Consider the following 42792-nt stretch of genomic DNA (forward strand, 5'->3'; position numbering starts at 1 on the left):
AAAGGGAGAGGGCGGTTGCCCCGTGGGGGGGGGGGGGGCGTCCCCCCCCGCGAGAGAAGCAGAGGAACCCCCCCCTTCCCCACCGGACCCCAGCGCTCGATCGTGATGCGCACGAGCGACTTGCCCTGCTCGACCATCGCGGCGCGGTACTCGTCCCAGTCCGGGTGCTCCTTGCCGGCCGCCGCGCGGAAGTAGTCGACCAGCGGCTCCACCGACTCGGGGACGTCCAGCACCTCGGCCGTGCCGTCCACCTGGACCCAGGCGCCGCCGAAGTCCTCGCCGAGCGCCAGGAACGACGCCGCGGGCCGCGCCTTCAGGTTCCGCGCCTTGGCCCGCTCCGGGTACGTCGAGACGACGACGCGGCCCTGCGGGTCCACGCCGTACGTCACGGGGCTGAGCTGCGGGGCGCCGTCGGCCCTGCTGGTCACGAGGATCCCGTCGCGGCGCGAGCGCAGGAACTCCAGCAGCTCGTCCCGGGACACGGTCGTGTTGGTCGCGATAGTCCTGGCCATGGGCGTCAGGCTATCCCCGGGCCCGGCCGGTCCGTGCCTCAGGCGGGCCGCAGGCAGAAGGGGTGCCCGGCCGGGCTGGCATAGACCCGGCCGCTCGGCGGCGCGCCGGGGTCGACGTCGCCGGTGGGCCGCAGCCGGCGGGCACCTGCCGCAACGGCCTTCTCATCGGCGGACGCGAGGTCGTCCGTCGTGAGGTCGACGTGCATCTGCTGCGGGTTCCCGTCCGGCCAGTCCGGCGGGACGAGCCCCGGGACGAGCTGGACCACGATCACCGGGAACCCGTCGGCCCGCAGGAAGTGGTGGGTCGGGGTCCGGGTGACCGAACCGCCCAGGAGCCCCTGCCAGAACGTGCTCTCGAGGTCCAGGTCGGGGGCGTCGAAGCTCACCGCGCCGAGGTTGATGTTCATATCGCCGGGATGATGCCGCCGTCGACGCGGAACTGGGCTCCGGTGAGCCACTTCGCCCGGTCGGACGCCAGGAAGGCGATCATCTCCGCGACGTCCTCGGGGTCTCCGGGTCGGCCCATCGGCATGCCGAGGTGGTCGACGATCTGCTGCTGCACCTCGCCGAGGCTGATGCCCTGCTGGTCGGCCATCTGCTGGTGGTGCGCACGGGCACCCTCCGTGGCCACGAAACCCGGCAGGACGCACACCACACGGACCCCGTGCTCGCCCACCTCGGTCGCGAGCTCGCGGCTGTAGGCGTTGAGCGCCGCCTTGGCCGCCGCATAGGGGGCCTCGTTGCGCTGCGGCAAATGGCTCGCGATCGACGAGACGTGCACGACGACGCCCGAGCTGCGCTCGACCATCCCGGGAACCAGTGCCCGGTCGAGCCGTACTGCCGCGAGCAGGTTGATCTCCAGGTCCGACTGCCAGGACTCGTCGGACCGCTGGAGGGTCGGCGTCGGTGTGGTCGCGGCGCCGGCGTTGTCGACCAGGACGTCGACGCCGCCGACGGCGTCGATCACCCGGCGGCCGAGCTCGGCGACGCCCTGCTCGGTGGCGAGGTCCGCGGGGACGTGGGTGGCGCGCAGGTCGTCCGGGGGCGCGGTGCGTGCGGCGGTGAGCACCGTCGCACCGGCAGCGACGAACCGCCGGGCGGTCGCTCTGCCGAGGCCTCGGCTGCCGCCGGTGACCAGTACGCGCAGGCCTTCGAGGCCTTCGGGTGGAACAGGCACGGGGGTCTCCTTCCAGTAAGATGAACCAGGTTCCGGAAACGGTACACCTAACATGAACCAGATTCACCTTACGGAGGTCGAGATGCCCTCGTCACGCCCGCTGCGCTCCGACGCGCGACGCAACCGGGAGGCGGTCCTGACCTCGGCGCGGGACGCCTTCCTCGCCGGGGAGGCGAACATCCGCGTCGAGGAGATCGCCCGCCGGGCAGGGGTGGCGGTCGGGACGCTCTACCGCCACTTCGAGACGCGCGAGGCGCTCGTCGAGGAGGTCTACCGCCACGAGGTCGACGAGCTGTGCGCCGCGCCCGCGGAGCTGCTCGACGAGCACGCCCCCGACGAGGCGCTCCGGCAGTTCCTGCTGCTGCTCGTCGACCACGCGGCCGTGGGCAAGGGGATGGGCGTCGCGCTGGAGGCCATCATGGCGACCGACTCGCCCGTGTTCGACGACGCCCGGGCACGGATGGCCCAGGCGCTCGACCGCCTCCTCGAGGCAGGCGCCGCCGCCGGCGCCGTCCGCGGCGACGTGAACGGACGGACCCTCCTGCGCGCCCTGGGCGGGATCTGCGGCATGCGCGCCACCGAGGGCTGGCAGGACGAAGCCGTGCGCATCACCGGGCTCCTCTTCGACGGCCTGAGGTTCGGCGCAGCGGACGCAGCCCCGACCGCCGTCACGCACTAGACTCGCTGCGCGCCCTGCGGCGCCCACCCACCGCCGTCCCGCCCCGTCAGGGTGCCCGGCGGGGGCAACTCGTCTTCCGTCATGAAAGGACCTCTCCGTGCTCCGCACCCACACGGCCGGCTCACTGCGGGCCGAGCACATCGGCCAGACCGTCACCCTCACGGGCTGGGTCGACCGCCGCCGTGATCACGGGGGAGTGGCGTTCATCGACCTGCGTGACGCGTCCGGCATCGCCCAGGTCGTCATCCGCGACGAGGAGATCGCCCACCCGCTGCGCGCCGAGTTCGTGCTGCAGGTCACCGGCGAGGTCGGCCGCCGCCCCGAGGGCAACGCCAACGCCAACCTCGCCACCGGCGAGATCGAGGTCGTCGCCACCGAGGTCGTCACCCTCAACGAGTCCGCGCCGCTGCCGTTCCAGGTCTCCACGGCGCTCGCGGACACCGAGGTGATCGGCGAGGAGGCGCGCCTCAAGCACCGCTACCTCGACCTGCGCCGTCCGGCCCCCGCGCACGCCCTGCGCCTGCGCGCCAAGGCCAACCAGGCGGCGCGCCGCGTGCTGGACGAGCAGGACTTCGTCGAGATCGAGACGCCGACCCTGACCCGGTCCACCCCGGAGGGCGCCCGCGACTTCCTGGTCCCCGCGCGCCTCGCGCCCGGCTCCTGGTACGCGCTGCCGCAGTCGCCGCAGCTCTTCAAGCAGCTCCTCATGGTGGGCGGCATGGAGCGCTACTACCAGATCGCGCGCTGCTACCGCGACGAGGACTTCCGCGCGGACCGCCAGCCGGAGTTCACGCAGCTCGACGTCGAGATGAGCTTCGTGGACCAGGAGGACGTGATCGCCCTGGGCGAGAAGATCCTCCAGGCGCTCTGGGCGCTGGTCGACGTCGAGATCCCGACGCCCATCCAGCGCATCACGTTCCACGAGGCGATGCGCCTGTACGGCACGGACAAGCCCGACCTGCGGTTCGAGAACCCGATCGTCGAGCTCACCGACTACTTCAAGGCCACGCCGTTCCGCGTGTTCCAGGCGGAGTACGTGGGCGCCGTCGTCATGACCGGCGGGGCGGCCCAGCCGCGCCGCCAGTTCGACGCCTGGCAGGAGTGGGCCAAGCAGCGCGGCGCCCGCGGCCTCGCCTACGTGACCTTCACGGAGGAGGGCGAGCTCGGCGGCCCGGTCGCCAAGAACCTGTCCGACGACGAGCGCGCCGGCCTCGCGGCCGCGACCGGCGCCCAGCCCGGCGACGCCGTCTTCTTCGCCGCGGGCAAGACGTCGGAGGCGCGCGGGCTGCTCGGCGCCGCCCGCCTGGAGATCGCCCACAAGACCGGTGCGATCGACGAGAACGCCTGGTCCTTCGTCTGGGTCGTCGACGCGCCCCTGTTCAAGCCGGCCGGCGAGGACGACGACGTCGACCTCGGCTCGTCCGCCTGGACCGCCGTGCACCACGCGTTCACGTCGCCCACGCCCGAGTGGATCGACACGTTCGAGAAGGAGCCGGGCGAGGCCCTGGCCTACGCGTACGACATCGTCTGCAACGGCAACGAGATCGGCGGCGGCTCGATCCGTATCCACCGCCGGGACGTGCAGGAGCGCGTCTTCGAGGTGATGGGCATCGGGCACGAGGAGGCGCAGGAGAAGTTCGGCTTCCTGCTCGACGCCTTCGCGTTCGGCGCCCCGCCGCACGGCGGTATCGCGTTCGGCTGGGACCGCATCGTGTCCCTGCTGACGAAGTCGGCCTCGATCCGCGACGTCATCGCCTTCCCGAAGTCGGGCGGCGGGTTCGACCCGCTGACGGCGGCGCCGGCGCCCATCACGCCGGAGCAGCGCAAGGAGGCCGGCGTCGACTTCAAGCCCGAGGCCGCTCCCGTGGCGGCCCCCACGGCGTGACGCGGCTGGGCGGCCACGGGCTCGACCACGTCTTCCACCGGGCCCGCTCCGACTTCTTCGAGGTCACGCGGACCTGGACGGACGAGTCGGGCCCGGACGACGCCGGCGCGGCCGCCGTCGTGCAGCTTGCCGACCCCACGGGGGAGCGGCCCGGCCGATGGCTCCACGCCGTCGGCCGGGCCGGCCGGCTGGCCCGCCTCCTGGCCACGGTCGTGCCCGACGGCGACGTCGTGTCCGCCACCGTGACCCGCGGCACCGGGGCCCTGGCCGGCGAGATCCTCGCCGGCTGGGGTCTCGTGCCGGACTCCACCTGGGACCGCATGGTCACGGAGGCCGCACCGCCCGCGCGCGACGGGTCGCCGGCGGTCGAGGTGCTCGACCTGGACCGGCACACCGACGAGATCGTCGACCTGCTCGCCCGGGCGAACCCCGGCACGCGGTCCGGTGCGACGGGTCCCCGGGCACGGCTGGCCCGCTGGTACGGCGTGCGCGCGGCGCCGACGTCGCCGGGCGCGCGCGCCGGTGCGCTGGTCGCCGTCGGGTCGGCGACCCCGACGCCGACGGCGTCCGTCCACCTGGGGTCGATCGGGACGGACCCGGCGCATCGTGGGCAGGGGGTGGGCAGCGCCCTGACGGCCCGGATGACGGCGGACGGCGTCGCGGAGCACGGGCTGGTGACGCTCGGCCTGTACGACGACAACGTCACGGCGCGGCGCGTCTACGAGCGCCTGGGCTTCGTGCTGGCGCACGAGGTGGAGACCTGGCGGCGCGGGTGAGGACCCTGCCGCCCGCGCAGGTCCACGTCATCCCTGGTTAGGTAGAGGTGGGACACCGGTCCCGGTGCTCCCAGCTCCCTGAACGGGAAGGGAAGGCAGCCTCATGACCGAGAACGAGGGCGGTACGCCGCGCGATCCCCGCGATCCCCAGCCGGAGACGCCGCCTACGCAGCCGTTGCCCGGGTCGACCCCTTCGCAGGGTTCGGACCCGACACCCACGCAGCCTCTTCCGGGCGAGCCGTACCGCGCGGAGCAGCAGCCCACCCCGCCGCAGCCCGCCGGGCAGCAGCCCCTACCCCAGCGACCCACCCCGCAGCAGCCCGGCCCGCAGGAGCCGCACCCGGCCCCGCCGTCCGGCCCCGACGCGGGCCCGCCCTACGGCCAGCAGGGCGTCCCGACGCCCTACGGCCAGCCGGGCGCCCCGGCCGCACCGCAGTACGCGTACGGGCAGACGCCGCCCAAGAACGACCTGGGCGTGTGGGCCCTGATCACGGGCATCCTCAGCTTCGTGTTCTGCCCGCTCCTGCTCGGGATCGCGGCGATCATCACGGGCACCATGAGCCGCCGGGCCGCGGACGCGGGCCTGGCGAACAACCGCGGCATGGGCACCGCGGGTCTGATCCTGGGCTGGATCAACGTGGCGCTGGTCGTCCTCGCCATCGTGTTCTTCGTCATCGCGCTGGCGGTCGGGCTCATCTCCGGCGGCCTGAACGGATGGGGAGACATGGACCCCAACGACTGGAACTACTGACTCTGCGCACGTGCGAACACGGGTAGGTCTCCCCGCGCGGTTTTCCTGCCGCGCGGGGCGTCCTACCTGTAGGTTTGGCACCTCCGGGCCGGACCCGTCCCCCGGCTCACCGCAAAGCAGAGAGGTAGCACGATGACCCAGCCTGACGGCGGCCAGTCGCCCTACGACCCGCCGCAGCAGCCGCCCGAGCAGGGACAGCCGGCGGCGCCCGCGCCGGGCTCGGTTCCCGGCCAGCCTGCCCCCGGCCAGCCCGCCCCGTACCCGCAGGCGCCGTACGGGCAGCAGCCGTACGGACAGCAGCCCTACGGGCAGCAGCCGTACGGCGAGCAGCAGCCGGTCTACGCGCAGGGCGGTCAGCCCGCCTACGGAGCGCCGCTGCCGAAGAACAGCCTCGGCGTCTGGTCCCTCGTGCTGGGCATCCTGTCCGTCCTGGGCTGCGGCCTGCTCACCGGTATCGCGGCGATCATCACCGGTACCAAGTCCCGGCAGGCGCAGCGCGAGGGCCTCGCGGACAACGGCGGCATGGGTCTCGCGGGCCTGATCATGGGCTGGATCGGCACGGTGCTGGTCACCCTCGGCATCATCGCGTACATCGCGTTCGTGGGCTTCCTCGTCACGTCGCCCGAGTTCCAGGACAGCATCGAGCAGGAGATGCAGAACGGCTACGAGCAGGAGCTCGGCGACTCCGGCGCCACCATGGACCCCGAGCTCCAGGAGCTCATGGACGAGCTCGAGAACAGCTGAGCCCGCTCCCCGGCAGTCGATCGGCCCGCCGCACCCGAGGCGAGACTCCCTCGGTGGTGCGGCGGGCTGACTCGTCCCCTCCCGCCTGCGCCCGACGGCGCGCCCGAGCACGGAAGGCAGCACGATGACCCAGCCCGACGACGGGCCCGGCCCGCAGGACCCGAACGACCAGCCGGCCTCACAGCCGGTTCCGGAGCAGCCGGTTCCGGAGCAGCCGACGGCGTCGGAGCCGCCGGCCGGCCAGCCGACGGTGGACCAGCGGACGGTGGACCTGCCCGCGGTCGCGCCCGCGCCCCCGACGCCGCCTGCCGGCCCCGCGTACGGGTATCCCGCGCAGCCCCCGTCGGGCCAGCCGGTCCCGTACCCGGGCCAGCCGTCCCAGGACGCCGCGGGCCACCCGGTCCAGTACCCGACGGGCCAGCCCGGGCAGTACCCCTCCGGTCAGTACGCGTCCGGCCAGTACGCCTCGGGCCAGGTGCAGTACCCGTCGGGCCAGTACGCCTCGGGCCAGTACCCGTCGGGCCAGTACGCGTCCGGTCAGTACCCCTCCGGCCAGGTCCAGCCGTACCCGCCGCAGGGCCCCGCCGCGTACCAGTACGGCGCTCCGCCGCAGTACGCCTACCCGGTCGCGCCCCCGAAGAACGACCTGGGCGTCTGGTCGCTGATCACGGGCATCCTGAGCTGGATCCTGTGCCCGCTGATCCTGGGCATCGTCGCCATCGTCACCGGGAACGCCAGCCGCAAGGCGATCCGCGAGGGACTGGCGAACAACTCCGGGATGGCGACGGCGGGCCTGGTCCTCGGCTGGATCAACGTGGCACTGACCGCCGCCGGGATACTCGTCTGGGTCGTCTTCGTGGTGGTCGGGCTCCTCGGGGCGGCGTTCACGGTGACCCAGGTATGACGCAGCCCGACGAGTGGAAGTCGCCCTACGACCCGCCGAAGCAGCCGGACGCCCCGCAGCCCGGGCAGCAGCCGGAGCAGCAGTGGGACCAGCAGGCCCAGCCCTACCCGGCCCAGCCCTACCCGGCCCCGCCGTACGCCGGGCAGCCCTACCCGTACGGCGCGCCCTACGGGTACGTGGCCCCGCCCGAGAAGAACGCGCTCGGCGTCTGGTCCCTCGTGCTGGGCATCCTCAGCGTCTTCCTGCTGTTCAGCTGCCTGGTCGGGTTCCTGGCCGCCGTCCCGGCGGTCATCACCGGCCACCTGAGCCGCAAGGCGGTGCGGGAGGGCCAGGCCGACAACGGCGGTCTGGCCCTGGGCGGCATCATCACGGGCTGGGTGACGATCGGCCTGACCCTCGTCATCGTCGTCGGGCTCGTCCTCCTGTTCAGCAACCCGGAGTTCCGGGAGGGCTACTTCAGCCCGCAGTACAGCGACTACGAGTAGCGGGCCGCCGCGGGGTCACGCGCCCGCGGCCGCGCCGGCCACGTAGCCGTCGGGGCGCACCAGCAGGGCGGTCGCGCCGCCGTCCGACCGGCGGACGACGACGCGCTCGGCCGGGTCGACCTCGCCGGGCGCGGCCGGGAGGTCGGGAGTGGGCGCCCCCGCCGGGGCGACCAGCACGAACCGCCCGGCGCGGAGGGCCTCGGCGAGGCGCGACCCGCCCTCCAGCGGGAGGTCCCGCGCCCTGGTGCCGACCAGCGGGTGCGCACCGCGGGGCGCCGGGTAGGCGACGCCGAGGGCGGAGATGGTCAGCGCCGCCCGCCGCCGGACCGGCGCCACCCGGGAGACCAGGCCGACGACGCCGCGCCGCACCGCCGCGACCAGCGGCCCCGGCAGGGTGGCGACCCGCAGGATCCCGCCGCTCGTGCGCAGCACCTGCTTCCCGACGGGGTGCCGTTCGGCCTCGTACCCGTCGAGCATGGCGTCCGCCGCGCCGTCGGGCAGGCGCAGCGCGGCGGCGAGCCGCCAGCCGAGGTTCGCGGCGTCCTGCATGCCGGTGTTCATGCCGAGCCCGCCCGCGGGGCTGTGCACGTGCGCGGCGTCGCCGGCCAGGAACACGCGGCCCGCGCGGTAGGCGGGCGCCTGCCGCTCGTCGGCGTGGAACCGGGACAGGAACCGCGCCTCGGTCATCTCGAAATCGTCGTGCAGGGTGGCGCGGGCGATGGCACGCACCTCGTCGAGGTCGACCGGCTCGTCCTCGCTCACGTCGCGGTCGCCGTGCCAGCCGATGAACCGGTACCAGCCGTCGCCGAACGGGGCGAGGAACCCGAGCGAGTCGTTCGCGGCGGCGACCGTGAGCAGGTCGGCGGGCTGCCGCGCCAACCGGACGTCGGCCAGGACCATCGACCGGATCACGGCCCGGCCCGGGAACGGGATGCCGACGGCGTCGCGCACCGTGGACCGCGCGCCGTCGGTGCCGACGACGTACCGGGCGCGCAGGTGCGGGCCGTCCGCGGTGGTGACCGTGACGCCGTCGTCGTCCTGGGCCAGGGCCGTGACCCGCGTGTCGTGCCGGAACACGGCGCCCGCCGCCTCGGCGCGGCGGCGCAGCAGCCGCTCCACCTCGTACTGGGGCGTGACGAGCACGTACCGGAACCGGGACGGCAGGCCCGCCAGGTCGACGGTGAGCCGCTGGAAGAGCCGGAGGCTGGTGACCTGCTGCCCGCGGGTGAGCAGCTCGTCCGCCAGGCCGCGCGCGTCGAGCACCTCCAGGCTGCGTGCGTGCACGGCGAACGCCCGGGTCAGGTTGCTCAGCCCGGCCGGCCGCTTCTCCAGGACGGTGACGTGCGCCCCCGCCGTGGCGAGGTCTCCGGCGAGCAGCAGGCCGGTCGGGCCGGCCCCGACGACTACGACGTCCGTGTCCATGGTGTCCTCCTGGCGTGCTGGGTCAACGAGTGTTTGCCAACGCTTGTTGACCAACGTAGCGGACCGGCTCGGCGAAGGTCAACGGATGTTGGCCTACAGTTGTTGGCATGACAGACACGGATGCTCCGCGGCGCCGGTCGGACGTGACCCGCGCGTCGATCCTGGCCGCGGCCCGGGCGCGCTTCGCCGCCGACGGCTACGAGCGCGCCACGGTGCGCGCCATCGCGCAGGACGCCGGGATCGACCCGTCGATGGTGATGCGCTACTACGGCTCCAAGGAGGGCCTGTTCGCGGCGGTCATCGACGTGGAGCTGGTGCTCCCGGACCTGGCCGCGATCCCCGTGGACGACGTCGGGGCGGTGCTCGTGGGGCACTTCCTCGACCTCTGGGAGCACGACAGCGTGCTGCAGACCCTGCTGCGCGTGGGGGTGACGAACGAGGCCGGTGCCGCGCGGATGCGCGACGTGTTCTCCGGGCAGATCCTGCCGCTCGCGCAGCGGTTCGTCGGGACCGGCGAGGACGCCGCGCGGCGCGCCGCGCTGGTCGCCTCGCAGGTGCTCGGCATGGCGCTGGTGCGGTACGTGCTGCGGTTCGGCCCCGCCGCGGACCTGACCCGGGCAGACGTCGTCGCCTGGCTGGGGCCCACCGTGCAGCGCTACCTCACGGCACCGGAGCCCTGACCGGCGGGGCACGCCGCCCGCGGCTCGTGAACCGTCGTTGTTAAACGGTTAGCCCCGTGTTCTGCGGACGGGCCGCGCCGTACGTTTCCGGGACCGCGCCGCCGTCGTCGCACGAAACGGAGACCACGCCATGTCCCTCGATGCATCCGGCCCCACCCGTACCGAGACCCACAGCCGCACCCCCACCGGCACGCCCCTCCGTGCGCCCTTCCGCACGGTCATGTCCGTCCTCCGGCGGGCGGCCCCCGTGCTCGGGTGGGTGGTCACGCTGCTCGTCGCGGCCCAGCTCGCGCAGGGCGCCTACGGCCAGCTCACCGAGTCCGACCGGTCGGTGGGCATGTTCGAGGCCATCGGCTTCCCGGCGTCGGCGGTCCTCCTGATCGGTGTGCTGCAGGGGGTCGCGGTGCTGCTCTACGTGGTGCCCTGGACGGCGTTCCTCGGCGCGCTGCTCCTGACCGCCTACCTGGGCGGCGCCGTGGCCGCGCACGTCCGGCTGGAGGACGCCCTGGCGCACACGCTCACGCCCGTCCTGTTCGCCGTCGGCGTCTGGGCTGCGCTGTTCCTGCGCAGCGAGCGGATCCGCGGGGCCGTGCTCACCGGTCGGTGACCGTGCCGGGGCGCACGCGGTCCGCGGCGATCGTGCCGTGATTCACGTTGCGCCCCGGCGTCGTCCCATGTCAGGCTGTGTGCGCTCCTGCGGGTGTGCCGCGCGTGTGAGGGAGCTACGGACAAGGACTGTGATGACGGGCATCTCCCGGTACGAGACCACCTCGCGCTGACGCCTGCCCTCCTTCGAGGGCACCGGGCGTCGGCACCATGCCACCTCCCGGGAGTCCTTGCTGTGTTGTCCAACCCTTCTGTCGTGCTGCACGACGTCACTTTTGCCTGGCCCGACGGCGCCGTCGCGATCGATCACGTCTCCGGCGCCTTCGGCCGCGGCCGCACCGGCCTGACCGGCCTGAACGGGGCCGGGAAGTCCACCCTGCTGCGCGTCGTCGCCGGCCTGCTCGCGCCCACCTCCGGGCGGGTCGTGCTGAGCGGCACCGCCGACTACCTGCCGCAGCGCATCACGCTCGACGTGCACGCGACGGTCGCCGACCTGCTCGGCATCACGCCCGTCGTCCGGGCGCTGCGCGCCATCGAGTCGGGCGATGTCGACGAGGCGCACTTCGACGTCGTCGGCGACGACTGGGACGTCGAGGAGCGGGCCGTCGCGCTGCTGGCGGCCACCGGTCTGCCCACCGGTCTCGACCGCTCGGTGGCGACCCTGTCCGGCGGCGAGACGATGCTGACCGCGATCACCGGCGTGCGGCTGCGCCAGTCCAGCGGCGCCGCCGCCGTCGCGCTGCTCGACGAGCCGACGAACAACCTCGACGGGGACGCCCGCGAGCGCCTGTACGAGCTGGTCCGGGGCTGGCGGGGCGCGCTCGTCGTCGTCTCGCACGACCTGGCCCTGCTGGAGCTGATGGACGACACGGCCGAGCTGCGGGCCGGGTCGCTGACGACGTTCGGCGGCCCGTACTCGGAGTACCGGGCGTGGCTCCAGGTGCAGCAGGAGGCGGCGGCGCAGACGCTGCGCGCGGCCGAGCAGACGCTGCGCCGCGAGAAGCGGCAGCGGATCGAGGCGGAGGAGCGGATCGCGCACAGCGAGCGCAAGGGCCGCAAGGACGTCGCGAACAGCAAGTACGTCAAGGCCGTGATCAACGACCGGCGCAACAGCGCGGAGAAGTCCGCGGGTGCGCGGCGCGGGATGCTGGACGACAAGGTGGACGCCGCGCGCGCGGCCGTCGACCTGGCGGAGCGCGCGGTGCGCGACGACGACCGGATCTCCGTGAACCTGCCGGACCCGGGCGTGCCGGCCGGGCGACGGCTGGCGGTGCTGCGGGGCGCGGACGGCCGGGAGGTCGTGATCCAGGGTCCGGAGCGGATCGCGCTGACGGGCCCGAACGGCGTCGGCAAGACGACCCTCCTGGAACGCCTCCTCGCCGCACCCCAACCCGCGCCGTCCTCGTTGAGTGCTGGGTATCTGCGGGCTGAAACCGTTTCGGAGCAACAGATAGCCAGCACTCAACGGGACGGGGCGGACGGCGCGGCGTCCGGGGAGCTGCTGACCGAGCGGGCGGCGTACCTGCCGCAGCGGGTCGACGTGCTGCCGGACGCGGCCTCCGTGCTGGATGCCGTGCGGGAGGGTGCGCCGCACGTGCCGCCGGGGGAGCTGCGCAACCTGCTGGCGCGGTTCCTGGTGCGGGGCGCGGCGGTGGACCGGCCGGTGTCGACGCTGTCGGGCGGCGAGCGGTTCCGGGTGGCGCTGGCGCGTCTGCTGCTGGCGGACCCGCCGGCGCAGCTCCTGGTGCTGGACGAGCCGACGAACAACTTGGACATCGCGAGCACGGACCAGCTCGTTGACGCGCTGTCGGCCTACAAGGGCGCGCTGCTGGTGGTGAGCCACGACGGCGCGTTCCTGGAGCGGCTGGGCCTGGACGCGGAGATCCGGCTGGATCCGGAGGGCAACCTGACCCAGGTGCGGCGGTGACGTGTACGGGTTAACCCTGATGCGCCATTTTTCACCCGCTGTGTACGGTCTGCGTACGAATCCGACCGACATCTTCGGGAGACGACGATGAAGACCAACCCGAGGCGCCTCGCCCTGCTCAGCTCCGTGACCGCGATGGTCCTGGCGGCCGGCGGCATGGTCGGCGCCGCCGCGACGGAGATCGCCGGGGCCCGGACCGCCGGGCAGTCCGAGCCGCAGGCCGCACCGCAGGCCGTGGCGGAGAAGCTGCCCGGCGCGCCCTACCTGTACCTGGGCTGGGGCGACCCGCAGAGCGCCATCTCGGTGATGAGCGAGACCGGGGTCTCGGCGTTCACCATGGCGTTCCTGCTGTCGTCCGGCGGCTGCACGCCGGCGTGGGACGGGCAGCGTCCGCTGACCGGCGGCGTCGACGAGCAGACGATCGACGCCATCCAGGCCGCGGGCGGCCAGGTGCAGATCTCCTTCGGGGGCTACTCGGGCAACAAGCTGGGCCCGAACTGCTCCAGCCCGGAGGCCTTCGCGGGGGCGGTGCAGCAGGTCATCGACGCGCACGGGCCCGACGTCGTGGACTTCGACATCGAGAACACCGACGAGTACGAGGACTACGCCGTCCAGGACCGGATCCTGCAGGGGATCGCGATCGTCAAGCAGAACAACCCCGGCGTCAAGGCCGTGGTGACGATCCCGACCACGACGACCGGCCCGGGCGGCGCCGGCTCGCGCCTCATCACGCGCGCCGCTGAGCTGGGCACGCCGATCGACAACTACACGATCATGACGTTCGACTTCGGCGGCTCCGACATGGTGGCCGACACGATCAGCGCGGCCCAGGGCCTGAAGGACCAGCTCAAGGCGGCGCACGGCTGGTCCGACGCCGAGGCGTACTCGTACTCCGGGATCTCCGGCATGAACGGCCTGTCCGACGTCGGCGAGACCACCACGCCCGCGCAGTGGACCGAGATCCGGGACTGGGCGAACGCCAACGGCCTGTCCCGGTTCGCGTACTGGGCGGTCAACCGGGACCGGGGCTGCGAGGGCGGCGGCGTGACGTCCAGCTGCAGCGGCATCGCCCAGCAGGACCTCGAGTTCACGCGGATCACGGCGGGGTTCTGACACCCCGCCCCGCAGTCGTCGGGCACCGGTTCGCACCCTGCGAGCCGGTGCCCTTCGTCGTCCGGCAGCCGAACCTGTGTGGTGCCTGTACGGGTTAGCCCCAATGTTGCGGGTGGCAAAGAAGTCGTACGTTCTCCTCACTTACAGGCTTGAAAGTTCATGAGGAGGACGACCATGCAAGCACGTCAACGGCGCCATGCTCTTCTATGGCGTGGTCTCGGCGGCCTCGCGACACTGACCCTGGCGCTCGCCGCCGTGCTCACGCTCGGCGGGGGCGCCCCGCCCGCGCAGGCCGCGACCGGGGCGATCACCGGGTACGGCGGCAAGTGCGTCGACGTCGCGGCGGCGAGCTCCGTGAACGGCACGCAGATCCAGCTCTACGGCTGCAACGGCACGAACGCGCAGAGCTGGGACGTGCGCACCGACGGCACGGTCCGCGCGCTCGGCAAGTGCCTCGACGTCGCGGACGCGAGCACCGCCAACGGGACCCGCATCCAGCTCTGGGACTGCAACGGCAGCGCCGCGCAGACCTGGACCGCCGGCGCGGACGGCACGCTGCGCGCGCTCGGCAAGTGCCTCGACGCGACCGGCCCGAGCTCCGCGGACGGCACGCCGCTGCAGCTCTGGGACTGCTTCGCGGGCGCCAACCAGCGCTGGACGCTGCCGTCCGGCGGCGGCAACCCCGAGCCCAACCCGGCGAAGATGCCGGGCGCGCCCTACCTGTACCTGGGCTGGGGCAACCCGCCGAGCGCCACGTCGGTGATGAGCCAGACGGGCGTGCGGGCGTTCACCATGGCGTTCATCCTCTCGTCCGGGGGCTGCAACCCCGCGTGGGACGGCAGCCGACCGCTGACCGGCGGCGTCGACCAGCAGACCATCAACGCGATCAAGGCCGCGGGCGGCCAGGTGCAGATCTCGTTCGGCGGCTGGTCCGGCAACAAGCTCGGCCCCAACTGCTCGACGCCCGCCGCGTACGCCGGCGCGGTGCAGCAGGTCATCAACGCGCACCAGCCGAACGTCGTCGACTTCGACATCGAGAACTCCGACGAGTTCGAGAACTACACGGTGCAGGACCGCATCCTGCAGGGTCTGACCATCGTCAAGCAGAACAACCCGAACGTGAAGATCGCCGTCACGATCGGCACGGGCCGCGGCGGCCCCGAGGGTGCCGGCACCCGGCTGATCAACCGGGCCGCGCAGCTCGGCGTCCCGATCGACAACTACACGATCATGCCGTTCAACTTCGGCTCCTCGAACATCGCGCAGGACACGATCAACGCGTCCGAGGGGCTGAAGAACCAGCTCAAGTCGGCCCGCGGCTGGACGGACGCCCAGGCGTACGCCCACATGGGCATCTCGGGCATGAACGGGAGCTCCGACCAGGGCGAGATCACCACCACCGCGGCCTGGACGCAGATCCGTGACTACGCGCGCAACAACGGCCTGACCCGGCTGGCGTTCTGGTCGGTCAACCGCGACCAGCCCGGGTTCGAGTTCACGCGCATCACGGGAGGCTTCTGATGAGGATCCGCAACGGCAGGACCCGAACCCTGGTCGTGCTCGCGGTCGCCGTGGGGCTCGCCCTGCCCGCGGCCGCCGCGGGCGCGGCGAGTGCCGCGCCCGGGCCGCGCGCCGCCGTCGGGCAGCAGGCGCCCGCCCTCCCGGACGCGGTGCCGGACGCCGGGGCCGACGCCGCTCCCGGTGCCGCCCCGGCGGCCGCTCCGGCCGACGTGCCCGCGGCGTTCACGCACCCGGGCGTGCACGTCAGCGCGCCGCAGCTCGACTACATCCGGCAGCAGGTGCAGGCCGGTGCCCAGCCGTGGCGCAGCGCCTACGACTCGATGATGGGCAGCCGGTACGCGTCGCTGTCCTACACGCCGCACCCGCGGGCCGTGGTCGAGTGCGGGTCGTACTCCAACCCGAACTACGGCTGCACCGACGAGCGGGAGGACGCGATCGCGGCGTACACCCACGCCCTGGCCTGGTCGGTCACCCGGGACACGCGGTACGCGAACAAGGCGATCTCGATCATGAACGCCTGGTCGCCGGTGATCCGGGACCACACCAACTCCAACGCGCCGCTGCAGACGGCGTGGGCCGGGTCGGTGTGGCCGCGGGCCGCGGAGATCATCCGGTACACGGGCGCGGGCTGGGCCGCGGCCGACGTCGACCGGTTCGAGACGATGCTGCGCAACGTCTACCTGCCCGAGGTGATCAACGGGTCCAACAGCAACGGCAACTGGGAGCTGTCGATGATGGAGGCGGCCGTCGGCATCTCGATCTTCCTCGACGACCGCACCGCCTACGCCTCGGCACGGCAGCGGTTCCTGGTGCGGGTGCCCGCGTTCATCTACCTGACCTCCGACGGGTCGGTGCCGCGCACCGTGCCCGGCTCCGGCCGGGACACGCCGGACCAGATCTTCTCCTACTGGCACAACCAGCGCACGCTGGTCAACGGCCTGTCGCAGGAGACCTGCCGGGACTTCACGCACACCGGCTACGGCATCTCGGCGATCTCGCACGTCGCGGAGACCGCCGCGATCCAGGGTGACGACCTGTACCCGCAGGTGGGGGAGCGCCTGCGGCACGCGCTCGGGTTCCACTCGACCTACCAGCGGGGCACCGCGGTGCCGTCCTGGCTCTGCGGCGGGTCGGTGAACCTGGGCCTCGGCCCGGTCACCGAGGTCGGGTTCAACGCCCTGCACAACCGGCAGGGGTTCGCGATGAGCAACACCCAGGCCCTGACGGAGTCCACGCGCCCGGCGGGCACCAACAACCTGTTCGTGGCCTGGGAGACCCTCACCCACGCGAACAACCCGGCCGTCCTGCCCTGACCCTCCGCTGAGTGCGGGGTATTTGTCGGCTCGCAGGCCGTCGGCCGACAAATACCCCGCACTCAACGAGGCGTGTAGCGGGTGTGCAGTACGTAGTCCTTTTCCGGGCCTGTCACGTGCCAGGTCAGTTCCCACTCCGGGGTGCGGACGGCGGGTACCGCCAGGCCGCCCTCGTACAGGTCCCGGCCGCACAGGTGCTCGACGGCGCCCGCGGTCCACGGGTGGAAGTCGCGGCCGTCCTCGAAGGTGACGTGCCACACCGTCCCGGGCCCTGCGGCCGGCTTGTTCCCGCCGGAGTTGCCCGAGCCGTCCCGGACCAGGAACAGCGTGCGCGACACCGGCGTGCTGCCCCCGGCCCAGCGCAGGGTGCCGTGCTCCGCCCAGCGCACGCGGCCGTCCTCCTCCGGGGAGAACACGGCCTCGCCGGCCGCGGTGTACGCGGCGCCGTCGGCGTGCTCGATCTCCCGCCGGAAGTCCCAGGTGCCGACGAGCCGGAGCGGATCCACGCCCACGACCCTAACCGCTGCGCCCGCACGGAAAGGGCGCGTCCGCGAGGCGACCGATGGGCGAGGATGTTCCCCATGACCTCGACCCATGAGACCACCGCGCCCGCGGAGCTGGACCCGGCCAACCCGTTCGCCGCCCCGTCCACGCTGCCGTACGGCCTGCCCGACTTCGCCGCGATCCGCGAGGAGCACTACGAGCCGGCGATCCTGGCCGGCATGGCCGCCCACCGCGCCGAGGTCGAGGCGATCGCCACCAACCCGGAACCCGCCACGGTCGAGAACACGCTGGAGGCGCTGGAACGCGCCGGGCAGCTCCTGGGCCGGGCGGCCCGGGCGTACTACAACCAGCTCCCCTCGGACTCGACCCCCGGCCTGGAGGACGTCCAGGAGCGGCTCGCGCCCCAGTTCGCCGCCCACCAGGACGCGATCAACATGGACGCGCGCCTCCACGCGCGCGTGCGCACCCTGGCCGACGCCGCCGAAGCGGGCGACCTCGACCTGGAGCCCGACACCGCCTACCTGCTCGAGAAGCTCCTGACGCGGTTCCAGCGCTCCGGCATCGAGCTGTCGCCGCAGGACCAGGACACGCTGCGCGACCTCAACGCGCGCATCACGTCGCTGGAGGCGAGCTTCGGGCGCAAGCTCCTGGCCGGCGCCAACGAGGCGAGCGTGCTCGTGACGGACGAGGCCGACCTCGCCGGCCTCTCCGCCGACGCCCGGGCGGGCGCCCGGGCCGCCGCCGAGGCCCGCGGCCAGGACGGCTGGCTCCTGGAGATGCAGCTCTTCACGCACCAGAACGTGCTGGCCTCGCTGGAGAACCCGGCCACCCGCGAGCGCGTGCAGGCCGCCTCCATGGCGCGCGGCGCCACGGGCGGCGAGACCGACACCCGCGAGGTGCTGCTGGAGCTCGCCCGGCTGCGGGCCGACCACGCGCAGCTCCTCGGCTACGAGCACCACGCGGCCTACATCGCCGCGGACGCGACCGCGGGCACCACGGCGGCGGTCAACGAGATGCTCGGGCGCCTCGCGCCCGCCGCCGTCGCCAACGCACGGCGCGAGGCGGGCGAGCTCGCGAAGGTGAGCGGGGCGCCGTCGGGCAGCGACGGCGCGGACGGCGTGGCCGCCGCCGACTGGTCCTACCTCAACGAGGCCGTGCGCAAGGAGCGCTTCAACCTGGACGACGCCGCCCTGCGCCCCTACCTCGAGCTCGGGCGCGTGCTGCACGACGGCGTGTTCCAGGCTGCCGGCCTGCTGTTCGGGCTCTCCTTCACCGAGCGCGCCGACCTGCCGGGCTACCACCCGGACGTGCGGGTGTTCGAGGTGTTCGACTCGGTCGAGCCGGGGGAGCCCGACACGGGCCTGGGCCTGTTCCTCGCCGACCTCTACACGCGTGAGTCCAAGCGGGGCGGCGCCTGGATGGACAGCCTCGTCGTCCAGAGCGACCTGCTGGGCGGGAAGCCCGTGGTGGTCAACAACCTGAACATCGTCAAGCCGCCGGCGGGCGAGCCCACGCTGCTCGTGTGGGACGAGGTGACCACGCTGTTCCACGAGTTCGGGCACGCGCTGCACGGCCTGCTCAGCGACGTCCGCTACCCGTCGCAGTCCGGCACCTCCGTGCCGCGCGACTTCGTCGAGTACCCCTCGCAGGTCAACGAGATGTGGTCGTGGGAGCCGCGGATCCTGAAGTCGTTCGCCGTCCACCACACCACGGGCGAGCCGATGCCCGCCGAGTGGGTCGACACCATGCTCGCCTCCCGGGTCTGGGGCGAGGGCTTCTCGACCACCGAGTACCTCGCCGCCGCGCTGCTCGACCAGGCGTGGCACCAGCTCACGCCGGAGCAGGTGCCGACGTCGGTCGACGACGTGCTGCCCTTCGAGGCGGCGGCGCTCGCCGCGGCCGGCGTGGACTTCGCGTCCGTGCCGCCGCGGTACCGGAGCACCTACTTCAACCACATCTTCGGGGGCGGGTACTCGGCCGGGTACTACTCGTACATCTGGTCCGAGGTGCTCGACGCGGACACCGTGCAGTGGTACGCCGAGAACGGCGGGCTGACCCGGGAGAACGGCGAGGCGTTCCGGCGCAAGCTGCTCGCCCGCGGCGGCTCGCAGGACCCGTTGGCCTCGTTCGAGGACCTGCGGGGACGCGCCGCCGAGATCACGCCGCTGCTGGAGCGCCGCGGCCTGGTCTGAGGTGTGAGACACCGGGCCACGGTGGACCGGCCGCCTCGTGCGGCCGGTTACCGTGGCCCTGTGACTGAGACTGTTCCCACCGCCGCGCCCGTGCCCACCGCCGCCGACGAGGTCATCCGGATCTGCCAGGAGCTGATCCGGTTCGACACGTCGAACTACGGCGACAACGAGGGCCCGGGGGAGCGCGCCGCGGCCGAGTACGTCATGGAGCTGCTGCACGAGGTCGGCCTGGAGCCCGAGCTGTTCGAGTCCAGCCCCGGGCGGGCGTCCGTCGTCGTCCGGCTGGAGGGGCAGGACCGCAGCCGGCCCGCGCTGGTGCTGCACGGGCACCTCGACGTGGTGCCCGCCGCGAAGGACGACTGGAGCGTGGATCCCTTCGGCGCAGAGCTCACCGACGGACTCCTGTGGGGCCGTGGCGCCGTCGACATGAAGGACATGGACGCCATGATCCTGGCCGTCGTGCGGCAGATGGTGCGGGAGGGCCGCAAGCCCGCGCGCGACGTCGTGGTCGCGTTCTTCGCCGACGAGGAGGCGGGCGGCGTGTACGGCGCCCGGTGGGCCGTGGACCATCGCCCCGACCTGTTCGAGGGCGCCACCGAGGCGATCTCCGAGGTGGGCGGCTACTCGGTCGAGGTGGGCGGCAAGCGCGCCTACCTGCTGCAGACGGCGGAGAAGGGCATCGCCTGGCTGCGGCTGATCGCCGACGGCCGGGCCGGGCACGGCTCGCAGGTCAACGAGGAGAACGCGGTCACCGAGCTCGCCGCCGCCGTCGCGCGGATCGGGCAGCACGCCTGGCCCACCACGATCACCCCGACCGTGGACGCGCTGCTGCGCGGCGTCGGCGACCTGACCGGCCTGCCGGTGGACTACGAGGACCCGGCCACGATCGACGCCCTGGTGGCGGCGCTCGGCCCGGTGGCGAAGTTCGTGGGCGCCACGGTGCGCAACACGTCCAACCCGACCCAGCTCGCCTCCGGGTACAAGGCGAACGTGATCCCGGGCCGCGCCGAGGCGACCGTGGACGTGCGCCTCCTGCCGGGCCACGAGGAGGCCGGGATGGCGACGCTGCGCGAGCTGGCGGGGCCGAACGTCCGGATCGAGCCCATCCACCTGGACACGGCGCTGGAGGTGCCGTTCGGCGGGTCGCTGGTCGACGCGATGGTCGCCGCGATCGACGCCGAGGACCCGGGCGCGAAGGTGCTGCCGTACACGCTCTCGGGCGGCACGGACAACAAGTCGCTGCACCGCCTGGGCATCACCGGCTACGGCTTCGCGCCCCTGCAGCTCACGAACGACCTCGACTTCGCCGGCATGTTCCACGGCGTGGACGAGCGCGTGCCCACCGACGCCCTGAAGTTCGGCACGCGGGTGCTGGACCGCCTGCTCGCCTCCTGCTGACGCGGCCGGGCGGGCGCTCGCCCGCGCCCACGCGCGCGCACGCCCCTACGCGCGCGCACGTGTCAGACGTACGGGTCACCCGGGTGACCCGTACGTCTGACACGGGGGTCAGAGGGTCGAGGAGACCTTGATGATCTTGCGGCGGAGCCAGACCTTGCGTCTGCCGCCGATGTAGAGAAGGGTCCGGGCCAGTTCCCAACGGCCGTACTCGGCTTCGTCGGTGAGCACCTTGCGGGCGTCCGGCACCGAGGTGTCCGGCTCGAAGGTCACGACGCGGTACTCGTACTGACTGTTCTTGCGGAACACGGAGCCGTCTCTCGCCATCTGATGCACCGTCCTCGGGTCGCGGGTGAGGTCAGTTTATGCCGGTTTGATTGCAGACCGGTGACAGCAATGAATTTCGTCTGCCCATTGTGGCCCATGGGGCGCTACCTTCAAGGCATGACCGTTGAACCGCGTGCCGCGCTCGACCGCCTCGTAGCCGCACTCGAGGCCCACCACCACGCGGTCGCCACTCGCCGGAGTGACGACGACCCTGCCGTCGACGACGCCTACGACGTGCTCGCCGACGCCTACGAGGTGTACGAGGACTCCCTGGCCACGGTGTTCGGCGAGGTGACGCCGTTCTACCTGGCCGACGAGGTGGACGAGGACGACGACGACGAGGACGACGAGTCGGACGAGGACCTGGATGACCTCGAGGACCTCGACTTCGACGACGACCTGGGCGAGGTCGAGGAGTCGGAGGACCAGCCCCAGCCTGCGCAGCAGCGCTGACCTGGAACGAACTCAGGCCCGGGCTCACGTCCTGGCGGGCGAACGGTCACCAGCGCTCCGGGTAGCCGATCTCCGGGGCGGAGACGTCGTCGAGCGCGGCGTGCACCTCGTACGGCAGCTCGAGGGTCACGGCCGCCAGCGACGAACGGAGCTGGGTGGGCGTCCGCGCGCCCACGATCGCCGACGCGATGCCCTCGCGCTCCAGGAGCCAGGCGAGCGCCACCTCCCCGGCGGCGCGGCCCAGCCCCTCGGCCGCGGTCGCCACGGCCTCGACGACGGCGGACGCCGGCCCCTCCAGGTACGACTGGACGAAGCCCGCCAGCGCCCCGGCGGCCCGGGAGTCGGCGGGGATGGCGCGCCGGTACTTGCCGGTGAGCACGCCGCGCCCGAGGGGCGACCAGGCCAGCAGCCCGGCGCCCAGGGCGTCGGCGGCGGGGACGACGTCGCGCTCGACGCCGCGCTGCAGCAGCGAGTACTCGAGCTCCACGGCGGCCAGGCCGACGTCGGGCTCCAGCAGCGTCGCCACGCGCGCCGTCGCCCAGCCGGGGTGGTTGCTCAGGCCCACGTACCGGGCGCGCCCGCTGGTCACCGCGATCCGCAGCGCGTTGCAGGTCTCCTCCAGCGACGTGTTCGGGTCGGGGCAGGCCACGAGGAACAGGTCCACGTGGTCGGTGCCCATCCGCACCAGCGACTCGTCGAGGCTGTCGAGCAGGGCGCCGCGGGAGGCGTCCACGACGCGGCCGGGCCCACCGCCGGGGCGCGTCTCCGACCGGATGCCCGCCTTGGTGGCCAGCACCAGCTCGCTGCGCGCGACCTTGCCGGACAGGAGCGTGCCGATCACGCGCTCGGAGTCGCCGTCGGCGTAGCTGGCCGCGGTGTCCACGAGGGTGCCGCCGGCGTCGAGGAAGTCCCGTACCTGCTCGGCCGCGTCGATCTCGTCGGTGTCGCGGCCCCATGTCATGGTGCCGAGCCCGAGCTCCGAGACCCGCAGGCCCGACCTGCCCACCCGGCGTCGTTCCATGTGCGGCAGGCTACCCGCGGCTGACGCGGGTGCGTCAGGAGGCGCGCCGTGGGGTAGTGTCACGGCCCGTGACTGCGTGGGAAGCCATCCTTCTGGGCCTCGTCCAGGGCCTGACCGAGTTCCTCCCGATCTCGTCGTCGGCGCACCTGCGGATCGTCGGTGAGCTGATCGGGTCGAGCGATCCTGGCGCGGCCTTCACGGCGATCACGCAGATCGGCACCGAGGCCGCGGTGATCATCTACTACCGCAAGAAGATCGGCGTCATCCTTGTCGCCTGGTTCAAGGCCCTGACGGGCGCCTACGGCAAGGGCTGGCGTGCCCGCGCGGGCCTGGGGCCGCGCCCCGGCTCCGTCGACGTGCGGCACAGCCGCCCCGGCGTGATCGCCAACCCGGACGCCGCGATGGGCTGGTACATCATCTTCGGCTCGGTCCCGATCGTGGTGCTGGGTCTGCTGTTCCAGGACTACATCGAGACGACGCTGCGCAACCTGTGGATCACCGTCTTCACCCTGGCGTTCTTCGCGATCCTGCTGCTCCTGGCCGACATCTTCGGCCGTCGCGAGCGCGAGCTGGCGTCGCTGACCGGCCGCAGCGCCATCGGCTTCGGGTTCGCCCAGGCCCTCGCGCTGGTGCCGGGCGTGTCCCGCTCGGGCGGCACGATCACGGCCGGCCTGGCCATGGGCTTCACCCGCAAGGCGGCGGCGGACTACTCGTTCCTGCTGGCGATCCCGGCCGTGCTCGGCTCGGGCTTCTACCAGCTCGTCAAGACGCTCGGCGAGCCGCTGCCGGCCGGGTCGCCCGGCTGGGGCGCCATCCTGCTGGCGACGGTCGTCGCGTTCGGCGTGGGCTACGCGGTGATCATCGGGTTCCTCAAGATCATCGGCAACTACTCCTACAAGCCGTTCGTGTACTACCGGCTCGTGCTCGCCGCCGTGGTCGTGTACCTGCTGCTGTCGGGCACGATCGACGCGCAGGGCGGCGTCGCGTAGAACACACGCACCGGGGCCCTGACATGGTCCGGGAGTGTCACAGCCTGCGGTTATCGTTGGTCGCGTGCACGCCTGGCCCACACCCCAAGTCCCGCTGCTCCCCGGCTCTCCCGCGCCCGCCCCGGTGCGGGTCCACGACTCGTCGACGGGTGAGCTCGTGGAGGCGGCGCCGGGCCCGCAGGCCCGGCTGTACGCGTGCGGCATCACGCCGTACGACGCCACCCACATCGGGCACGCGAACACCTACGTGACCTTCGACCTGCTGGTGCGCGCCTGGCGCGACGCCGGCAAGGACGTCACCTACGCGTCGAACGTGACAGACGTCGACGACCCGCTGCTGGAGCGCGCCGAGGCGACCGGCATGGACTGGCGCGAGCTCGCGGCCTCGCAGATCGCGCTGTTCCGCGAGGACATGACGGCGCTGGGCGTGATCCCGCCCGCGACGTGGACGGGCGCCGTGGAGTCGGCCCCGGACGTCGCCCGCGCCGTGGCGACCATGCTGGAGTCGGGCGCCGCGTACCGCGTGTCGCTGGAGCCGGGCGCCGGCGGGTCGACGCCGGAGCTGGGCGACGTCTACGCGGACCTCACCGCCGACCCGCGCTTCGGCGCGGTCGCGCACCTCGACCGCGAGCAGGCGCTGGCCACGTTCGCGGAGCGCGGCGGGGATCCGGACCGGGAGGGCAAGAAGGACCCGCTGGACCCGCTGCTCTGGCGGCGCGAGCGCCCGGGCGAGCCCGCGTGGGACGGCGGCCCGCTCGGCACCGGCCGCCCGGGCTGGCACATCGAGTGCGCGGTGATCGCGCGCGACGGGCTCGACGTGGCCGCGGGGGAGCGGTTCGACGTGCAGGGCGGCGGCTCGGACCTGCTGTTCCCGCACCACGAGATGTCGACGTCGCACCTGCGCGTGCTGTGTCCGGCCACCGGTGACGGCGAGCCGGCCGGCGCCCGCACGCACGTCCACGCCGGCCTGGTCGCCTACCAGGGCGAGAAGATGAGCAAGTCGCTGGGCAACCTGGTGCTGGTCTCCCGGCTGCGGGACGAGGGGCACGACCCGATGGCGATCCGCCTCGCGCTCCTGGCCCACCACTACCGCACCGAGTGGGAGTGGGACGAGACGTCGCTGCCGGCGGGCGAGGCGCGGCTCGTCCGGTGGCGCGACGCGGTCTCAGGCAACGGCGGTCCGTCGGCCGACTCGACCCTGTCCGCGGTCCGTGCGGCACTGGCGGACGACCTCGACGCACCGGCCGCGCTGGCCGCCGTCGACGCGTGGGCTGAGCGTTCCCTGGACCCGTCGCGAGACACCTCCGCCGACGAGGAGGGCGCCCCCGGGGTCATCGCCCGGACGGTAAACGCCCTGCTCGGAGTGCGTCTTTGACCCCTCGGGCACCCGATTCCGGGCCGGTTCTGACCAGGTAGGCCAGAACCGCGCCAGGCGCCCGACAGGTTAGTTTTGGCCCCTGCTTCCGTTTGCATTTAACCCGGGGCAGGATGGGGAGCATGACGGAGTACGAGGAAGACTTCACGGGTGAGACCCGGGTCACCGTCACGACGGCGCCCAGGTGCAGCACGCGATACCGAGTGGTACGTAACGGACCGGGATACGCACCGGTCTACGACCGCGTCGAGGACGCCGCACGGTGTCTCGAGACATGGGTGGGCTTCCACGGGCCGGACGCAGGTGTGCGGATCGAGCCCATCTCCAGCCGCGCGTGATCGTCACGCCGGACAACACGTCAGAGGCCTGAACCCCGCGGGGGCTCAGGCCTCTGTGCTTGTTGCGATGTTCCGGAACCCGGCTCAGAGCCGTTCGGGCCCGCTGTCCTTGCCGCCGCCGTCGCGCCGGCGCAGGTAGCGCTCGAACTCGCGCGCGATGGCGTCCCCGGACGCCTCGGGGAGCTCGGCGGTGTCCTTTGCCTCCTCGAGCTGGGCCACGTACTCGGAGATCTCCGAGTCCTCCGACGCCAGCTCGTCCACGCCGTGCTGCCAGGCCGCGGCGTCGTCGGGCAGCTCGCCCATCGGGACCGTCTCGCCCAGGATCTCCTCCACGCGCGTGAGGATCGCGAGCGTCGCCTTGGGCGACGGCGGGTTGGCCACGTAGTGCGGCACGGCGGCCCACAGGCTGACGGACTGCAGGTTGCGCTCCGCGGCCTCGTGCTGCAGCACCCCGACGATCCCCGTGGGGCCCTGGTAGGTGTTGGCCTCGATGTCCAGCACGGACTGCAGGCCCACGCTGTCCGAGGTGGCGGTCATCGGGATGGGCCGGGTGTGCGGGACGTCCGCCAGGAGCGCGCCGAGCGTGATCACGGTGCGGACCCCCAGCTCGTCCGCCACGCGCAGCAGCTCCTCGCAGTACTTGCGCCAGCGCATCGACGGCTCGACGCCGTGCACCAGCACGACCTTGCGCTCGCCCACCTGTGCCACCGAGATCGTGGTCGTGGGCCAGGTGATGGAGCGTTTCCCGTCGTCGTCCAGCGAGATGTACGGGCGGTTGACCTGGAAGTCGTGGAACTCCTCGGGGTCGAGCTCGGTCACCTTCTCGGCGCCCCACACCTCGGCCAGGTGCGTGAGCGCCGTCGTGGCGGCGCTCCCCGCGTCGTTCCAACCTTCGAAGGCAGCGAGGAGCACGGTCTGGCGAGGCGAGGCCTGCTCCGGCTGCTCGTGATGCGCGTCGGTCATCCCCCCACCCTAGGGTGTGCGGCGCCCGACGTGACCAGGGGCACGGCCGCGTTCGCGGACGGGCGAATCCGCTGCGTGGCGGCGTGTCGGCGCCGGGGCAGCCCGCTCAGAAGACCGGCACGCCGGCCCGCAGCGCGCCGCGGACCTGCACCTCGACGCCGCGCCACTCGCCGGACCACAGCGTGTAGCCGGGGTTCATCATCCGCTGGTCGATGGCGTGCTCCAGGCCCAGCGCCCGCGCGATGCTCTCGCCGTCGTCCAGGTGCCAGGGCTGCAGGCACACGCGCTCGGGCGTGACCGTCAGGACCTCGATCCAGTCCGCGCGGACATGCCGCAGCAGGTCGATGACATCGCCAAGACGTTCTGTGACCGACTGCGAGGCAATGGGGTTCACGAGGCTCTCCGGGACACGGGTCGGACAGGTGGACTAGCTGATACCACTGTGCGCCGGGCACATGGGACGTGCCATCGGCAGCGCCCGGGACGTTTCGGTGATAGATACGTCCCTGAGGGGGTGAGATGACACGTGAGAAACCAACGACTGGTCGCGGCGATGAGCCAGGCCGGACTGAGCCAGGTCCGGCTCGCGGCCGCCGTCGGCGTCGACCCGAAGACCGTGGAACGCTGGGTGGCTCAGGGGCGCACGCCGCACCCGCGCCATCGCGTCGCGGTCTCCGAGGCGCTGGGCTGTGACGTCGCGGCGCTGTGGGGCGACGTCGACCGGGCGGAGGCCGCCGCGCAGGAGATCGTCGGCGTCTACCCGGCGCGGCGCGCGGTGCCGTCCGGGACCTGGCGGGCCTTCCTCGCCGGCGTGGAGCAGCGCTTCGAGCTGCACGCGTTCGCGGCGACGTTCCTGCCGGACCAGACCCTGGACCTGACCACCGAGATCGTCACCATGGCGGCGCGGGGCGTGCAGGTGCGCCTGCTGCTGGGCGACCCGGAGGGCAGCGCCGTCACCGTGCGCACCGCGGAGGAGGGCGGCACGGGCCTCGCCGGGCGCATCGCCCTCGTGCTGGCCTACCTGGCCCCCGCGCTCGGCACGCCGGGCGTCGAGGTGCGGCTGCACGACAGCACGCTGTACGCCACGACCTTCCGGTTCGACGACGACCTGCTGGTCAACACGCACGTGTGGGGCTCGCCCGCGGGCGCGAACCCGCTGCTGCACCTCAAGGACGGTCCCGAGGCGTCGATGGCGCCCGCCTACCAGGCGGGCTTCGAGCGGGTCTGGAACGCCGCGACGCCGTTGACGGTCTGGCCGCGGACGGAGGACCCGGACGAGGTGTCGTGATGACGCGGCTCGACTACTTCGACGACCCGGCCGCGCCGGCGGTGAACTCGGTGGTGCCCTCGGTCACGGTGGCCGTGCGCGACGACGGCGGGCGCCTGCTGCTCATCCACCGCACCGACAACGACCTCTGGGCGCTGCCGGGCGGCGGCATCGACCCGGGGGAGACCGTGCGGCAGGCCGGCGTCCGGGAGACCGAGGAGGAGACCGGCTACCGCGTGCGGATCACGGGCCTGGTGGGCATCTACACCGACCCGCGGCACGTGATCGTCTACTCGGACGGCGAGGTCCGCGCGCAGTTCTCCATCTGCATGCGCGCCACGGTCACCGGCGGCGCCGTCCGGACCTCGCACGAGTCCAGCGAGGTGGTGTGGCAGCCGGTGGACCGGCTCGGCGAGCTGGAGATCCACCCGTCGATGCGGCTGCGCATCGAACACGCGGTGGACCTGTCGCGCGCCGAGCCGTTCCTGACCTGAGCGGTTCGCCGGGCGGTCCCGCTCGGGCCGGACCTCAGCCGCGCCGGAGGCGCTCGTCGACGGCGGACACGAGCCGCCGCAGCTGCGGCTCCGCGCGGTGGATGCTGCGCGACACGAGGTGGCCCGGGGCGTAGCGGTCGTAGATGCAGGTCAGCCGCTCGTCGACGGTGACGGGCCGGCCCTGGGCCGAGGTGGTCATGTCGCAGTAGGTGAGCAGGTCCAGCAGGTCGCTGTCCGTCGGCACCGGGAACTCGCCCCGCAGGTGCGCGTCGAGGTGGCGCTCGCCGGCCTCGACCAGGGCCGACGTGTGGTGCGCGACGAGGCTCGTCAGCTCGTCCGGCGCGCCCAGGCGGCGCAGGTAGCGGGCGCCGTCGAGCTGGTGCAGCCCGGTGTCGCGGGCCGCGGCCGCGTAGCCGATGTCGTGCAGGTACGCCGCGGACACCAGCAGGTCGGACCGGCCCAGCACGCGGGCGACGTGCTCGGCCCGCCGGCCGACCCCGAGCGAGTGGGCCAGCCGGTCGGTGCTGGGCTCGAAGACCTCGGCCAGCAGTGCTCGCGCACCCGCGGGACCGAGGTCCCGCGGGGTGGTTCCATGCATCGGTTCACCGTAGGCCGGGGGGCCGTGGACGGCGCGGCGTGCGGCACGCCGCCCGGTGAAGAGGGCGGTCAGAGAAGGCGTGCTGGTCTGGATCATGGCTCCCCCTGCGTCGTCGTCAGAGCTGCTTACCTCAGAGCTGCTTACCTCAGAGCTCCGGGCGACCCTTCGTGATCCACTCGCGCACCAGCGCCGTTGCGCGCCGGTGCCCGGCCAGCGCGTCCTCGCGCGTGGCGTGCATCTCGGCGTACTGCTCCGTGCAGTCGAGGCGCTCGTCCTCGGAGAGCACGCCGTCCGGGTCGAGCCGTTCGACGAAGACCATCGTCTCGTAGATGAGCGGCGTGTGGTCGTCGTCGTCCTCAAGGGGCGCGGCGGTGTCGATCCCCGTCCACACGGTCGACACGTGGTAGATCCCGAGGTGGTCGCGGGCGATGTGCGCGGCCCCGGCGCCGAGCCGCAGCACCGACCACTGGTCCTGGGTGATCGGGTGACCGTCGAGGTCGTAGTACATGCGCTGCGAGAGCCGCTCGAAGAAATCGGGTCCGAACACGGTCTGTCTTCCCTTCGGTCGCTGCCGGGACTCGGCGGCCGAAACCGTCGATCGAGGGCCAGCATCGCGCAGGACGACGCGACGCGCGCGGCGGACGCGTGGTGGGTGCTTGGTGGTTGCTTGGTGGGTGCGCCCAGGGGGCCGCCCGCTTCCCGGTGGTTCGCGCGATCGGGGCGTTCTCCCAGCGCACGGGCCTGGCCGGGCCCTTGCGCCGGCGTGGACGTCGGCACGATCATGGCTGGTGCCGTTCGTCGGGCGGGTGAATCTTGGGGGCCGCGGTGGAGCAGGGACGTCGTTCGGTCTGGCAGCGCCTGGCGAGCGCGTTCGACACCACGGTGCGGTCCGTCGACCCGGAGTCGTCGGGCGGCTCACCCAGCGCGACAATGCGGAGGGTGCTCGTCGGGGTCCTGCTGATCGCTGTCACCGCGATCGTGGGGCTCGGCTGGGACTGGGCCACGGCTGAGATCATGGCGCGACGCGAGGCCGACATCCAGGCGGTGATCGAGAGCGAGCGTGCGACGGAGGCTGGTACGCCGACGCCGGACGACACGGCGGTCGCGGAACCGGACGACACGGCTGGGGCGGGCTCCGGGCCGGACGGCGCGGGGGACGAGCCGTCGGGGGAGGACGCGGCCGACGAGCCGGAGCCGTCCGATCCCGGCATCTGGTCGCTCGTCGAGCCGCTCGCGCCCCAGCCCCCGGGACCGGGCATCCTGCTGCTCGACGAGCTGGACGGCGGGTCGGCCGCGGCGTACCGGAGTGCGGACTACGACGAGGCCGCCTTCTCCGAGGAGCTGGAGCACCTCTGGTCGGCGGCCGTCCCGGTCCACGCGCCGTTCGGCCAGGACGTCGGGCTGTCGAACAGGTGGAACGTGACGCTCGGCAGCGACGGCCCGGCGGTGGCGGTCACCGGCCTGGCCCTGGCCGACCTGGACTGCGGCCCGGCCCGCGCGGCGGCAGCGTTCAACCTGCCGGAACAGGGCTCCGACGACCGTCTGCTGATCTCCTACTCGATGGAGAACCCGACCGTGGGGCGGCTCTACGAGTACACGGACGCCGGGGACCAGGCGCCCGGTTGGGGCGAGCCGTTCTTCGAGCAGAAGGTGGTCGAGGTCGGCGCGTCGGTGGACGCCGTGGGGTTCATGGTCGAGGTCGTCACCTCCGTCGAGGACTGCACGTGGTCCGCCTTCGAGCTCTCGTACTACGGTCCCGAGGGTGAGGGGACCTACCGGATCGAGGACGACGGCGGGGAACTGTTCGAGGCTCGTGGCGTCGCGGCGGACGCCGACACGTTCTTCGTCTACCCCGACGCCGACGGTCCGGACATCTATGCGGATCCGCTCTGGTGAAGCGGATCTAGGGCGATATCAGGTGATATGCCCGTTAGTTCCGTCGCGGATCACACTCGTCAGCGCGCGGAACGCCCCACGCCCGGGTGACGATGAACTAATGCTCAACCTGCGAAATCACCGGGTCCTGCTCTCCGCCGTCGGTGCGCTCGTCGTCGCCGGCGCCGGCAGCGGCATCGCCTGGTCCCAGGCCGAGCGCACCAGCGAGCCCGCTGACGTGCTGCTCGACGCCGTGGAGCACAGCGAGTCCACGATGCGTGACTACATCGACGAGGTCAGCGGACGGTTCGACGAGATCGAGGCCACGTCCGACGTCGACAAGAAGGAAGAGCTCGCCGCGGCGCTCATGACCGACGTGCCCGACCTCGCCGAGGAGGCCCGGTCCGGCGTCCTGTCCGCCAAGGAGGACGCCCAGGCGGTACCGCTGTCCGACGGCGGCAGGCTCGATGCGGCCCGGGACGCCTACGTGGCGCACATGGACGCCTGGATCGCGGAGTACGAGCGGGCGATTGTCACCCCGGCGAGCGTCGTCGAGATCGAGCCGCGCGTGAACCGCACGTTCGACAAGGCCGTCGCCGCGTTCGACAAGACCGACCTCGACGCCGGCCAGGAGGAGCGGGCCGAGGAGCTGCTCGCGGACTGACCGTCCCGGCCGGCCTCGGCCCGCGTGCTCAGCCGCGCCAGCTCATCGGGGACTGCGTGAGCGCGGCGTCCGCCACCCGCTTCGCGGCATCGGTGACGAGCGCCGCGTAGGACGAGTCGATCCACTCCTGCACGCCGTCCTGGCCGCCGTGCCGGTACTCCACGGCCTGGACGAGGCACTCCAGCTTGTCCGCGTCGCGGGCGCACCGGGCCTCCGGTGTCTCCTGCGCCTCGAACTCGGTGACCGCGCCCAGAACGGTGGCCGCGGCGGCGTCCGGCAGCGGGGCGACCTGGTCCCGGGTGACCGCGACGTTGTCCGGCTTGGTGAGGTACGGCCGGGCCGTGTGCGGCAGGTCCGTGATGCGGGTCTCCTGCGAGTCGTGCCACAGTGCGAGGTAGGCGGCGCGCGCCGGATCGGCGCCCTCCTCGGCCGCCAGCAGGGCGGCGAGCTGCGCGACGCGCAGGCTGTGCTCGGCCACGGACTCCGGGTCGCGCACCCCGACCTGCCACCAGCCTGAGCGGCGCAGGCGCTTGAGCACGCCCATCTCGAAGGTGAAGGCGGCGATGCCGGAGGCGGCGGTGTGCGTCATGGCGCTATCGTCCGGCATCCGGTGGTTCGCGGCCGACCCGGGCCCGGCCGGCACCCGCCCGGCCGGCACCCGCCTGGGCGTTCCTCGCCCGTTACCGGCCGTTCCATCTCGGCACCTAGCATGTGTCGGTGCCCCGCGAATCGTCTGCCCTGCCCGCCGCCGTCCTGTTCGACATGGACGGCACCCTCGTCGACTCCGAGGCCTACTGGATGCGCGCCGAGCACGAGATCGTCGTCGCGCACGGGGCCACGTGGACGCACGAGGACGCGCTCGGCGCCGTCGGCCAGGCGCTGCTCACCACGGGCGGCATGCTGCACGACGCCGGCGTCCCGCTGGAGCCGGCCGAGATCGTGGCCTGGCTCGTGGCCCGCGTCAACGAGCAGCTGCGCGAGGCCGTGCCGTGGCGCGCGGGCGTCCTGGAGCTGCTGGAGGACCTGCGCGCCGCCGACGTGCCGTGCGCCATCGTGACCATGTCCTACCGCAGCCAGGCCCAGGTCGTGGCCGACGGCGCCCCCGCGGGCACCTTCGCCCACCTGGTCACGGGCGACGAGGTGACGCACGGCAAGCCGCACCCCGAGCCGTACCTGGTGGCTGCCGGCCTGTTCGGCGTGCGGGCCGAGGACTGCGTGGCGATCGAGGACTCCGGCCCCGGCATCACCTCCGCGCTCGCGTCGGGTGCCCGCACCCTCGGCGTGCCCGCCGAGGTGCCGGTGCCGCCGCGTCCAGGGCTGAGCCGGGCCGCGTCCCTCAAGCAGGTCGACCTCGACCTGCTCGGCCGGATCGCGTCGGGCGAGGTCGTCGACCTGCTCGGCGCCGGGGACCTGCCCGGCTGAGCGGGCCCACCCGGGCTCAGCTGGGCTCACCCGAGCTGAACCGGGCAGGCCCTGGCCGACCCGGCGGGCCGTGCGTCAGCCCGTGATGCCGAGCCGCAGCGCGACGGCGCCCTCCGGGATCTCCGGCGGCGTGCCCCCGAACTCGGGGCACATCGCCTGGTGGGCGCACCAGCCGCACAGCTTGGACCGGCGGGGCTTCCACTCGCCCGTGCGGGCGGACTCCTCGATGCCCGACCAGATCGCGCGGATCTTCTGCTCCGTGTGCTCCAGGTGCTCGGTCGTCGGCTCGCCACGCAGCACCTGGCCGTCGCCCAGGTACACGAGCTGCAGCATCTTGGGCAGCACCCCGCGCTCGCGCCACAGCACCAGCCCGTAGAAGCGCATCTGGAACACCGCCGACGTCTCGTAGCCGGGCCGCGGCGACTTCCCCGTCTTGTAGTCGACCACGCGCAGCGCGCCGTCGGGCGCCACGTCCAGCCGGTCCACGATGCCGCGCAGCAGCGGCCCGCCGTCGAGCTGCGACTCCACCAGGAGCTCCCGCTCGGCCGGTTCCAGCCGGTTCGGGTTCTCCAGCGTGAAGTACGTGCCCAGCAGGGAGCCCGCCCCGGCGAGCCAGCCCGCGCGGTCCTGGCCGTCCGGGCCGACCCCGTCGGTGAACAGCGTCGTGTACCGGTCGTCGGCCTCCAGCAGCCGGTCCCACTCGCCGGGCAGCAGGTCGTGCGCCGCGGCCAGGGTCCGCTCGCCCAGCGGGGCGTCGTACAGCCGCTCCAGCACCGCGTGCACGAGCGTGCCGCGCGCGGCGGCGGCCGACGGCGGCTCCGGCAGCCGGTCCACCGTGCGGAACCGGAACAGCAGCGGGCACTGCATGAAGTCGTTGGCGCGCGACGGGGACAGGGCCGGCGGTCGCGAGGGCGCGCGCACGGCCGGCGCGGCGTCGGCCGCCTCCGTCGCCGCGTCCTGCTCCAGCCCCTGGGTCAGCTCCGTCGTCGTCATGGCCCCAACCCTAGGGGCGGGCACTGACATCCCCCGGTAGTTGTCCACAGCGTGCCGTCACCCGCGTGCCGGGCGGCCGGTTAGGTTTGACCAGTGACCACCTCGGAGCCCGCCTCCACGCCCGCACCCGACCCGCAGCGCTCGAAGGGGATCGTGATCGGCCGCGTCGCCGGCGCGCCCGTGATCATCACGCGCTCCTGGTTCCTCGCGGCCCTCGTCCTGACCATCCTGTTCGTGCCGAACGTGCAGCTGCGTGCGCCGCACCTCGGGGCGGGCGCCTACCTCGTCGCGTTCGTGTTCGTGCTGCTCCTGTTCGGCTCGGTGTTCCTGCACGAGGCCGCGCACGCCCTGGTCGCCCGGGCGCGCGGCCAGAACGTGACCGAGCTGGCGATCACGATCTGGGGCGGGCACACCGCGTACACCGGCGGCCTCGGCAAGCCGCTCGACGGCTTCCTGGTGGCCGTCGTGGGGCCCCTGACCAACCTGGTCCTCGCCGCCGGCTTCTGGGTCGCCTTCCAGGCGTCGTCGGTGCAGGACGTGCCCACGCTCCTGCTGTTCGCGGGCGCGGTCTCCAACGCCTTCGTCGGCGTGTTCAACCTGCTCCCGGGCCTGCCGCTGGACGGCGGCCAGATCCTCGAGTCGCTGGTCTGGGCCGTCACGGGCAAGCGCTCGACGGGCACGATCGCGGCCGGCTGGGTGGGGCGCGTCGTCGCCGTCGGCGTGCTGCTGTGGGCCCTGGTGGTGCCGTTCGCGCAGGGCACCACGCCCAACCTCACCACTGTGCTCTGGTCGGCGCTGATCGGCGCGTTCCTCTGGGCGGGCGCCGGTGCGGCGATCACCAACGGCCGCCGGCGCGAGGCCGTCGCGGCGCTGTCCGCGAGCGGGCTCGCGGTCCCCGCGCTCTCGGTCTCGCTCGGCTCCACGCTCGCCGAGGCGCTGTCCGCCCGGACGGCGGCGGCCGCCGCGGGCGTCCCGGGGGCGGAGTCGTACCGCCTGGTCGTCGTGGGGCACGGCGGCCTCCCGGTCGCGGTGCTCGACGACGACGCCGTCGCCGCGGTGCCGGCCGCCGCCCGGTCCGTGACCCAGGTGGACGCCGTGGCGGTCCCGTTCGTGCAGGGCAGCGCCGTCCACCCCGCGACGTCGGGGACGGACCTGCTCAACCACCTGGCCACGCGGTCGGGCGGCGCCCGGCTGGTCCCGGTGGTCGACGGGGACCGGGTCACGGGCGTGCTCGACCTCGCCGACGTCGCCCGGGCAGTCCGGGGCACCTAGACTGGTCGGTCGTGACCACACCCACCGATGCCCCGACCGCCACCGGCGCCGAGCTGCGCCGCGGCCCGTTCCGCGTGGGCGACAAGGTCCAGCTGACCGACCCCAAGGGCCGCCTGCACACCATCACCCTGCAGCCGGGCGGCACCTTCCACACGCACAGGGGCTACTTCAAGCACGAGCAGATCATCGGGCAGCCGGAGGGCTCGGTGGTCGTGAACACGGCCGAGGTCGAGTACCTCGCGCTGCGCCCGCTGCTGGCCGACTACGTGCTGTCGATGCCGCGCGGCGCCGCCGTCGTCTACCCGAAGGACGCCGGGCAGATCATCGCCATGGCCGACATCTACCCGGGTGCCCGGGTGGTCGAGGCCGGCGTCGGGTCCGGTGCGCTGACGATGTCCCTGCTGCGCGCCGTCGGCGACGCCGGGAACGTGCACTCGATCGAGCGGCGCGAGGACTTCGCCGCGATCGCCCAGGGCAACGTCGAGACCTTCTTCGGCGGCCCGCACCCCGCGTGGAACCTGTCCGTGGGCGACCTCGCCGACGTGCTGCCCGAGGTGGCCGAGCCCGGCACCGTCGACCGCGTGGTCCTGGACATGCTCGCGCCGTGGGAGAACGTCGACGCCGTCGCGACCGCGCTCGCGCCCGGCGGGGTCCTTGTCTGCTATGTGGCCACCACGACCCAGCTTTCGCGCACAGCAGAAGATCTCCGTTCCGACGGCCGGTTCGGCGAGCCGGCAGCCTTCGAGACCATGGTCCGGGGGTGGCACCTCGAGGGCCTCGCGGTCCGTCCCGAGCACCGGATGATCGGGCACACCGGCTTCCTCATCACGGCCCGCCGGCTGGCCGACGGGGTGGTCGCGCCCCTGCGGAAACGGCGTCCTGCCAAGGGTGCGTACCCCGTGACGGCCGAGGCCGAGTGGTCGCCCGAGGAGCTGGGGGAGCGGGCCATATCGGACAAGAAGGTCCGAAAGGTCCGACGTGACCTAGGAGTTGCGCCCGAGGCGGGGAACACCCCGTCTGCGTGAACGGCCTGTAACGATCGGGTACCCCGGACGTCTCAAACGGGTGTTCTTACTCCCGGTGTGTCAGTGACTGTGCTTAGAGTGCTGTTCTCGGAGGCGATTGCGTCATATGGTCGCCTCTCGGGCACTACGAGAGGGGATGTCATGACCGAGAACACGTCAGGATACAACCATCCCGAGCACGAGCCTTTGCCAAGCCGCGACTACGAGCGCCAGATTGCCCTCCTCTCAGCAAAGAACGAGCGCCTCGCGGAGGCACTCCGTGCGGCGCGTGATCAGATCGTCGAGCTGAAGAAACAGCTCGACGACCTGGCCAAGCCGCCGGGCACCTACGCCGTGTTCCTGGGGGCTCATGCCGACGGCTCGGTGGACATCTCCTCCGCCGGCCGCAAGATGCATGTCTCCGCGAGCCCCAGCCTGGACGTGACCCGGCTGAGTCCCGGCCAGGAGGTCAAGCTCAACGAGGCCATGACCGTCGTCGGCGCGGGCGACTACGAGCGCACCGGCGAGCTGGTGACCGTCAAGGAGATGCTGGGCGGCGACCGCGTGCTCGTGGTGGGCCGGGCGGACGAGGAGCGCGTGGTGCGCCTCGCCGGCTCGGTGATGGACGTCCCGCTCCGGGTCGGTGACTCGCTCACGGTCGACACGCGCAGCGGCTTCGTGTTCGAGATCGTGCCCAAGTCCGAGGTCGAGGAGCTGGTCCTCGAAGAGGTCCCGGACATCGAGTACGAGGACATCGGCGGCCTCGGGCCGCAGATCGAGGCCATCCGGGACGCGGTGGAGCTGCCGTTCGCGCACCCCGACCTGTTCCGGGAGCACGGGCTGCGTCCGCCCAAGGGTGTGCTCCTGTACGGCCCGCCCGGCTGCGGCAAGACGCTCATCGCCAAGGCCGTGGCCCACTCCCTGGCCGGGATGGTGGCGCGCGCCAACGGGGGCAACCCTGAGGTGAAGAGCTTCTTCCTGAACGTCAAGGGTCCGGAGCTGCTCAACAAGTACGTCGGCGAGACCGAGCGGCACATCCGGCTGATCTTCGCCCGGGCGCGGGAGAAGGCCAGCCAGGGCATGCCGGTCGTCGTCTTCTTCGACGAGATGGAGTCGCTGTTCCGCACCCGCGGCACCGGCCTCTCCTCCGACGTGGAGACCACCATCGTGCCGCAGCTCCTCGCCGAGATCGACGGCGTGGAGCGGCTCGACAACGTCATCGTCATCGGCGCCTCCAACCGTGAGGACATGATCGACCCGGCCATCCTGCGCCCGGGGCGCCTCGACGTGAAGATCAAGATCGAGCGGCCCGACGCCGAGGGTGCCAAGGAGGTCTTCGGCAAGTACCTCACCAAGGAGCTGCCGATCCACGCGGACGACCTGGCCGAGTACGGCGGCAACGTCTCCGAGGCGCTGGACGGCATGATCACCTCGGTCGTGGAGCGCATGTACTCCGAGGACGAGGAGAACCAGTTCCTGGAGGTCACCTACGCCTCCGGCGACAAGGAGACCCTGTTCTTCAAGGACTTCAACTCGGGCGCCATGATCCAGAACGTGGTGGACCGGGCCAAGAAGAACGCGATCAAGGACTTCCTGGCCTCCGGTCAGAAGGGCATCCGCGTGGAGCACCTGCTGACCGCGTGCGTCGACGAGTTCAAGGAGAACGAGGACCTCCCGAACACGACCAACCCCGACGACTGGGCGCGCATCAGCGGCAAGAAGGGCGAGCGCATCGTCTTCATCCGCACCATCGTCCAGAAGAAGGGCGAGGGCGCCACGCCCCGCACCATCGACACCGTCCAGAACACCGGCCAGTACCTCTGACCACAACCGGGCAGGTCCGCGTCCGTCGACCGGGCGCGGACCTGCCCGACCATCGGGACTACTCCGGCATAGGGTGGTGGACGTGAGCGTGCGTCGTGTGATGGGCATCGAGACCGAGTACGGAGTGCTGCAGCCTGGCCGGCCCCTGGCCAACCCCATGCTGCTGTCGAGCCAGGTGGTGACCACCTACCGGGCCATCTCCACCCGCGCCGAGGGTTCGGGTGGCAAGGCCCGCTGGGACTACGACGACGAGGACCCGCTGCAGGACGCGCGCGGGTTCCACCTCGACCGCGCCTCGGCGCAGCCGTCGATGCTGACCGACGATCCCGCGCGGCCCGCGCCGTCCGGACCCGTCACGGGCCAGGTGCCCGTCGTGGAGCCCGGCCTGCCGGGCCGTGGCCGGCGCCGGGCGGGCTCGACCCAGGAGGTCGAGCGGCCGGCCGCCGACGAGTACGACGACCCGAGCGCCGCCAACGTGATCCTCACGAACGGCGCGCGGCTCTACGTGGACCACGCCCACCCCGAGTACTCCTCGCCCGAGGTCATGACGCCCGAGGACATCGTGCGCTGGGACGTCGCCGGCGAGCGGGTCATGCTCGCCGCCCTGCGGGAGCTCGCCGGCTTCCCCGGGAGCGAGGTGGTGCTCTACAAGAACAACGTGGACGGCAAGGGCGCCAGCTACGGCACCCACGAGAACTACCTCGTGGACCGCGCGCTGCCGTTCACCACGCTGGCCGAGCTCATCACCTCGTTCCTCGTCACGCGCCAGGTGTTCACCGGCTCCGGCCGGGTGGGCCTGGGCGCCACGAGCGGTACGGCCGGCTTCCAGATCTCGCAGCGCGCCGACTACATCGAGGCCGAGATCGGCCTGGAGACGACGCTGCGCCGCCCGATCGTCAACACGCGCGACGAGCCGCACGCCGACCGGCAGCGGTGGCGCCGCCTGCACCTGATCCTCGGGGACGCCAACCTGATGGAGGTGCCCACCTACCTCAAGACCGGCACGACGTCGCTGGTCCTGTGGGTGCTGGAGCACCTGGACGAGCTGGCGGACGCCGGGGTGGACGCGCGCGGCGAGCTGGGCGCCCTGCGGCTGGCGTCGCCCGTGAGCGACGTGCAGAAGGTCTCGCGCGACCTCGACCTGACCGCCGCGCTCGAGCTCACGGACGGCCGCACCATGACGGCCCTGCAGATCCAGGGCGAGGTGGTCGACGTCGTCCGGCGCTCGCTCAAGGTGCTCGGCACGGACCCGGAGTCGGACGCGGTGCTCGACCGCTGGGCGTCCCTGGTCGAGCGGCTGGGCACCGACCTGGCCGGGTGCGCGCGCGAGGTGGAGTGGGTCGCCAAGCTGCGGCTGCTGGAGCGCCTGCGCTCGCGCGACAACCTGGAGTGGGACCACCCGCGGCTGCACGCGATGGACCTGCAGTGGTCGGACGTGCGCCCCGAGCGCGGCATCTACCACCGGCTGCTCGCCAAGGGCGCGGTGGACCGGATCGTCGACGAGGAGAGCGTGGCGCGCGCGGTGCAGCACCCGCCGACGGACACCCGTGCCTACTTCCGGGGCGAGGTGATGGCGCGCTACGGCAGCCAGATCTCCGCCGCGAGCTGGGACTCGGTGATCTTCGACGTCGACGGCGCGCAGGCGCTGCAGCGGGTGCCGATGCTCGACCCGACCCGCGGGACGCGGCGCCACATCGGCGCGCTGCTGGACGCGAGCCCGGACGCGGCGGCGTTGCTCGCCGGACTCTCCGGGCGAAGATGACCCTTCGTGTCGGTGTCACCGCCTAGGGTCAGTCTCTAGGGTCAACACCAAGCCTCAGGGCCTAGGCTTCAAGACCAGCACTACGTCAGAGAATCACCAGGAGGCGATCATGGCCGGTCAGGAAAGAATCAACCCGTCACACGAGGACCGCACTCCCGACGACGACGCCGAGACGCCGGCGCCCGCCGCTGCGGCAGCGCAGAAGGACGACGACGAGGTCGACGCCCTGCTCGAGGAGATCGACGAGGTGCTGGAGACCAACGCCGAGTCGTTCGTGCGTGGATTCGTCCAGAAGGGTGGGCAGTGAACCTGAACGCAGACCGCACCGCAGGACGACTCCCGGACGCCTTCCTGCGTCCGGGATCGTCGTCCTTCGTGGACTTCCTGGCCGAGCACGCCCCCGACCGCCTGCCCGGGAACCGGACCCTGCCCGCGGGCATGACCGACCCGGCGACCCTGTCCCCGCACGCCACCACGATCGTGGCGCTGACCTTCGACGGCGGCGTCCTGCTGGCGGGTGACCGGCGCGCCACGGCCGGCCCGATGATCGCCAGCCGCACCATCGAGAAGGTGTTCCCGGCCGACGAGTACTCGGCGGTCGGCATCGCCGGCTCGGCGGGCATCGGGCTGGAGCTGGTCCGGCTGTTCCAGCTCGAGCTGGAGCACTACGAGAAGATCGAGGGCTCGCTGCTGTCGCTCACGGGCAAGGCGAACCGCCTGGCCACGATGCTGCGCGGCAACCTGCCCATGGCGATGCAGGGGCTGGCGGTCGTGCCCCTGTTCGCGGGCTACGACCTGGACAAGGACACGGGCCGGATCTTCAGCTACGACGCCACCGGCGGCCGGTACGAGGAGCACGAGCACCACGGCGTGGGCTCCGGCTCGCTCTTCGCGCGCGGTGCGCTGAAGAAGCTGTGGCGCCGGGGCCTGGACGCGGACGCCGCGGTCCAGGTCGCCGTCGAGGCGCTGTACGACGCGGCCGACGACGACTCGGCGACCGGCGGGCCGGACACGGTGCGCGGCATCTTCCCGGTCGTCGCCACCGTGACCGTGGACGGCTACCAGCGCATCGAGGACGCGGAGATCTCCCGCGTGGCCGAGCAGATCGTGGCGCAGCGCCGCGAGAGGGGGTCGATCGCATGAACATGCCGTTCTACGTCTCGCCCGAGCAGCTGATGAAGGACCGGGCGGACTTCGCCCGGAAGGGCATCGCCCGCGGCCGGTCCGTGGTCGTGCTCGCGTACGAGGGCGGGATCGCCTTCGCCACGGAGAACCCCTCGCGGGCGCTGCACAAGATCTCGGAGATCTACGACCGCATCGCGTTCGCGGCCGTGGGCAAGTACAACGAGTTCGAGAACCTGCGGGTCGCCGGCGTGCGGTACGCCGACATGCGCGGGTACTCCTACGACCGTTCCGACGTGACGGCGCGCGGCCTCGCGAACGCGTACGCGCAGACGCTCGGCACGGTCTTCATCACCGAGTCCAAGCCGCTCGAGGTGGAGATCGTCGTCGCCGAGGTGGGCGCCCAGGCCGCGGACGACCAGATCTACCGGCTGACCTACGACGGCACCGTGGCCGACGAGCACGGCTTCGTCGTCATGGGCGGGCAGGCCGAGCAGCTGGGCCGGCGGGTCAAGGAGGGCTGGCGCGCCGACCTCTCGCTGGGGGAGGCGCTGCGGCTCGCCGTGGCGGCGCTCGGCTCGGGCGACGGTTCGACGCCGCGCACGATCGAGGCGGCCCAGCTCGAGGTGGCGGTCCTGGAGCGGGACCGCCCGCGCCGGGCCTTCCGCCGGCTGAACCGGCAGGTCCTGGCCGACCTGCTGGCCGAGGGCGCGTCGACGCCGTCGGGCGAGGCTCCCGCCGACGACCTCCCGCCGGCCGGCGACGTCGCGGTCGGGGCGGCGACGCCGGGCCTGGGCACGCCGGACACGGTCCCGCCGGAGACACCCGCCGAACAGCCGGCCGACGAGCCCGCCGAGGACTCCCCGACCCAGGAGAAGCCGGACGAGGGGCCGGACGCCTCCGGCACCACACCCGGCGCCGACAGATAGCACCAGGTTCCGCGAACAGGGAGGGGAATCCATGGACCGCAGGATCTTCGGTCTCGAGACCGAGTACGGGGTCACCTGTGCGGCCGACGACGGGCGTGGCCTGTCGGCTGACGAGGTCGCCCGCTACCTGTTCCGGAAGGTGGTGGCGTGGGGCCGTTCCTCCAACGTCTTCCTGAGGAACGGCTCCCGCCTCTACCTCGACGTCGGCTCGCACCCGGAGTACGCGACGGCGGAGTGCGACGACGTGCGCCAGCTCGTCTCGTACGACCGGGGCGGCGAACGCATCCTGGAGGGCCTCGTGGCCGACGCGCAGCAGCGTCTGGAGCACGAGGACCTGCCAGGACGCATCCACCTGTTCAAGAACAACACCGACTCGGCGGGCAACTCCTACGGGTGCCACGAGAACTACCTGGTGCGGCGGTCGGGCGACTTCTCGCGCCTGTCCGACGTGCTCGTGCCGTTCCTCATCACCCGCCAGATCCTGGTCGGGGCGGGCAAGGTGCTCTCGACGCCGCGCGGCGCCGTGTTCTGCCTCTCGCAGCGCGCCGACCACATCTGGGAGGCCGTCTCCAGCGCCACGACCCGGTCGCGGCCGATCATCAACACGCGGGACGAGCCGCACGCGGACGCCGAGCTGTACCGCAGGCTGCACGTCATCGTGGGCGACTCGTCGATGGCGGAGCCCACCACGATGCTCAAGGTGGGCAGCACCGACCTGGTGCTGCGCCTGGTCGAGGCGGGCGTCCCCATGCGTGACCTCACGCTGGAGAACCCGATCCGGGCCATCCGGGAGATCAGCCACGACCGCACCGGCAAGCACGCGGTCACGCTGGCCAACGGCCGGACCATGACGGCGATCGAGATCCAGTCGGAGTACTACGAGCGGGCCCGTGAGCTGGTGGAGGCCAACCTCGAGGTCACCCCGGTGGTCAAGCAGGTGCTCGACCTGTGGGAGCGCGGGCTGCGCGCGCTGCAGGCGGAGAACCTGTCGCTCGTGGACCGGGAGCTGGACTGGGTCATCAAGCTCAAGCTGATCCGGCGCTACCAGGAGAAGCACGACCTCGGGCTCGACGACCCGCGCATCGCCCGGCTGGACCTGGCCTACCACGACATCTCGCGCACCGAGGGCCTGTACAACCTGCTCGCGGCGCGCGGCATGGTCGAGCGGGTCACCACCGACCTGGAGGTCTTCGAGTCGACGGCGCTGCCGCCGCAGACCACCCGGGCCAAGCTGCGCGGCGACTTCGTGCGCGCGGCACAGGAGGCACGGCGCGACTACACGGTCGACTGGGTGCACCTCAAGCTGAACGACCAGGCGCAGCGCACCGTGCTGTGCAAGGACCCGTTCAAGAGCGTGGACGACCGCGTGGAGCGGCTCATCGAGAGCATGTGACGTCCCCGGGTCCGGCCCGGGACCGGCCGACCGGCCGGTCCCGGGGCGGAGCCGTTCCCGGACCGACTCCTTCCCGGGCCTGTCTCTTCTCCCCACCTCCCCACCCCCAAAAACACCTTCT

At 72.6% G+C, this 42792-nt stretch carries 44 protein-coding genes and 1 pseudogene; 32 read left to right on the forward strand and 13 right to left on the reverse strand.

Going from position 1 to position 42792, the window contains the following annotated elements; genetic code table 11:
- The 3 genes from ACFV9Q_RS02155 to ACFV9Q_RS02165 all read right to left on the reverse strand — a co-directional run.
- The coding region (locus ACFV9Q_RS02155; protein WP_377232936.1) for a PPOX class F420-dependent oxidoreductase at positions 1-512 on the reverse strand (512 nt) is incomplete at its 3' end.
- Positions 513-550: 38 nt separating this feature from the next.
- Positions 551-919 (reverse strand): VOC family protein, encoded by a 369-nt coding sequence (locus ACFV9Q_RS02160; RefSeq protein ID WP_377232937.1) that lies wholly within the window; start codon positions 917-919, stop codon positions 551-553.
- Positions 916-1689 carry an oxidoreductase gene (locus ACFV9Q_RS02165; RefSeq protein WP_377232938.1) on the reverse strand — a complete coding sequence of 258 codons (774 nt, stop codon included), beginning with the start codon at positions 1687-1689 and terminating at the stop codon, positions 916-918. The genes ACFV9Q_RS02160 and ACFV9Q_RS02165 overlap by 4 nt, the downstream gene beginning before the upstream one ends.
- Positions 1690-1771: 82 nt before the next feature.
- On the opposite strand from ACFV9Q_RS02165, the gene ACFV9Q_RS02170 reads away from it, so the two are divergent.
- The 7 genes from ACFV9Q_RS02170 to ACFV9Q_RS02200 all read left to right on the forward strand — a co-directional run bounded on the left by ACFV9Q_RS02170 (position 1772) and on the right by ACFV9Q_RS02200 (position 7913).
- A complete protein-coding gene (locus tag ACFV9Q_RS02170) occupies positions 1772-2368 on the forward strand; it encodes a TetR/AcrR family transcriptional regulator (protein WP_377232939.1) in 597 nt (198 codons plus the stop codon).
- A gap of 97 nt (positions 2369-2465) precedes the next feature.
- Positions 2466-4253: an aspartate--tRNA ligase gene (gene aspS, locus ACFV9Q_RS02175; protein ID WP_377232940.1), complete on the forward strand. Its 1788-nt coding sequence runs from the start codon at positions 2466-2468 to the stop codon at positions 4251-4253.
- A complete protein-coding gene (locus ACFV9Q_RS02180; protein ID WP_377232941.1) occupies positions 4250-5029 on the forward strand; it encodes a GNAT family N-acetyltransferase in 780 nt (259 codons plus the stop codon). The genes aspS and ACFV9Q_RS02180 overlap by 4 nt, the downstream gene beginning before the upstream one ends.
- Positions 5030-5132: 103 nt before the next feature.
- The gene (locus tag ACFV9Q_RS02185) at positions 5133-5780 is read left to right on the forward strand and encodes a DUF4190 domain-containing protein (RefSeq protein WP_377232942.1); all 648 of its coding nucleotides are present in this window, start codon (positions 5133-5135) and stop codon (positions 5778-5780) included.
- Between the two features lie 132 nt (positions 5781-5912).
- On the forward strand, positions 5913-6524 hold the full coding sequence (locus ACFV9Q_RS02190) for a DUF4190 domain-containing protein (protein WP_377231093.1): 612 nt from the start codon (positions 5913-5915) through the stop codon (positions 6522-6524).
- Positions 6525-6648: 124 nt separating this feature from the next.
- Complete coding sequence (locus ACFV9Q_RS02195; RefSeq protein ID WP_377232943.1) at positions 6649-7428, forward strand: DUF4190 domain-containing protein; 780 nt, start codon at positions 6649-6651, stop codon at positions 7426-7428.
- On the forward strand, positions 7425-7913 hold the full coding sequence (locus ACFV9Q_RS02200; protein ID WP_377232944.1) for a DUF4190 domain-containing protein: 489 nt from the start codon (positions 7425-7427) through the stop codon (positions 7911-7913). The genes ACFV9Q_RS02195 and ACFV9Q_RS02200 overlap by 4 nt, the downstream gene beginning before the upstream one ends.
- Positions 7914-7928: 15 nt before the next feature.
- Here the strand turns inward: ACFV9Q_RS02200 and ACFV9Q_RS02205 are convergent, their stop codons facing one another.
- Positions 7929-9335: an FAD-dependent monooxygenase gene (locus tag ACFV9Q_RS02205; RefSeq protein WP_377232945.1), complete on the reverse strand. Its 1407-nt coding sequence runs from the start codon at positions 9333-9335 to the stop codon at positions 7929-7931.
- 107 nt (positions 9336-9442) lie between these two features.
- Between ACFV9Q_RS02205 and ACFV9Q_RS02210 the strand changes: the two genes are divergently transcribed.
- From ACFV9Q_RS02210 to ACFV9Q_RS02235, 6 genes are all read left to right on the forward strand, one after another.
- On the forward strand, positions 9443-10015 hold the full coding sequence (locus ACFV9Q_RS02210; RefSeq protein WP_377232946.1) for a TetR family transcriptional regulator: 573 nt from the start codon (positions 9443-9445) through the stop codon (positions 10013-10015).
- Between the two features lie 130 nt (positions 10016-10145).
- Positions 10146-10622, forward strand: a complete 477-nt coding sequence (locus ACFV9Q_RS02215) for a DoxX family protein (RefSeq protein ID WP_377232947.1) — start codon at positions 10146-10148, stop codon at positions 10620-10622.
- A gap of 255 nt (positions 10623-10877) precedes the next feature.
- On the forward strand, positions 10878-12548 hold the full coding sequence (locus ACFV9Q_RS02220) for an ABC-F family ATP-binding cassette domain-containing protein (protein WP_377232948.1): 1671 nt from the start codon (positions 10878-10880) through the stop codon (positions 12546-12548).
- Between the two features lie 87 nt (positions 12549-12635).
- Complete coding sequence (locus ACFV9Q_RS02225; RefSeq protein WP_377232949.1) at positions 12636-13661, forward strand: chitinase; 1026 nt, start codon at positions 12636-12638, stop codon at positions 13659-13661.
- Between the two features lie 174 nt (positions 13662-13835).
- Positions 13836-15182: a ricin-type beta-trefoil lectin domain protein gene (locus ACFV9Q_RS02230; RefSeq protein ID WP_377232950.1), complete on the forward strand. Its 1347-nt coding sequence runs from the start codon at positions 13836-13838 to the stop codon at positions 15180-15182.
- Positions 15182-16495, forward strand: coding sequence for an alginate lyase family protein (locus ACFV9Q_RS02235; protein WP_377232951.1), 1314 nt, complete (start codon positions 15182-15184; stop codon positions 16493-16495). The genes ACFV9Q_RS02230 and ACFV9Q_RS02235 overlap by 1 nt, the downstream gene beginning before the upstream one ends.
- Before the next feature lie 62 nt (positions 16496-16557).
- On the opposite strand, the gene ACFV9Q_RS02240 is transcribed toward ACFV9Q_RS02235, so the two are convergent.
- The gene (locus tag ACFV9Q_RS02240; RefSeq protein WP_377232952.1) at positions 16558-17001 is read right to left on the reverse strand and encodes a DUF6314 family protein; all 444 of its coding nucleotides are present in this window, start codon (positions 16999-17001) and stop codon (positions 16558-16560) included.
- Positions 17002-17076: 75 nt separating this feature from the next.
- Between ACFV9Q_RS02240 and ACFV9Q_RS02245 the strand changes: the two genes are divergently transcribed.
- A complete protein-coding gene (locus tag ACFV9Q_RS02245) occupies positions 17077-19191 on the forward strand; it encodes a M3 family metallopeptidase (RefSeq protein WP_377232953.1) in 2115 nt (704 codons plus the stop codon).
- A 60-nt stretch (positions 19192-19251) separates the two neighbouring features.
- On the forward strand, positions 19252-20589 hold the full coding sequence (locus tag ACFV9Q_RS02250) for a M20/M25/M40 family metallo-hydrolase (RefSeq protein ID WP_377232954.1): 1338 nt from the start codon (positions 19252-19254) through the stop codon (positions 20587-20589).
- Positions 20590-20697: 108 nt separating this feature from the next.
- Here the strand turns inward: ACFV9Q_RS02250 and ACFV9Q_RS02255 are convergent, their stop codons facing one another.
- On the reverse strand, positions 20698-20913 hold the full coding sequence (locus tag ACFV9Q_RS02255) for a DUF5703 family protein (RefSeq protein WP_377229014.1): 216 nt from the start codon (positions 20911-20913) through the stop codon (positions 20698-20700).
- A 117-nt stretch (positions 20914-21030) separates the two neighbouring features.
- Between ACFV9Q_RS02255 and ACFV9Q_RS02260 the strand changes: the two genes are divergently transcribed.
- A complete protein-coding gene (locus ACFV9Q_RS02260) occupies positions 21031-21366 on the forward strand; it encodes a primosomal protein (RefSeq protein WP_377232955.1) in 336 nt (111 codons plus the stop codon).
- A gap of 46 nt (positions 21367-21412) precedes the next feature.
- Here ACFV9Q_RS02260 and ACFV9Q_RS02265 read toward each other — a convergent pair whose 3' ends face one another.
- Positions 21413-22387 carry an aldo/keto reductase gene (locus ACFV9Q_RS02265; protein WP_377229016.1) on the reverse strand — a complete coding sequence of 325 codons (975 nt, stop codon included), beginning with the start codon at positions 22385-22387 and terminating at the stop codon, positions 21413-21415.
- 68 nt (positions 22388-22455) lie between these two features.
- Between ACFV9Q_RS02265 and ACFV9Q_RS02270 the strand changes: the two genes are divergently transcribed.
- From ACFV9Q_RS02270 to ACFV9Q_RS02280, 3 genes are all read left to right on the forward strand, one after another.
- Positions 22456-23376: an undecaprenyl-diphosphate phosphatase gene (locus ACFV9Q_RS02270; protein WP_377232956.1), complete on the forward strand. Its 921-nt coding sequence runs from the start codon at positions 22456-22458 to the stop codon at positions 23374-23376.
- A gap of 64 nt (positions 23377-23440) precedes the next feature.
- On the forward strand, positions 23441-24751 hold the full coding sequence (mshC, locus tag ACFV9Q_RS02275; protein ID WP_377232957.1) for a cysteine--1-D-myo-inosityl 2-amino-2-deoxy-alpha-D-glucopyranoside ligase: 1311 nt from the start codon (positions 23441-23443) through the stop codon (positions 24749-24751).
- A 122-nt stretch (positions 24752-24873) separates the two neighbouring features.
- The gene (locus tag ACFV9Q_RS02280; protein WP_377229019.1) at positions 24874-25089 is read left to right on the forward strand and encodes a hypothetical protein; all 216 of its coding nucleotides are present in this window, start codon (positions 24874-24876) and stop codon (positions 25087-25089) included.
- Between the two features lie 84 nt (positions 25090-25173).
- On the opposite strand, the gene ACFV9Q_RS02285 is transcribed toward ACFV9Q_RS02280, so the two are convergent.
- Complete coding sequence (locus ACFV9Q_RS02285) at positions 25174-26052, reverse strand: PAC2 family protein (RefSeq protein WP_020014713.1); 879 nt, start codon at positions 26050-26052, stop codon at positions 25174-25176.
- 106 nt (positions 26053-26158) lie between these two features.
- The gene (locus ACFV9Q_RS02290) at positions 26159-26446 is read right to left on the reverse strand and encodes a hypothetical protein (RefSeq protein ID WP_377229020.1); all 288 of its coding nucleotides are present in this window, start codon (positions 26444-26446) and stop codon (positions 26159-26161) included.
- Between the two features lie 132 nt (positions 26447-26578).
- Here ACFV9Q_RS02290 and ACFV9Q_RS02295 point away from each other — a divergent pair, with 132 nt between their 5' ends.
- Both ACFV9Q_RS02295 and ACFV9Q_RS02300 read left to right on the forward strand, forming a co-directional pair.
- The gene (locus ACFV9Q_RS02295; RefSeq protein ID WP_377232958.1) at positions 26579-27340 is read left to right on the forward strand and encodes a helix-turn-helix domain-containing protein; all 762 of its coding nucleotides are present in this window, start codon (positions 26579-26581) and stop codon (positions 27338-27340) included.
- On the forward strand, positions 27340-27813 hold the full coding sequence (locus ACFV9Q_RS02300) for an NUDIX hydrolase (protein WP_377232959.1): 474 nt from the start codon (positions 27340-27342) through the stop codon (positions 27811-27813). The genes ACFV9Q_RS02295 and ACFV9Q_RS02300 overlap by 1 nt, the downstream gene beginning before the upstream one ends.
- Before the next feature lie 34 nt (positions 27814-27847).
- Here ACFV9Q_RS02300 and ACFV9Q_RS02305 read toward each other — a convergent pair whose 3' ends face one another.
- Together ACFV9Q_RS02305 and ACFV9Q_RS02310 are read right to left on the reverse strand one after the other, a co-directional pair.
- Complete coding sequence (locus ACFV9Q_RS02305; protein ID WP_377232960.1) at positions 27848-28411, reverse strand: HD domain-containing protein; 564 nt, start codon at positions 28409-28411, stop codon at positions 27848-27850.
- 145 nt (positions 28412-28556) lie between these two features.
- Complete coding sequence (locus tag ACFV9Q_RS02310; protein WP_377232961.1) at positions 28557-28958, reverse strand: hypothetical protein; 402 nt, start codon at positions 28956-28958, stop codon at positions 28557-28559.
- 278 nt (positions 28959-29236) lie between these two features.
- Between ACFV9Q_RS02310 and ACFV9Q_RS02315 the strand changes: the two genes are divergently transcribed.
- Positions 29237-30307, forward strand: a complete 1071-nt coding sequence (locus tag ACFV9Q_RS02315) for a hypothetical protein (protein ID WP_377232962.1) — start codon at positions 29237-29239, stop codon at positions 30305-30307.
- A 100-nt stretch (positions 30308-30407) separates the two neighbouring features.
- Complete coding sequence (locus ACFV9Q_RS02320; protein WP_377229026.1) at positions 30408-30950, forward strand: hypothetical protein; 543 nt, start codon at positions 30408-30410, stop codon at positions 30948-30950.
- 28 nt (positions 30951-30978) lie between these two features.
- Here the strand turns inward: ACFV9Q_RS02320 and ACFV9Q_RS02325 are convergent, their stop codons facing one another.
- Positions 30979-31539, reverse strand: coding sequence for an HD family hydrolase (locus ACFV9Q_RS02325; protein ID WP_377232963.1), 561 nt, complete (start codon positions 31537-31539; stop codon positions 30979-30981).
- A gap of 128 nt (positions 31540-31667) precedes the next feature.
- On the opposite strand from ACFV9Q_RS02325, the gene ACFV9Q_RS02330 reads away from it, so the two are divergent.
- Complete coding sequence (locus ACFV9Q_RS02330; protein WP_377232964.1) at positions 31668-32372, forward strand: HAD family hydrolase; 705 nt, start codon at positions 31668-31670, stop codon at positions 32370-32372.
- A gap of 75 nt (positions 32373-32447) precedes the next feature.
- Here the strand turns inward: ACFV9Q_RS02330 and ACFV9Q_RS02335 are convergent, their stop codons facing one another.
- The gene (locus ACFV9Q_RS02335; protein WP_377232965.1) at positions 32448-33365 is read right to left on the reverse strand and encodes a RecB family exonuclease; all 918 of its coding nucleotides are present in this window, start codon (positions 33363-33365) and stop codon (positions 32448-32450) included.
- A 93-nt stretch (positions 33366-33458) separates the two neighbouring features.
- On the opposite strand from ACFV9Q_RS02335, the gene ACFV9Q_RS02340 reads away from it, so the two are divergent.
- The 8 genes and pseudogenes from ACFV9Q_RS02340 to pafA all read left to right on the forward strand — a co-directional run bounded on the left by ACFV9Q_RS02340 (position 33459) and on the right by pafA (position 42671).
- Positions 33459-34637, forward strand: coding sequence for a site-2 protease family protein (locus ACFV9Q_RS02340; RefSeq protein ID WP_377232966.1), 1179 nt, complete (start codon positions 33459-33461; stop codon positions 34635-34637).
- Positions 34638-34648: 11 nt separating this feature from the next.
- On the forward strand, positions 34649-35662 hold the full coding sequence (locus tag ACFV9Q_RS02345) for a tRNA (adenine-N1)-methyltransferase (protein WP_377232967.1): 1014 nt from the start codon (positions 34649-34651) through the stop codon (positions 35660-35662).
- A 141-nt stretch (positions 35663-35803) separates the two neighbouring features.
- The gene (gene arc / locus ACFV9Q_RS02350) at positions 35804-37465 is read left to right on the forward strand and encodes a proteasome ATPase (protein WP_377229032.1); all 1662 of its coding nucleotides are present in this window, start codon (positions 35804-35806) and stop codon (positions 37463-37465) included.
- A 100-nt stretch (positions 37466-37565) separates the two neighbouring features.
- Positions 37566-39227 carry a depupylase/deamidase Dop gene (gene dop / locus ACFV9Q_RS02355; RefSeq protein ID WP_377229036.1) on the forward strand — a complete coding sequence of 554 codons (1662 nt, stop codon included), beginning with the start codon at positions 37566-37568 and terminating at the stop codon, positions 39225-39227.
- 109 nt (positions 39228-39336) lie between these two features.
- On the forward strand, positions 39337-39534 hold the full coding sequence (locus tag ACFV9Q_RS02360) for a ubiquitin-like protein Pup (protein WP_121383395.1): 198 nt from the start codon (positions 39337-39339) through the stop codon (positions 39532-39534).
- On the forward strand, positions 39531-40370 hold the full coding sequence (prcB, locus tag ACFV9Q_RS02365; protein WP_377229034.1) for a proteasome subunit beta: 840 nt from the start codon (positions 39531-39533) through the stop codon (positions 40368-40370). The genes ACFV9Q_RS02360 and prcB overlap by 4 nt, the downstream gene beginning before the upstream one ends.
- Positions 40367-41080, forward strand: a pseudogene (prcA, locus tag ACFV9Q_RS02370) (proteasome subunit alpha); the annotation flags it as partial. The gene prcB and the pseudogene prcA, both read left to right, overlap by 4 nt.
- Before the next feature lie 229 nt (positions 41081-41309).
- On the forward strand, positions 41310-42671 hold the full coding sequence (pafA, locus tag ACFV9Q_RS02375) for a Pup--protein ligase (protein ID WP_182616863.1): 1362 nt from the start codon (positions 41310-41312) through the stop codon (positions 42669-42671).
- Positions 42672-42792: the final 121 nt, after the last annotated feature.

Origin of the sequence: Promicromonospora sp. NPDC059942, from assembly GCF_042731755.1 — a bacterium.
In the GTDB taxonomy this organism is placed as follows: domain Bacteria; phylum Actinomycetota; class Actinomycetes; order Actinomycetales; family Cellulomonadaceae; genus Promicromonospora.

Excerpts from the sequence above, each read along its gene's own strand:
- ACFV9Q_RS02160 (WP_377232937.1), bottom strand. The coding sequence starts at position 919 with ATGAACATCAACCTCGGCGCGGTGAGCTTCGACGCCCCCGACCTGGAC.
- ACFV9Q_RS02170 (WP_377232939.1), top strand. The coding sequence starts at position 1,772 with ATGCCCTCGTCACGCCCGCTGCGCTCCGACGCGCGACGCAACCGGGAG.
- ACFV9Q_RS02185 (WP_377232942.1), top strand. The coding sequence starts at position 5,133 with ATGACCGAGAACGAGGGCGGTACGCCGCGCGATCCCCGCGATCCCCAG.
- ACFV9Q_RS02190 (WP_377231093.1), top strand. The coding sequence starts at position 5,913 with ATGACCCAGCCTGACGGCGGCCAGTCGCCCTACGACCCGCCGCAGCAG.
- ACFV9Q_RS02195 (WP_377232943.1), top strand. The coding sequence starts at position 6,649 with ATGACCCAGCCCGACGACGGGCCCGGCCCGCAGGACCCGAACGACCAG.
- ACFV9Q_RS02200 (WP_377232944.1), top strand. The coding sequence starts at position 7,425 with ATGACGCAGCCCGACGAGTGGAAGTCGCCCTACGACCCGCCGAAGCAG.
- ACFV9Q_RS02205 (WP_377232945.1), bottom strand. The coding sequence starts at position 9,335 with ATGGACACGGACGTCGTAGTCGTCGGGGCCGGCCCGACCGGCCTGCTG.
- ACFV9Q_RS02210 (WP_377232946.1), top strand. The coding sequence starts at position 9,443 with ATGACAGACACGGATGCTCCGCGGCGCCGGTCGGACGTGACCCGCGCG.
- ACFV9Q_RS02215 (WP_377232947.1), top strand. The coding sequence starts at position 10,146 with ATGTCCCTCGATGCATCCGGCCCCACCCGTACCGAGACCCACAGCCGC.
- ACFV9Q_RS02225 (WP_377232949.1), top strand. The coding sequence starts at position 12,636 with ATGAAGACCAACCCGAGGCGCCTCGCCCTGCTCAGCTCCGTGACCGCG.
- ACFV9Q_RS02230 (WP_377232950.1), top strand. The coding sequence starts at position 13,836 with ATGCAAGCACGTCAACGGCGCCATGCTCTTCTATGGCGTGGTCTCGGC.
- ACFV9Q_RS02235 (WP_377232951.1), top strand. The coding sequence starts at position 15,182 with ATGAGGATCCGCAACGGCAGGACCCGAACCCTGGTCGTGCTCGCGGTC.
- ACFV9Q_RS02245 (WP_377232953.1), top strand. The coding sequence starts at position 17,077 with ATGACCTCGACCCATGAGACCACCGCGCCCGCGGAGCTGGACCCGGCC.
- ACFV9Q_RS02255 (WP_377229014.1), bottom strand. The coding sequence starts at position 20,913 with ATGGCGAGAGACGGCTCCGTGTTCCGCAAGAACAGTCAGTACGAGTAC.
- ACFV9Q_RS02260 (WP_377232955.1), top strand. The coding sequence starts at position 21,031 with ATGACCGTTGAACCGCGTGCCGCGCTCGACCGCCTCGTAGCCGCACTC.
- ACFV9Q_RS02265 (WP_377229016.1), bottom strand. The coding sequence starts at position 22,387 with ATGGAACGACGCCGGGTGGGCAGGTCGGGCCTGCGGGTCTCGGAGCTC.
- ACFV9Q_RS02280 (WP_377229019.1), top strand. The coding sequence starts at position 24,874 with ATGACGGAGTACGAGGAAGACTTCACGGGTGAGACCCGGGTCACCGTC.
- ACFV9Q_RS02285 (WP_020014713.1), bottom strand. The coding sequence starts at position 26,052 with ATGACCGACGCGCATCACGAGCAGCCGGAGCAGGCCTCGCCTCGCCAG.
- ACFV9Q_RS02300 (WP_377232959.1), top strand. The coding sequence starts at position 27,340 with ATGACGCGGCTCGACTACTTCGACGACCCGGCCGCGCCGGCGGTGAAC.
- ACFV9Q_RS02305 (WP_377232960.1), bottom strand. The coding sequence starts at position 28,411 with ATGCATGGAACCACCCCGCGGGACCTCGGTCCCGCGGGTGCGCGAGCA.
- ACFV9Q_RS02320 (WP_377229026.1), top strand. The coding sequence starts at position 30,408 with ATGCTCAACCTGCGAAATCACCGGGTCCTGCTCTCCGCCGTCGGTGCG.
- ACFV9Q_RS02325 (WP_377232963.1), bottom strand. The coding sequence starts at position 31,539 with ATGACGCACACCGCCGCCTCCGGCATCGCCGCCTTCACCTTCGAGATG.
- ACFV9Q_RS02335 (WP_377232965.1), bottom strand. The coding sequence starts at position 33,365 with ATGACGACGACGGAGCTGACCCAGGGGCTGGAGCAGGACGCGGCGACG.
- arc (WP_377229032.1), top strand. The coding sequence starts at position 35,804 with ATGACCGAGAACACGTCAGGATACAACCATCCCGAGCACGAGCCTTTG.
- dop (WP_377229036.1), top strand. The coding sequence starts at position 37,566 with ATGGGCATCGAGACCGAGTACGGAGTGCTGCAGCCTGGCCGGCCCCTG.
- ACFV9Q_RS02360 (WP_121383395.1), top strand. The coding sequence starts at position 39,337 with ATGGCCGGTCAGGAAAGAATCAACCCGTCACACGAGGACCGCACTCCC.
- pafA (WP_182616863.1), top strand. The coding sequence starts at position 41,310 with ATGGACCGCAGGATCTTCGGTCTCGAGACCGAGTACGGGGTCACCTGT.